Source organism: Coralloluteibacterium stylophorae (genome assembly GCF_018122625.2).
In the GTDB taxonomy this organism is placed as follows: Bacteria; Pseudomonadota; Gammaproteobacteria; order Xanthomonadales; family Xanthomonadaceae; genus Coralloluteibacterium; species Coralloluteibacterium stylophorae.
The window spans coordinates 111,988-169,658 of sequence record NZ_JAGQFT020000006.1 but is presented as its reverse complement, the minus strand read 5'-3'; the positions used below and the strand labels follow the sequence as shown (position 1 = coordinate 169,658).

Annotated in this window: 49 protein-coding genes and 2 tRNA genes (2 of these 51 only partly in view); 45 read left to right on the top strand and 6 right to left on the bottom strand. The window is 71.6% G+C overall.

What is annotated here, in order from left to right:
- The 5 genes from KB893_RS10780 to KB893_RS10760 form a co-directional block, all read left to right on the top strand.
- Positions 1 to 414: the 3' end of a 2-hydroxyacid dehydrogenase gene (locus KB893_RS10780; protein ID WP_211926995.1), read on the top strand. 588 nt of this gene lie to the left of the window's left edge; the window shows 414 of its 1,002 coding nt (coding positions 589-1,002); the start codon falls outside the window, past its left edge; its stop codon occupies positions 412 to 414.
- A 53-nt stretch (positions 415 to 467) separates the two neighbouring features.
- The gene (locus KB893_RS10775; RefSeq protein ID WP_213173698.1) at positions 468 to 1,493 is read left to right on the top strand and encodes an aspartate-semialdehyde dehydrogenase; all 1,026 of its coding nucleotides are present in this window, start codon (positions 468 to 470) and stop codon (positions 1,491 to 1,493) included.
- Positions 1,494 to 1,564: 71 nt separating this feature from the next.
- A complete protein-coding gene (locus KB893_RS18625; protein WP_213173697.1) occupies positions 1,565 to 3,877 on the top strand; it encodes a motility hub landmark protein FimV in 2,313 nt (770 codons plus the stop codon).
- A gap of 104 nt (positions 3,878 to 3,981) precedes the next feature.
- Positions 3,982 to 4,749, top strand: a complete 768-nt coding sequence (gene truA, locus KB893_RS10765) for a tRNA pseudouridine(38-40) synthase TruA (RefSeq protein WP_211926998.1) — start codon at positions 3,982 to 3,984, stop codon at positions 4,747 to 4,749.
- Positions 4,746 to 5,408, top strand: coding sequence for a phosphoribosylanthranilate isomerase (locus KB893_RS10760; RefSeq protein WP_211926999.1), 663 nt, complete (start codon positions 4,746 to 4,748; stop codon positions 5,406 to 5,408). The genes truA and KB893_RS10760 overlap by 4 nt, the downstream gene beginning before the upstream one ends.
- Positions 5,409 to 5,504: 96 nt before the next feature.
- Here the strand turns inward: KB893_RS10760 and KB893_RS10755 are convergent, their stop codons facing one another.
- Positions 5,505 to 6,410, bottom strand: a complete 906-nt coding sequence (locus KB893_RS10755; protein ID WP_211927000.1) for a LysR family transcriptional regulator — start codon at positions 6,408 to 6,410, stop codon at positions 5,505 to 5,507.
- 119 nt (positions 6,411 to 6,529) lie between these two features.
- Between KB893_RS10755 and trpB the strand changes: the two genes are divergently transcribed.
- From trpB to KB893_RS10730, 5 genes are read left to right on the top strand one after another with little or no spacing between them, the layout of a single operon-like run.
- On the top strand, positions 6,530 to 7,747 hold the full coding sequence (gene trpB, locus KB893_RS10750) for a tryptophan synthase subunit beta (protein WP_211927001.1): 1,218 nt from the start codon (positions 6,530 to 6,532) through the stop codon (positions 7,745 to 7,747).
- Entirely contained in the window at positions 7,744 to 8,577 is an 834-nt protein-coding gene (gene trpA, locus KB893_RS10745) for a tryptophan synthase subunit alpha (RefSeq protein WP_213173696.1), read from the top strand. Before trpB ends, trpA begins: the two co-directional genes overlap by 4 nt.
- 35 nt (positions 8,578 to 8,612) lie before the next feature.
- The gene (gene accD / locus KB893_RS10740) at positions 8,613 to 9,557 is read left to right on the top strand and encodes an acetyl-CoA carboxylase, carboxyltransferase subunit beta (protein ID WP_211928242.1); all 945 of its coding nucleotides are present in this window, start codon (positions 8,613 to 8,615) and stop codon (positions 9,555 to 9,557) included.
- Entirely contained in the window at positions 9,554 to 10,897 is a 1,344-nt protein-coding gene (gene glmM, locus KB893_RS10735) for a phosphoglucosamine mutase (protein WP_213173695.1), read from the top strand. Before accD ends, glmM begins: the two co-directional genes overlap by 4 nt.
- Positions 10,898 to 10,955: 58 nt before the next feature.
- Positions 10,956 to 11,891: an isopenicillin N synthase family dioxygenase gene (locus KB893_RS10730; RefSeq protein WP_211927971.1), complete on the top strand. Its 936-nt coding sequence runs from the start codon at positions 10,956 to 10,958 to the stop codon at positions 11,889 to 11,891.
- Positions 11,892 to 11,912: 21 nt separating this feature from the next.
- Here the strand turns inward: KB893_RS10730 and KB893_RS10725 are convergent, their stop codons facing one another.
- Positions 11,913 to 12,716 carry an SDR family NAD(P)-dependent oxidoreductase gene (locus KB893_RS10725; protein ID WP_211927969.1) on the bottom strand — a complete coding sequence of 268 codons (804 nt, stop codon included), beginning with the start codon at positions 12,714 to 12,716 and terminating at the stop codon, positions 11,913 to 11,915.
- A 108-nt stretch (positions 12,717 to 12,824) separates the two neighbouring features.
- Between KB893_RS10725 and KB893_RS10720 the strand changes: the two genes are divergently transcribed.
- The 29 genes from KB893_RS10720 (at position 12,825) to pnp (ending at position 42,956) form a co-directional block, all read left to right on the top strand.
- Positions 12,825 to 13,496, top strand: a complete 672-nt coding sequence (locus KB893_RS10720; protein WP_213173694.1) for a methylamine utilization protein — start codon at positions 12,825 to 12,827, stop codon at positions 13,494 to 13,496.
- A complete protein-coding gene (locus tag KB893_RS10715) occupies positions 13,483 to 15,825 on the top strand; it encodes a putative bifunctional diguanylate cyclase/phosphodiesterase (protein WP_213173693.1) in 2,343 nt (780 codons plus the stop codon). Before KB893_RS10720 ends, KB893_RS10715 begins: the two co-directional genes overlap by 14 nt.
- A complete protein-coding gene (locus tag KB893_RS10710; protein WP_211928204.1) occupies positions 15,822 to 16,694 on the top strand; it encodes a DUF3034 family protein in 873 nt (290 codons plus the stop codon). The genes KB893_RS10715 and KB893_RS10710 overlap by 4 nt, the downstream gene beginning before the upstream one ends.
- An 8-nt stretch (positions 16,695 to 16,702) precedes the next feature.
- Entirely contained in the window at positions 16,703 to 17,131 is a 429-nt protein-coding gene (locus tag KB893_RS10705; protein WP_213173692.1) for a group I truncated hemoglobin, read from the top strand.
- A 77-nt stretch (positions 17,132 to 17,208) separates the two neighbouring features.
- A complete protein-coding gene (gene tpiA / locus KB893_RS10700; protein ID WP_211928278.1) occupies positions 17,209 to 17,967 on the top strand; it encodes a triose-phosphate isomerase in 759 nt (252 codons plus the stop codon).
- A 9-nt stretch (positions 17,968 to 17,976) separates the two neighbouring features.
- Complete coding sequence (gene secG / locus KB893_RS10695; protein ID WP_213173691.1) at positions 17,977 to 18,438, top strand: preprotein translocase subunit SecG; 462 nt, start codon at positions 17,977 to 17,979, stop codon at positions 18,436 to 18,438.
- 131 nt (positions 18,439 to 18,569) lie between these two features.
- Positions 18,570 to 18,654, top strand: a tRNA-Leu gene (locus tag KB893_RS10690).
- Between the two features lie 189 nt (positions 18,655 to 18,843).
- Positions 18,844 to 19,200, top strand: a complete 357-nt coding sequence (locus tag KB893_RS10685; protein ID WP_211927775.1) for an NADH-quinone oxidoreductase subunit A — start codon at positions 18,844 to 18,846, stop codon at positions 19,198 to 19,200.
- Entirely contained in the window at positions 19,191 to 19,745 is a 555-nt protein-coding gene (locus KB893_RS10680) for a NuoB/complex I 20 kDa subunit family protein (RefSeq protein WP_211927774.1), read from the top strand. Before KB893_RS10685 ends, KB893_RS10680 begins: the two co-directional genes overlap by 10 nt.
- Positions 19,746 to 19,776: 31 nt before the next feature.
- On the top strand, positions 19,777 to 20,505 hold the full coding sequence (locus KB893_RS10675; protein ID WP_211927773.1) for an NADH-quinone oxidoreductase subunit C: 729 nt from the start codon (positions 19,777 to 19,779) through the stop codon (positions 20,503 to 20,505).
- A complete protein-coding gene (locus tag KB893_RS10670) occupies positions 20,502 to 21,776 on the top strand; it encodes an NADH-quinone oxidoreductase subunit D (RefSeq protein WP_213173690.1) in 1,275 nt (424 codons plus the stop codon). The genes KB893_RS10675 and KB893_RS10670 overlap by 4 nt, the downstream gene beginning before the upstream one ends.
- Positions 21,773 to 22,300, top strand: a complete 528-nt coding sequence (nuoE, locus tag KB893_RS10665; RefSeq protein ID WP_211927771.1) for an NADH-quinone oxidoreductase subunit NuoE — start codon at positions 21,773 to 21,775, stop codon at positions 22,298 to 22,300. The genes KB893_RS10670 and nuoE overlap by 4 nt, the downstream gene beginning before the upstream one ends.
- A gap of 107 nt (positions 22,301 to 22,407) precedes the next feature.
- Positions 22,408 to 23,718: an NADH-quinone oxidoreductase subunit NuoF gene (gene nuoF / locus KB893_RS10660; RefSeq protein ID WP_211927770.1), complete on the top strand. Its 1,311-nt coding sequence runs from the start codon at positions 22,408 to 22,410 to the stop codon at positions 23,716 to 23,718.
- Positions 23,715 to 25,982 carry an NADH-quinone oxidoreductase subunit NuoG gene (gene nuoG / locus KB893_RS10655; RefSeq protein ID WP_213173689.1) on the top strand — a complete coding sequence of 756 codons (2,268 nt, stop codon included), beginning with the start codon at positions 23,715 to 23,717 and terminating at the stop codon, positions 25,980 to 25,982. The genes nuoF and nuoG overlap by 4 nt, the downstream gene beginning before the upstream one ends.
- Before the next feature lie 73 nt (positions 25,983 to 26,055).
- Entirely contained in the window at positions 26,056 to 27,114 is a 1,059-nt protein-coding gene (gene nuoH, locus KB893_RS10650; RefSeq protein WP_213173717.1) for an NADH-quinone oxidoreductase subunit NuoH, read from the top strand.
- Between the two features lie 4 nt (positions 27,115 to 27,118).
- Positions 27,119 to 27,607, top strand: a complete 489-nt coding sequence (gene nuoI, locus KB893_RS10645; RefSeq protein ID WP_211928232.1) for an NADH-quinone oxidoreductase subunit NuoI — start codon at positions 27,119 to 27,121, stop codon at positions 27,605 to 27,607.
- 11 nt (positions 27,608 to 27,618) lie between these two features.
- Positions 27,619 to 28,287, top strand: a complete 669-nt coding sequence (locus KB893_RS10640; protein ID WP_213173688.1) for an NADH-quinone oxidoreductase subunit J — start codon at positions 27,619 to 27,621, stop codon at positions 28,285 to 28,287.
- The gene (gene nuoK, locus KB893_RS10635; RefSeq protein ID WP_338026927.1) at positions 28,284 to 28,586 is read left to right on the top strand and encodes an NADH-quinone oxidoreductase subunit NuoK; all 303 of its coding nucleotides are present in this window, start codon (positions 28,284 to 28,286) and stop codon (positions 28,584 to 28,586) included. Before KB893_RS10640 ends, nuoK begins: the two co-directional genes overlap by 4 nt.
- Positions 28,587 to 28,590: 4 nt before the next feature.
- Entirely contained in the window at positions 28,591 to 30,648 is a 2,058-nt protein-coding gene (gene nuoL, locus KB893_RS10630) for an NADH-quinone oxidoreductase subunit L (RefSeq protein ID WP_213173686.1), read from the top strand.
- A gap of 13 nt (positions 30,649 to 30,661) precedes the next feature.
- On the top strand, positions 30,662 to 32,176 hold the full coding sequence (locus tag KB893_RS10625) for an NADH-quinone oxidoreductase subunit M (RefSeq protein ID WP_213173685.1): 1,515 nt from the start codon (positions 30,662 to 30,664) through the stop codon (positions 32,174 to 32,176).
- Positions 32,177 to 32,190: 14 nt separating this feature from the next.
- Complete coding sequence (nuoN, locus tag KB893_RS10620; RefSeq protein ID WP_213173684.1) at positions 32,191 to 33,645, top strand: NADH-quinone oxidoreductase subunit NuoN; 1,455 nt, start codon at positions 32,191 to 32,193, stop codon at positions 33,643 to 33,645.
- A 117-nt stretch (positions 33,646 to 33,762) separates the two neighbouring features.
- Positions 33,763 to 33,839, top strand: a tRNA-Met gene (locus KB893_RS10615).
- A 158-nt stretch (positions 33,840 to 33,997) separates the two neighbouring features.
- On the top strand, positions 33,998 to 34,588 hold the full coding sequence (gene rimP / locus KB893_RS10610) for a ribosome maturation factor RimP (protein WP_213173683.1): 591 nt from the start codon (positions 33,998 to 34,000) through the stop codon (positions 34,586 to 34,588).
- Between the two features lie 4 nt (positions 34,589 to 34,592).
- A complete protein-coding gene (nusA, locus tag KB893_RS10605) occupies positions 34,593 to 36,098 on the top strand; it encodes a transcription termination factor NusA (protein ID WP_213173682.1) in 1,506 nt (501 codons plus the stop codon).
- Positions 36,099 to 36,202: 104 nt separating this feature from the next.
- A complete protein-coding gene (gene infB / locus KB893_RS10600; RefSeq protein WP_213173681.1) occupies positions 36,203 to 38,863 on the top strand; it encodes a translation initiation factor IF-2 in 2,661 nt (886 codons plus the stop codon).
- Positions 38,864 to 38,977: 114 nt separating this feature from the next.
- Positions 38,978 to 39,367 carry a 30S ribosome-binding factor RbfA gene (rbfA, locus tag KB893_RS10595; protein ID WP_211927894.1) on the top strand — a complete coding sequence of 130 codons (390 nt, stop codon included), beginning with the start codon at positions 38,978 to 38,980 and terminating at the stop codon, positions 39,365 to 39,367.
- Positions 39,368 to 39,425: 58 nt separating this feature from the next.
- A complete protein-coding gene (truB, locus tag KB893_RS10590; protein WP_211927893.1) occupies positions 39,426 to 40,376 on the top strand; it encodes a tRNA pseudouridine(55) synthase TruB in 951 nt (316 codons plus the stop codon).
- 189 nt (positions 40,377 to 40,565) lie between these two features.
- On the top strand, positions 40,566 to 40,826 hold the full coding sequence (gene rpsO, locus KB893_RS10585) for a 30S ribosomal protein S15 (RefSeq protein WP_211927892.1): 261 nt from the start codon (positions 40,566 to 40,568) through the stop codon (positions 40,824 to 40,826).
- Between the two features lie 24 nt (positions 40,827 to 40,850).
- Entirely contained in the window at positions 40,851 to 42,956 is a 2,106-nt protein-coding gene (pnp, locus tag KB893_RS10580) for a polyribonucleotide nucleotidyltransferase (RefSeq protein ID WP_213173680.1), read from the top strand.
- 214 nt (positions 42,957 to 43,170) lie between these two features.
- Here the strand turns inward: pnp and KB893_RS10575 are convergent, their stop codons facing one another.
- A complete protein-coding gene (locus KB893_RS10575; protein ID WP_213173679.1) occupies positions 43,171 to 44,568 on the bottom strand; it encodes a GntP family permease in 1,398 nt (465 codons plus the stop codon).
- A 153-nt stretch (positions 44,569 to 44,721) separates the two neighbouring features.
- On the opposite strand from KB893_RS10575, the gene KB893_RS10570 reads away from it, so the two are divergent.
- The 3 genes from KB893_RS10570 (at position 44,722) to KB893_RS10560 (ending at position 51,436) form a co-directional block, all read left to right on the top strand.
- Complete coding sequence (locus KB893_RS10570; protein WP_211927651.1) at positions 44,722 to 46,986, top strand: TonB-dependent receptor; 2,265 nt, start codon at positions 44,722 to 44,724, stop codon at positions 46,984 to 46,986.
- 78 nt (positions 46,987 to 47,064) lie between these two features.
- Positions 47,065 to 48,090 (top strand): extracellular catalytic domain type 2 short-chain-length polyhydroxyalkanoate depolymerase, encoded by a 1,026-nt coding sequence (locus tag KB893_RS10565; protein ID WP_211927650.1) that lies wholly within the window; start codon positions 47,065 to 47,067, stop codon positions 48,088 to 48,090.
- 16 nt (positions 48,091 to 48,106) lie between these two features.
- Positions 48,107 to 51,436, top strand: coding sequence for a hybrid sensor histidine kinase/response regulator (locus KB893_RS10560; RefSeq protein WP_213173678.1), 3,330 nt, complete (start codon positions 48,107 to 48,109; stop codon positions 51,434 to 51,436).
- Between the two features lie 59 nt (positions 51,437 to 51,495).
- Here the strand turns inward: KB893_RS10560 and KB893_RS10555 are convergent, their stop codons facing one another.
- The gene (locus KB893_RS10555; protein WP_211927803.1) at positions 51,496 to 52,161 is read right to left on the bottom strand and encodes a response regulator transcription factor; all 666 of its coding nucleotides are present in this window, start codon (positions 52,159 to 52,161) and stop codon (positions 51,496 to 51,498) included.
- 66 nt (positions 52,162 to 52,227) lie between these two features.
- Positions 52,228 to 52,992 carry a 3-hydroxybutyrate dehydrogenase gene (locus KB893_RS10550; RefSeq protein WP_211927804.1) on the bottom strand — a complete coding sequence of 255 codons (765 nt, stop codon included), beginning with the start codon at positions 52,990 to 52,992 and terminating at the stop codon, positions 52,228 to 52,230.
- Here KB893_RS10550 and KB893_RS10545 point away from each other — a divergent pair.
- Positions 52,991 to 54,949 carry a D-(-)-3-hydroxybutyrate oligomer hydrolase gene (locus KB893_RS10545; protein WP_246505584.1) on the top strand — a complete coding sequence of 653 codons (1,959 nt, stop codon included), beginning with the start codon at positions 52,991 to 52,993 and terminating at the stop codon, positions 54,947 to 54,949. The genes KB893_RS10550 and KB893_RS10545 overlap by 2 nt on opposite strands.
- Here the strand turns inward: KB893_RS10545 and KB893_RS10540 are convergent, their stop codons facing one another.
- Entirely contained in the window at positions 54,950 to 56,167 is a 1,218-nt protein-coding gene (locus tag KB893_RS10540; protein ID WP_213173677.1) for a hypothetical protein, read from the bottom strand.
- A gap of 189 nt (positions 56,168 to 56,356) precedes the next feature.
- Here KB893_RS10540 and KB893_RS10535 point away from each other — a divergent pair, with 189 nt between their 5' ends.
- Positions 56,357 to 57,361, top strand: coding sequence for a poly(R)-hydroxyalkanoic acid synthase subunit PhaE (locus KB893_RS10535; RefSeq protein WP_213173676.1), 1,005 nt, complete (start codon positions 56,357 to 56,359; stop codon positions 57,359 to 57,361).
- 1 nt (position 57,362) lies between these two features.
- Positions 57,363 to 57,671, top strand: partial view of a class III poly(R)-hydroxyalkanoic acid synthase subunit PhaC gene (locus KB893_RS10530; protein ID WP_213173675.1) — the start only. It continues 795 nt past the right edge of the window; the window shows 309 of its 1,104 coding nt (coding positions 1-309); it begins with the start codon at positions 57,363 to 57,365; its stop codon lies off the right edge, out of view.

Below are 57,671 nucleotides of genomic sequence, written 5' to 3'. Positions count from 1 at the left end.
CGCGACGCGCTGTTCGCGGAGGCCGACCACCTCGTCCTGGTGCTGCCCTACACGCCGCAGACCCGCCACATCGTCGATGCCGCCGCGCTGGCGCGGATGAAGCCGACCGCGACCCTGGTCAACATCGCTCGTGGCGGCATCGTCGACGAGCTCGCCCTGGCCGGGGCGCTGGCCGGCGGCCGCCTGGCCGCGGCGGGGCTCGACGTGTTCGAGGACGAGCCGCGGGTGCGCCCGGAACTCATGGCCCTGCGCAACGTCGTGCTGACCCCGCACATCGGCAGCGCCAGCGGCGCCACCCGGCGCGCGATGGTCGCGCTCGCGGTCGACAACCTGCTTGCCGGCCTCGGCGCCGGGCCGCACGCCGGACGCCCGCCCAACCTGCTGAATCCCGCCGTGGCCGGTGCGGCGCGCTGAGCGCTGCCGTACCGTTGCCTCCGTTCCCACGTTCTCCGATCCGAACGAACCCCATGAGCAACCAAGCCCGCTTCAACGTCGCCATCGTCGGTGCCACCGGCGCCGTCGGCGAAACCCTGCTGGAGATCCTCGCCGAGCGCCGGTTCCCGGTGGCCAACCTGGTCGCCCTCGCCAGCGAACGCTCCGCCGGCGGCACCGTGAAGTTCGACGGGCGCGACGTGGTGGTGCAGGACCTCGCCGGCTTCGACCCGGCCGGCATCGACATCGCGCTGTTCTCCGCGGGCGGCTCGACCTCGAAGGACTACGCGCCGAAGTTCGCCGCCGCCGGTGCGGTGGTGATCGACAACTCGTCGGCCTTCCGCGGCGACGCCGACGTGCCGCTGGTGGTCGCGGAGGTGAACCCCGACGCGCTGAAGCAGCGCCCGCGCGGCATCGTCGCCAACCCGAACTGCTCGACCATGCAGATGCTCGCCGCGCTGGCGCCGCTGCACCGCAGGGCCGGAATCGAGCGCATCAACGTCGCCACCTACCAGTCGGTGTCGGGGACCGGCCGCCGCGCGCTGGAGGAACTGGGCCGGCAGACCGCGGCGCTGCTGGGCTTCCAGGAGGTGACGCCGGAGGTGTACCCGGTGCAGATCGCCTTCAACGTGATCCCGCACGGCGGCGACTTCACCGACAACGGCTACACCACCGAGGAGATGAAGCTGGTCCACGAGACCCGCAAGATCCTCGGCGACGACAGCATCATGGTGAACGCCACCGTCGCCCGCGTGCCCGTGTTCTACGGCCATTCCGAGGCGGTGCACATCGAGACCCGCGAGAAGCTCAGCGCCGCGGAGGCGCGCGCCCTGCTCGAGCAGGCGCCCGGCGTCAGCGTCGTCGACGACCACGCCGACGGCGGCTATCCGACCGCCGTCACCCACGCCTCGGGGAAGGACCCGGTGTTCGTCGGCCGCATCCGCGAGGACATCTCGCACCCGCGCGGGCTCGACCTCTGGATCGTCGCCGACAACATCCGCAAGGGCGCGGCGCTCAACGCCGTGCAGCTGGCCGAGCTGGTGGCCGCGGAACGCGACTAACGCATATAGTCGGCGCCGCGGCAGTCGTCCGCCGGGCCTTTGGCGCCCGCAAGTTGGGGGAGGAAGATCAAGTGAAACCTAAGCACTCCCGGCGCGTCCGCGCCCTCGCGCTGGGCGTCACGCAGGCGCATGCCTTTGGCCTCGGTCAGCTGACGGTCCGCTCCGGCCTGGACGAGCCGCTGGTCGCGGAGATCCCGATCATCTCGGGGCCGGGGGAGACGGAGAACGTCGACGTGCGCCTGGCTTCGCCCGAGGCGTTCGCGCGGGTCGGCCTGGAGAGCCCGACGCGGCTGGCCGCCAACCTCGAGTTCGCGGTGGTGGAGTCCGGCGGCCGCCAGGTGATCCGGGTCACCACCGAGGAGAAGGTCAGCGAGCCGTTCCTGAGCTTCCTGCTCGAGGTCGACTGGGGCAACGGGCGCGTGGTGCGCGAATTCACCGCGCTGCTGGATCCGCCCTACATCGCGCCGGCCACGCTGCGCCCGGCGACGCAGGGCCCGGTGGCCTCGGCGACGCCGGCACGCCCGGTGCCGCAAGCGGGTACCGCGGTCGTCGACGCCGCTCCGGCGCAGGCCGAGCCGCTGCCCGCCGCGGCCCAGCCCCGGCCCGCGGCCGCGGCGCAGGTGCAGGACGGCAACTTCGGTCCGGTCGGTGCCGGGCAGACGCTGTCGGAAGTTGCGAGCGCGGTGCGTCCGCAGGGGGTGAGCCTCAACCAGATGATGGCCGCGCTGCATGCGGCGAACCCCGACGCCTTCATCGGCGGCAACATCAACCTGATCAAGCGCGGCGCGGTGCTGCGGATCCCGGCGCGCGAGGAGGTCGACCGCCTGGGGCGCGCCGAGGCCGACGCGCTCGTGCGCCAGCAGACCGAGAGCTGGCAGCAGCGCATCGCGCCGGTGCCGCAGCCCGCGGTCGCCGAGGCCGCGACGCCTGCCGGAGCCGATGAGCCGGCCGCGGATCCGGCCGCGGCGGCCCCCGGCGAGGACGACGCACTCGCTGCGGCCGGCGACGACGATGCGCGGCTGGAGATCGTGCCGATGTCCGGCGACGACGGCGGGGCGGACGACGCCCAGACCGGCGCCGCCGGCGGCGGGACCGGGACCGAGCTGCGCGCGGAACTGGGCCAGGCCCGCGAGGACCTGGCTGCGCGCGAGACCGAGGCGCAGGAGCTGCGTTCGCGCGTGTCCGACCTGGAGTCGCTGCGCGAGCAGCAGGCGCGGCTGATCGAGGTCCAGAACAGCAAGCTCGCCGCGCTGCAGGCGCGCCTGGGCGAACTCGACGAGGGTGGGGCCGGTGCCGGGGTGGAGGGCGGTACCACCGTCGTCGCGGCCGCGGATGCCGCCGCGCCGGCCGCCGCCGGGGCGCCCGCGGCACCGGCGCGCTGGCCGTGGATCCTGGCCGGGCTCGTGCTGCTCCTGGCGGGCATCGTCGCGGTGCTGCGCTACCGCCGCCAGCGCGAGGTCAGCGAGACGCGCCTGTACGGCGGCCTCGCCGCCGAGATCGAGGCCGCGCAGGCGGCGCGGGCCGCGCAGCGCGCGCCCCGCGGCGAGGACGACGCCTTCGCGGCAGCGGCCGGCGAGGTGCCGGATGCGGATGCCGCCGCTTCGTTGCGTGCCGCCATCGCCGCGCGTCCCTACGATCTCGACCTGCACCTGGCGCTGCTGCGCCACCACTACGACAGCGGCGACGCCGGGGCCTTCGAGCGCGCCGCCGAGGCGATGCGCGCGGAGGTCGTCGACGTGCGCGACCGGCGCTGGCAGGCCGCGCTCGCGCTGGGTACGGTGATGGCGCCGATGCATCCGCTGTTCCGCGGGCAGGAGGAGATGGACGCGGCGCAGCCGGTCGACCGGGTCGAGGACGAGGGCGATCTCGCCGGCGTCGACGGCAACGACCGGGACCTGCACGAGGCCGCGGATGCGCTCGCGTGGGAGCCGGGTTCGGAGTTCGAGCGCGACGCGGAACTGCAGGGGGACGCACAGGCGACGCCGGACAGCGAACGCGGCGACGGCATCGAGGCCGCCGCCGGCTGGAGCACCGACGAGCGCTTCGCCGAGGTCGACGTGTTCGCGCCACCCGCCGAGGACGAGGCCGTCGAGCCGGTCGATGTGGACGCGGACGCCCGCGGCCGGGCGGCCGCGGGCGATGCGTTCGAGCTGGACGCCGACCGCAGCGACCCGGCGCTCCGCGAGGCGGCGCACCGCGAGGCCGGCGACGCGGCCGGGGCGGGCGTCGACGCCGAGGGCGCGGCCACCAAGCTCGAGCTGGCCCGCGCCTACCTCGACATCGGCGACAGCGACGGCGCGCGCGGCATGCTGGAGGAGGTCGCCGAGGAGGGCACGTCGGTGCAGCGCGAGGAGGCGAGGAGGATCCTCGCCGGGATCGGCTAAGATCGCGCCCCGGGGCCACGCGCCCTGGTCGCGCCGCCGGCGTGGCGATTCTTCTTCCTGCGAGGGCCGGGCGTGTCCCGGCCCTTTCGCGTGCACGGGCGACGATGCGTTACGCGCTGGGTCTCGAATACGACGGCACCGGATTCATGGGCTGGCAGCGGCTGCCGGCCGGGGCCACGGTGCAGGCTGCGGTCGAGGCAGCCGTCTCGAAGGTGGCCGCCGCGCCGGTGGAGGTGGTCTGCGCCGGCCGCACCGATTCCGGCGTGCACGCGCTCTGCCAGGTGGTGCACTTCGACAGCCCGGTCGAGCGCGCGCCCCGCGCGTGGGCGCTCGGGGTCAACACCCTGCTGCCCGACAGCGTCGCGGTGCGCTGGTGCGTGCCGGTGGCGGCCGACTTCCACGCGCGCTTCGGCGCGCGCGCGCGCCGGTACCGCTACCGCATCTGCAACCGCATGCTGCGCCCCGGCCTGGAGCGGCGCTTCCTGGCCTGGGAGCGCAGGCCGCTGGACGCCGGGGCGATGCATCAGGCGGCCCAGGCCCTGGTCGGCGAGCACGACTTCAGCGCCTTCCGCACCGTGCACTGCCAGGCGCCGCACGCGCGCCGCAACCTGCACGCGATCCGGGTCTGGCGCGAGGGCGACGAGGTGCGCCTGGAGGTCGAGGCCAACGCGTTCCTGCACCACATGGTGCGCAACATCGTCGGTTCGCTGCTGCCGATCGGGCGCGGCGAGCGGCCGGTCGAGTGGATCGCCGAGCTCCTGGCCGGACGCGACCGCAGCGTCGCCGGCCCAACCGCCCAGGCGGCCGGGCTGCTGTTTCTCGGCCCGCGCTATCCGCGCGCGCATGGACTTCCCGAGGAGGTGAGCGCTTGAGCGACATTCCCTACCGCACCCGCATCAAGTTCTGCGGCATGACCCGGCCCGGCGACGTGCGCCTGGCCGGCGAGCTCGGCGTGGATGCCGTGGGCTTCGTGTTCGCCAAGGGCAGCCCGCGCCGCCTGGAGGTGCCGCAGGCGCACTGGCTGAAGGCGGCGATGCCGCCGGTGGTCGCCCTGGTCGCCCTGTTCATGGACGCCGAGGCCGAGCACGTGCGCTACGTGATCGAGGAACTGCGCCCGCAGATGCTGCAGTTCCACGGGAGCGAGGACGAGGCCTACTGCCGCAGCTTCGGCCTGCCCTACATGAAGGCGATCCCGATGGGGGCCGGCAGCGACCCGGCCGGGATGGTGGATCGGCATCCGGCGGCCGCCGCGTTCCTGTTCGACGGCCACGGCATCGGCGAGCCCGGCGGCAGCGGCATGCGCTTCGATCCGGCGCGCCTGCCCGGCAACAGCCGCCGGCCGGCGATCGTCGCCGGCGGCATCGATCCCGACAACGTCTACGACCTGATCGCCGCCGCCCACCCCTGGGGCATCGACGTGTCCTCGGGCATCGAGAGCGCGCCCGGGGTGAAGGATGGCGCGAAGATGCGACGCTTCGTCGAGGAGGTCCGCCGCGCGGACTGCGCCGAGGGCGCCCGCAACGAGGACTGAGCGGGTGGTCGTGGCCCGTCGGCGCGGGGCCGGGACCGGCCGGAGCGCCGACCCGTGGGAGCGGCTTCCGCCGCGCAGGCCACCCCGCGCTGTTCGTCACTCCGCGCGCGTCGCCGGGCCCGCCTCCAGCTCGCGCCGCAGCCAGGCCGCCAGCGGCCGGATCCGCGCATCGGGCGCGCGCCGCGGCGCGCACAGGATCCACTGCGCGCCGGTGGCGACGAAGCCCCACGGCGCGATCAGGCGCCCGGCCTCGATATCGGCGGCGACCAGCGGCTCCGGCGCGATCGCCACGCCCAGCCCGGCCAGCGCCGCCTCGATCAGGTAGAGCAGATGCTCGAAGGCCTTGGCCTCGCGCAGCTCGCCGCGCGCCATGCCGACGGCGTGCGCCCACGTCGGCCAGGCCTGCGGACGCGAGCGCGTCGCCAGCAGCGGGAGCCCCGCCAGCGCCGCCGCCGGCGCGGCGCGCAGGCGCGGTGCGTCGGCGTGGCGGGGGCTCAGCACCGGGCCGATCCGTTCGCCGGCGAGCGGATGCACCTGCCAGTCCGCGGACCAGGGGGGCGGGGCGATCAGCAACGCGGCATCCACGCCCTCGAGGTCGGGTCCGGGGTCGCGCTCGCGCGCGGCCAGGTGCAGGCGCAGGCCGGGCAGCTCGGCGTCCAGCCGCGCCAGGCGCGGGATCATCCAGCGCGCGAGCAGGCTGCCCGGGCAGGCCAGCACCAGGGGCGCGCGGTCGCCCGCGGTACGCAGGTCCGCCCACGTCCGGCGCAGGCCCGCCAAGGCCTCGCCGGCGGCGGCGCCGAGGCGTTCGCCCGCCGGCGTCGCGACCAGGCCGCGCCCGCGGCGCAGGAACAGGGCCTGGCCCAGCTCGTCCTCGAGCTGGCGCACATGGCGGCTGATGGCGCCATGGGTCACGTGCAGCTCGCGCGCCGCCGCGCTGAGGCTGCGCAGACGGGCGGCGGCCTCGAAGGCGCGCAGGGCGGTGAGCGAGGGAAGGTCGGCCATGGTGTGATCTGAGGTCACAGTTCGGGACGATCTTATCGCTACCGCGACGGCGTGGGCGCGGTTAGCCTGTGCGGCCCCAGATCAGGATCGCGGCGGCCGGAAGGCGTGCCGCAGGCGACATGCCCGCAGCCGAAATCAGTGACTTCAACGCGTATCCGGACGAGCACGGCCGCTTCGGCCGCTACGGCGGTACCTTCGTCTCCGAGACCCTGATCGAGCCGCTGCGCGAGCTGGCCGAGGCCTATGCGCGCTGCAGGGCCGATCCGGCCTTCCAGGCCGAGTTCGACGCCGACCTCGCCCACTACGTCGGCCGCCCCAGCCCGATCTACGAGGCGAAGCGGCTGTCGGCCGAGGTCGGCGGCGCGCGCATCCTGCTCAAGCGCGAGGACCTGAACCACACCGGCGCGCACAAGATCAACAACACCATCGGCCAGGCGCTGCTCGCCAGGCGGATGGGCAAGACCCGGATCATCGCCGAGACCGGCGCCGGCCAGCACGGCGTCGCCAGCGCCACCGTGGCCGCGCGGCTGGGCCTGAAGTGCGTGGTCTACATGGGCGCCACCGACATCGAGCGGCAGAAGATCAACGTCTACCGCATGCGCCTGCTCGGCGCCGAGGTGGTGCCGGTGACCTCCGGCTCGAAGACGCTCAAGGACGCGCTCAACGAGGCCATGCGCGACTGGGTCACCAACGTCGCCGACACCTTCTACATCATCGGCACGGTGGCCGGTCCGCACCCTTATCCGATGATGGTGCGCGACTTCAACGCCATCGTCGGCCGCGAGGCGCGTGCGCAGATGCTCGACCAGTACGGGCGCCTGCCGGATGCGATCACCGCCTGCGTCGGCGGCGGGTCCAACGCCATCGGCCTGTTCCACGCCTTCCTCAACGACCGGCAGGTGCGCATCGTCGGCGCCGAGGCCGCGGGCGAGGGGCTCGACAGCGGGCGCCATGCGGCCTCGCTGGCGGCCGGGCGGCCGGGCGTGCTGCACGGCAACCGCACCTATCTGCTGTGCGACGACGACGGCCAGATCATCGAGACGCATTCGGTCTCCGCCGGCCTCGACTACCCCGGCGTCGGCCCGGAGCACGCCTTCCTCAAGGATGCCGGCCGCGCCGAGTACCTCGGCGTCACCGACGCCGAGGCGCTGGACGCCTTCCACACCCTGGCGCGCACCGAGGGCATCCTCGCCGCGCTCGAATCCAGCCACGCCATCGCCCAGGCGATCAAGCTGGCGCGCGACCTGCCCGGCGACGCGCTGGTGCTGGCCAACCTGTCGGGCCGCGGCGACAAGGACGTGCACACGATCGCCGCGCGCGAGGGGATCGCACTGTGAGCGGCAACCGCATCGACCTCCGCTTCCAGGCGCTCGCCGCCGCCGGCCGCAAGGCGCTGGTGCCCTTCGTCACCGCCGGCGATCCCGCGCTCGAGGCGACCGTGCCCGTGCTGCACGCACTGGTGTCCGGCGGTGCGGACGTCATCGAGCTGGGCATGCCGTTCAGCGACCCGATGGCCGACGGCCCCGCGATCCAGCGCGCCAGCGAGCGCGCGCTCGCCCGCGGCGTCGGCCTCGACGACGTGCTCGGCTGCGTGCGCGGCTTCCGCGGCGACGACGGCGACACTCCGATCGTGCTGATGGGCTACCTCAACCCGGTCGAGATCCGCGGACCGGAACGCTTCGCGCGCGAGGCGGCCGCCGCAGGCGTGGACGGCGTGCTGCTGGTCGACCTGCCGCCGGAGGAGGCCGACGCGATCCGCGCCGCCTTCGACGCCGCCGGCCTGGCCCTGATCGCCCTGGTCGCGCCGACCACCACGCCACAGCGGCAGGCGCGGATGGCGGCGCTCGCGCAGGGCTACCTCTACTACGTCAGTTTCGCCGGGGTGACCGGCGCCGACCGCCTCGACGTCGACGCGGTGGGCGAGGGCGTGCGCGGTCTGCGCGAACGCGCGCGCCTGCCGGTGGCGGTGGGCTTCGGCGTGCGCGATGCGGCCAGCGCGAAGGCGGTGGCGGCGGTGGCCGACGGCGTGGTCGTCGGCAGCGCGCTGGTCGACCGCCTGGCCGATGCGCCCGATGCCGCGACCGCGGCGCGCCGGGCCCGGGAGTTCGCCGCGGTGCTGCGGCGCGCCATCGACGGGGTCGACGGCGGCGAGGGTGCGGTGGGCTAGAATTCCCGCCCCTTTCGCTGGACCGGTCGCCACGCATGAGCAGCTGGCTGCAGAAACTGATGCCCGCCCGCATCCGCACGGATGCCAACAGCCGTCGCCGCAACGTGCCCGAAGGGCTGTGGGAGAAGTGCGGCCGCTGCCAGGCGGTGCTGTACCGGCCGGAGCTCGAGCGCAACCTCGAGGTCTGCCCGAAGTGCAACCACCACCGCGCGATCGGCGCGCGCGAGCGCCTGGTGCGCTTCTTCGACGTCGGCGGCACCCACGAGATCGCCGGCGAGCTCGGCCCGGTCGACGTGCTGCGCTTCAAGGACACCAAGAAGTACGCCGACCGCATCAAGGCCAGCCAGAAGCAGGTCGGCGAGAAGGACGCGCTCGTCGCCATGCACGGCATGCTCAAGGGCCTGCCGACGGCCGCGTGCGCTTTCGAGTTCCGCTTCATGGGCGGCTCGATGGGTTCTGTGGTGGGCGAGAAGTTCGCCCGTGCCGCGGAGTTCGCGCTCGCCGAGCGCATGCCCTTCGTCTGCTTCTCCGCCTCCGGCGGCGCGCGCATGCAGGAGGGCCTGTTCTCGCTGATGCAGATGGCCAAGACCTCGGCGACCCTGGCGCGCCTGCGCGCGGCCGGCCTGCCCTTCGCCTCGGTGCTCACCAACCCGACCACCGGCGGCGTGTCGGCGAGCTTCGCGATGCTGGGCGACCTCAACGTCGCCGAGCCCGAGGCGCTGATCGGCTTCGCCGGGCCGCGCGTGATCCAGCAGACCGTGCGCGAGACGCTGCCCGAAGGCTTCCAACGTTCGGAATTCCTGCGCGAGCATGGCGCGATCGACATGATCGTCGACCGCCGCGAGCTGCGCGACCGCCTCGGCGACGTCCTGGCGCTGATGATGGGACGCCCCAGGCCCGCCGCCGGCCTCGGCGATGCCGAACCAGAGCCGCTCGGCCCGGTTCCGGTGCCGCCGGCCGACGCGGTGGTCGAACCGTGAGCCGACGCTACTTCGGCACCGACGGCATCCGCGGCCGGGTCGGTTCGCCGACCATCTCCGCGGATTTCGTGCTCAAGCTCGGCTGGGCCGCCGGCCGCGTGCTGAGCGGCGCCAGCGGCAACCATTCCAGCGTGGTGATCGGCAAGGACACCCGCATCTCGGGCTACATGTTCGAATCCGCGCTGGAGGCCGGCCTGGTCGCCGCCGGCGTCGACGTGCAGCTCCTCGGCCCGATCCCGACTCCCGGCGTCGCCTACCTGACGCGCTCGCTGCGCGCGGACGCGGGCATCGTCATCAGCGCCTCGCACAACCCGCACGAGGACAACGGCATCAAGTTCTTCTCCGCCGAGGGCGAGAAGCTGCCGGACGAAGTCGAGCTCGCGATCGAGGAGGAACTCGACCACGCCTTCCTGACCGTGCCCTCCAGCGAGCTCGGCAAGGCCGCGCGCGTGGACGGGGCGGCGATGCGCTACGGCGAGTTCTGCAAGTCGACCATTCCCGCCGATCTCGAGCTCAAGGGCCTGAAGATCGCGCTCGACTGCGCGCACGGCGCCACCTACGACATCGCGCCGCGGCTGTTCCGCGAGCTGGGCGCCCAGGTCTCCGCGATCGGCGTCGAGCCCGACGGCCTCAACATCAATCGCGGCGTCGGCTCCACCGACATGGCGGCCCTGCGCCGGCACGTCCTCGCCACCGGCGCCGACCTCGGCATCGCCTTCGACGGCGACGGCGACCGCCTGCAGTTCGTGGCCGCCGACGGCGAGGTCGCCGACGGCGACGACCTGCTCTACGTGCTCGCCCGCGACTGGAAGGCGCGCGGCCGGCTCGCAGGCCCGGTGGTCGGCACGCTGATGACCAACTTCGGCCTGGAGCAGGCCTTCGCGGCCGAGGGCATCGCCTTCCTCCGCGCGCAGGTCGGCGACCGCTACGTGCACCGCGCGCTGGTCGACAACGGCGGCGTGCTCGGCGGCGAGGCCTCGGGCCACCTGCTGTGCCTGGACCGCGCCACCACCGGCGACGGCATCGTCTCCGCGCTGCAGGTGCTCGAGGTGCTGCGCCGTCGGCGCACGGGCCTGCGCGGCCTGCTCGAGGGCCTGCGCCGCTATCCGCAGAAGACCGTCAACGTGCGCTTCGCGGCCGGTGCGCGTCCGGCCGAGGCCGACGGCGTGCAGCGCGAACTCGCCGCCGCGCAGGCCGAGCTCGCCGGCCGCGGCCGCGCCTTCATCCGTCCCTCGGGGACCGAGCCGGTCGTGCGCGTCACCGCCGAGGCGGACGACGCCGCGCTGATGGAACAGGTCCTCGAACGCCTCGCCACCGCGGTGCGCCAGGCCGCCGCCTGAGCGCATCCTCCCGCGCTCCGCCCACGCGCGATCCTCCTTGAGCCACAGCCCGATCCCGATGAGCCAGATCCCGACCCTCGACATCCGCCGCTTCGACAGCGACCGCGACGCCTTCGTCGCCGACCTCGGCGCCGCCTACCGCGAATGGGGCTTCGCCGGCATCCGCGGGCACGGCATCGCGCAGCCGCTGATCGACGAGGCCTACGACGTGTTCCAGCGCTTCTTCGCGCTGCCGGAGGAGACCAAGCGCAGGTACCACGTGCCCGGCGGCGGCGGCGCGCGCGGCTACACGCCGTTCGGCGTGGAGACGGCGAAGGGCGCGGCGCACTTCGACCTCAAGGAGTTCTGGCACATCGGCCGCGAGCTGCCGGCGGACTCGAAGTACCGCGAGGTGATGCCGCCGAACGTGTGGCCGGAGGAAGTGCCCGACTTCCGCGCCAAGGGCCTGGCCCTGTACCGGGCGCTGGATGCACTGGGCGCGCGCGTGCTGCAGGCGCTGGCCCTGCACATCGGCCTGCCGCAGGACTACTTCGCCGACAAGACCGACGCCGGCAATTCGATCCTGCGCCCGATCCACTACCCGCCGATCACCGCCGACGAGGTCCCGAACGTGCGCGCCGGCGCGCACGAGGACATCAACCTGATCACGCTCCTGGTCGGCGCCAGCGCCGCCGGGCTCGAGGTGCGCTCGCATGCGGGCGAGTGGGTGCCGTTCACCGCGTCCGAGGACACCATCGTGGTCAACATCGGCGACATGCTGCAGCGCCTGACCAACCACGTGTATCCCTCGACCACGCACCGGGTCACCAACCCGCAGGGCGATGCGGCGCGGCAGCCGCGCTACTCGACGCCGTTCTTCCTGCACCCCAATCCCGACTTCGTGATCGACGTGCTGCCCTCCTGCGTCACCGCCGACAACCCGAGCCGCTATCCGGAGCCGATCACCGCGCAGGGCTACCTCGAGGAGCGGCTGCGCGAGATCAAGCTGAAGTAGCCGCCGGTCCGCGACGCCGCCTCAGCCGGCGTCGCGGATCCGCCGCGAGCCGCGCGCCATCGCCGTGTGCAGCACGGCTTCCGGCAGCAGCCGGATCGCCGCGCGCAGCGCCTTGTACGGCAGGCCCGGCACCACCACGGTGCGTCCGCGCTCGACCCCGTCCACGCCGGCGCGCGCGACCGCGTCGGCATCCAGCCACATCCAGCGCGGCAGCTGCGACACCAGCGCGCGGGTGCCGGTGACGTCGTGGAACTCCGAGCGGGTGAACCCGGGGCAGAGCGCGCACACGCGCACGCCGTGGCGACGGTTCTCCAGCGCCAGCGATTCGCTGAAGCGGACGAGGAAGCTCTTGGCGCCGGCATAGAGCGTCTGCCCGGCCGCGCCGGGAACCAGCGCGGCGAAGGAGGCGACGTTGAGGATGCGGCCCTGGCCGCCGGCGCGGATGTCCGGCAGCAGGCGCCAGGTGAGTTCGCAGGTGGCGGTGACCATCACCTGCAGGAAGTCCGCGTGCCGGGCCCACGACGGCGTGAGGTAGTCGCCGGGCACGCCGTAGCCGGCGTTGTTGACCAGCCCGCCGACGCGGATGCCGCGTTCGCCGAGAGCAGCGTGGACATGCGCCGCGGCGCCCGGCCGCGCGAGATCGGCGACCAGCACCTCGCAGGCCACCCGCGGCGCGAGTTCCGCGGCCAGCGCCCGCAGGCGCTCCCCGCGCCGCGCGGTCAGCACCAGCGGCACGCCGCGCCTGGCGTACTCGCGCGCGATCGCAGCGCCGATGCCGCTGGAGGCGCCGGTGACGAGGACGGGGGCTGGAGACGGCGGCTGCATCGTTCAGACGATTCCGAAAAGTGGCGCGGGCGTGACCGATGGCGCGGGCGTTGCTCCAAGCTAGCGGCTCGCCACACCGGCCGCCACGGCCGTCATCGCCACGGACTCATGCTGCGCATCGTCGTTGTCTTCATCGCATCCGTCCTCGCCGCGGCCGCGGCCGCCGCCGAGCTGGAGGTCCAGGTCCTCGATGCGGACGACGCGCAGCCGCTGGCGGACGCGGTGATCAGCCTGCACCCGGCCTCCGGCGCGCCCGCAGTGGCACCCGGCGACGCCGTCGTCGACCAGCGCGACAGCACCTTCGTTCCGCACGTGCTGGCGGTGACCCGCGGCAGTCGGGTGCGCTTCCCCAACAGCGACAACGTGCTGCACCAGGTTTACTCGTTCTCGGAGGCGAAGCGCTTCGAGCTGCCGCTCTACAGCGGGCAGCCGCCGAAGTCGGTGCACTTCCCCGACGCCGGGGTGGTCGCCCTGGGCTGCAACATCCACGACCAGATGTCGGCGTTCATCGTGGTCCTGGATACGCCGTACCACGCGGTGACCGACGCGGACGGCCGGGCGCGGATCAAGGCGCCCGCTGGCGACTACCGTCTTGAAACCTGGCACGAGCGACTGCAGGGCGGGCAGGCGGTCGCACGTCCACTGCGCGTGGACGGCACGCAAGTGGAGCCGGTCGAGGTCTCCCTGGCGCTGGCCCCGCCACCGCCGCCGCGGATCCAGGACCCGCGCCTGCGCGCCCTGCAGGACCGCTTCCGGAGCCTGAAGAATGATCGGCGCTGAGCGCCACGCCGCGCTGGCCCGTGCGCTGCCGCGGTTGAGCTTCCACGGCAAGCTGCTGGCGCTGCTCGCGGGCCTGGTGGTCGCGGCCCAGCTGGCCACCTTCGGCGTCGTGCGCTTCGCGGTCGACCGCAGCGTCGACCTGCAGCTCGGCCGCCAGCTCGAGGTCGGCGAGCGCGTCTGGCTGCAGATCGATGCGGCGCGCGCGGACCAGCTCCTGGGCTTCGTGCAGGTTCTCGCCGACGACTATGGCTTCCGCCAGGCCGTCGCCAGCGGCGACGCGGCGACGATCGACTCCGCGCTGGCCAACCAGGCGCAGCGGATCGACGCGGACATGGCCTGGCTGCTCGCGCCCGACGGCAGCCTCCGGGCCGGCCTCGACGTCACCGGCGCCGACGCGCTCGAGACGGTCCTGCGCCCGCTGGTCGAGCGTGCGCGGCAGGACGGGGTGGCGACCGGCGTGGTGCGCATCGGAAGCCGTCCCTTCCAGGTCGCGCTCGTTCCGGTGCTGGCGCCGGCGCACATCGCCTGGGCGGTCGTCGGAGTGGACTTCGGCAGCGCCTACGTCCGCGAGTTCCAGGCGATCACCGGGCTCGACGCCAGTATCCTGGTCGCCGACGCGAACGCGCCGCCGCGCCTGCACGCCAGCAGCCTCGGCAGCGAAGCCGACGGCCGCGGGCCCGAAACCACGCAGGACGGCGTGGTGCGCGCACTGGGTGCCGACGAAACCGGGCCAGGCGTGCAGGTCGTGCTGCGGGCCTCGCACAGCGACGCACTCGCTCCCTACCGCAGCCTGGCGCTGACCATCCTGTTGCTGTCGGCGGTCGCGGCGGCGATCGCGCTGGTGGTGGCGGGGGCGATCGGGCGCAACGTGACCCGGCCGATCAGCCGCCTCGCCGGCGCCGCCCGGCGCATCGAGGGCGGCGACTACTCGCGCAGCGTGGAGGTGCGCGGAGGCGACGAGGTCGCCGCGCTGGCCGGAAGCTTCAACCGCATGCAGGCGGCGATCGCGCAGCGCGAGGCGCGGATCCTCCACCAGGCGCAGCACGACGGCCTCACCGGCCTGGCCAACCGGGTGCGGGCGCGCGCCGAACTGGAGCGGCTGATCGCCGAGGCGAGGGCGGGGGAGGGCGGCTGCGCGGTGCTGGTGCTGAACCTGGACCGCTTCAAGGAGATCAACGACGCCTTCGGTCATGCCTTCGGCGACGGCGTGCTGGTCGAGGTCGCGCGCCGGCTCGGCGACGCGCTCATGCCGGGCGATCTCGTCGCGCGGCTGGACGGCGACGAGTTCCTGGCCCTGCTGGCCGACTGCGACGGTGCCGCGGCCATGGCGCGGGCGCAGCGCCTGCTCGACGCGCTCGACACCCCGCTGGAGCTCCCGGAGAGCGAGGTCGCGGTGACCGCGAGCGCGGGGCTGGCGGTGTATCCCGAGCATGCGCAGGAACCATCGAGCCTGATGCGGCGTGCCGACATCGCCATGCACGAGGCCAAGCGCGACCGCTCCGGGCTCGAGGTCTACATCGCCGGCCGCGACGAACAGCACCTGCGCCGGCTGGGCCTGATCGCCGCGCTGCGCGATGCGATCGCGCGCGACGAGCTGACCGTGAACTTCCAGCCCAAGGTGGACATTCCCAGCGGGCGCGTGCGTCATGCCGAGGTGCTGGTGCGCTGGACGAGCGGAACCTATGGCTGGGTCGGCCCGGACGAGTTCATCCCGCTCGCCGAGCAGTCGGGTCTGATCCACGCCCTCACCCGCCACGTGCTGGACGCGGCGCTGGCGACGCTGCGCGGGTGGTGCGATCGCGGGCTCGATCTCGCGGTCGCGGTGAACCTGTCGGCGGTGGACCTGGTCGATGCCTCGCTGCCGGTGTGGATCGCCTCGCGCCTGGCGCACCACGGCCTGGGCGCCGAGCGCCTGATCCTGGAGGTGACCGAGACCTCGGTGATGCGCGACGTCGATGCCGCGGTCGCGCTCCTGCACCGCCTGCGCGGGGCCGGCATCCGCCTGGCGATCGACGACTTCGGCACCGGGCAGTCCTCGCTGGCCCAGCTCAAGCGCCTGCCGGTCGACGAGCTGAAGATCGACAAGAGCTTCGTGATGCGCCTGGGCGAGGCGGGCGACGACGCGATCATCGTCCGCTCCACCATCGAGATCGGCCACAACATGGGCCTGAAGGTCGTGGCCGAGGGCGTGGAGACGCCGGCGGGACTCGAGGCGCTGCGCGCGATGCGCTGCGACATGGCCCAGGGCTATCTCTTCAGCCGGCCGCTGCCGGCGGCGGCGTTCGAACAGTGGTGTCGCGCGTTCGCGGCGACGGAGACGACGACATGAGCGGGTTCCCGCGCGCGGTGTGCGCGCTGTTGCTGCTGGCCTGCATCGCGCTGCCGGCGCAGGCCGCCGGCGAGCAGGGCCGGTTGCTGGCCACAGGTGGTGCGATGCAGATCGAGGGCGCCGCCGGCGGCGGCATCGTGCCGTGGGCGGTGCTCGCCGGCTACGGCACCGGGGACCAGAACGGCGGCAGCGCCTTCCATACCCGCATCGACACCGGCGACTACGCGCTGCGCGTCACCGGGGCGGCCTGGACCCTGCGCAACCGCGTCGAACTGTCCCTGGCGCGCCAGCGCTTCGCCCTGCCGACCCTGCAGGGCCTGCTCGGCCTGCCGAACGGCGTGTTCGAGCAGGACGTCCTCGGCGCCAAGCTGCGCCTGGCCGGGGACCTGGTGTACGGCGACCTGCCGCAGTTCGCGCTCGGCATCCAGCACAAGCGCCAGCGCGACTTCGACATTCCGCGGGCAGTGGGCGCGGTCGACGATTCCGGCACCGACATCTACCTGAGCGCCAGCCGCCTGTTCCTCGGCGCCGCGGCCGGTCGCAACCTGCTGCTCAATGCGACCGTGCGTGCCACGCGCGCCAACCAGACCGGCCTGCTCGGCTTCGGCGGCGACCGGTGCGATGCGTACGCAGCCGTCTTCGAAGGGTCCGCGGCGGTGCTGCTCAACCCGCGCTGGGCGGTCGGCGTGGAGTACCGGCAGAAGCCGGACAACCTCGGCTTCGCGGCGGAGAACGACTGGCGCGACGCCTTCGTCGCCTGGTTCCCGAACAAGCGGGTGGCGGTGATCGCCGCCTGGGCCGGGCTCGGCGAGATCGCCACGCTGGGCGGCCAGGACGGCTGGTATCTCTCCATCCAGCTGAGCCAGTGACGATGCGCATGCTTCTCCACGCCCGGATCCTCGGCATCGGCGCCGCGCTGGCCCTGACCGCCTGCGCGAGCGCCCCGCCGCGCCCCGGGCTGTACGCCGAGCTCGGCGGCGGCGAGGGCATCCAGGCCATCGTCGACGGCTTCCTCGGGCACGTCGCCGAGGACGCGCGCATCAACCACTTCTTCGCCGGCACCGACGTGATGCGCCTGCGCGAGAAGCTCGCCGAGCAGATCTGCGTGGAGGCCGGAGGACCGTGCACCTACACGGGCGTTGCAATGGATGTCATCCACGCCGGTCGCGGCATCGACGCGGCGGCCTTCAACGCGGTGGTCGAGGACCTGGTCGCGGCGATGGACGACCAGGGCGTGTCCGTGTCCGCGCAGAATCGGCTGCTGCGGCAGCTCCCGCCGCTGCGGGAGGACATCATCCACCGCTGAGCCGGCGCCGCTGCCCACGAAAGCGTGACGGGGGGCGCTGCTAGACTCCCGGGCTCTTTCGAACAGGGAGAACCCGGATGCGCCGCAAGCTCGTCGCTGGCAACTGGAAGCTGCATGGCAGCCGCGATTTCGCCACCGGCCTGGTCGGTCAAATCGTCGCGAGCCTTCCTGTGCAGGGCGTCGATGTCGTCGTCCTGCCGCCGCTGCCCTACCTGGGCGACCTGGTCGAGGACTTCGAGGGTGCGCCGGTGGCGTTCGGCGCGCAGGACGTCAGCTCCAGCAGGGAAGGCGCCTACACCGGCGAGGTCTCTGCCTCGATGCTCGTCGACGTCGGCGCACGCTACGGGCTGGTCGGTCATTCCGAGCGGCGCAAGTACCACCACGAGAGCAGCGAACTGGTCGCCCGCAAGTTCGTGGCGGCGGCCGAGGCGGGGCTGACGCCGGTCCTGTGCCTGGGCGAGACGCTCGACCAGCGCGAGGCGCACCGCACCGAGTCGGTGCTGGCCTCGCAGCTCGTGCCGGTCCTCGACCTCGCCGGCGCGGACGCCTTCGCCAATGCGGTGGTGGCCTACGAGCCGGTCTGGGCGATCGGCACCGGCAAGACCGCCACCCCGGAGCAGGTGCAGGCGGTGCACGCCTTCATCCGTGGCGAGGTCGCCGGACGCAGTGCTAAGATCGCCGATTCGCTGCCGATCCTGTACGGCGGCAGCGTCAAGCCCGCCAACGCCGCCGAGCTGTTCGCCCAGCCCGACGTCGATGGCGGCCTGATCGGAGGCGCCTCGCTCGTCGCCGACGATTTCATCGCCATCATCGCGGCGGCATCGCCGGCCGCCTGAGCCATCGCCATGCTGCTGACCTTCGCAAACATCCTCTACGTCCTCGTCTCCGCGGCGATGATCGTGCTCATCCTGATGCAGCGCGGCGCCGGCGCCGCGGCCGGTTCCGGCTTCGGTGGCGGCGCCTCGTCGACCGTGTTCGGCGCGCGCGGTGCATCCAACTTCCTGTCGAAGTCGACCAAGTGGCTGGCGGTGGCGTTCTTCGCCATCAGCCTGGGCATGGCCTGGTATGCCGCCCACCCGCAGGGCACCGCCCCGGCCATCGAGGACATGGGCGTGATGGGCGAGGTGCCCGACGTCCCGGCGGCGCCCGTCGGCGATGCCGCGGTGCCGGCCGCCCCGGCGGCCACGACGCCCGCGCCGGCCACGGTTCCGGCGGCTCCGGCCGCGCAGGACGCCGTGCCCGCTCCGGCGGACGAGGCGACGCCGGCAGCGCCGCAGGCCGGCGAAGACGAGAACGGTTCGCAGTAGGTCCCCCTTCGCGGCGTTTCGACGCCGCAGCCGCGAAAAAATGTCGTCGAAGTGGTCGCGTTGCAGGACACAATTCGATTCGGCGCTGGTACAATTTCACGGCTCCGGATGCTCGCATCCGGAAACACCTTGCCCAGGTGGCGGAATTGGTAGACGCACTACCTTGAGGTGGTAGCGACGCAAGTCGTGGAGGTTCGAGTCCTCTCTTGGGCACCATTCCTGACGAATCCCGGTCCGCCGGGATTCGCCGCGATGCGGGGTCCCGCATCCACGCGCGGCGGCCGGCACGCTCCGGCCGCGTGCGGTCGACCCGCCGGGTCCAACCGGCAGGACGCAACAACGCTCCGCCGTCTCTCGCTGCGATGGCGTGGCGGCTGCCCCGCAGGGCTGAAGACGGGAAACGACGTGCTGGCCGAATACCTGCCGATCCTTCTGTTCCTCATCGTGGCCACCGGTGTCGGCGTGGCCCTGCTGATCATCGGCTGGCTGCTCGGGCCGCGGCGCCCGGACGGCGAGAAGCTCTCGCCCTACGAGTGCGGCTTCGAGGCCTTCGAGGACGCGCGCATGCAGTTCGACGTGCGCTACTACCTCATCGCCATCCTGTTCATCGTGTTCGATCTCGAGATCGCCTTCCTGTTTCCGTGGGCGACGGTCTTCCGCGAGCTCGGCGGCCCGGCGCTGATCGCCATGGGCCTGTTCCTGGGGCTGCTGGTGATCGGATTCCTCTACGAGTGGAAGAAGGGAGCACTGGAATGGGAGTGAGCGATACCGTCTCCCGGCTGATGAACAACCCGGTGCCGGTCGGCCGGGTCGACGACATCCTGCGTCCGGAAGGCGAGAATCCGCTGCTGGAGCGCGGCTACGTCACCACCTCGGTGGACGCGCTGGTGAACTGGGCGCGCACGGGCTCGATGTGGCCGGTCACCTTCGGCCTGGCCTGCTGCGCGGTCGAGATGATGCACGCCGGCGCCGCGCGTCTGGACATGGACCGCTACGGCGTGATCTTCCGTCCGTCGCCGCGCCAGTCCGACGTGATGATCGTGGCCGGCACGCTGGTCAACAAGATGGCCCCGGCGCTGCGCAAGGTCTACGACCAGATGCCCGACCCGAAGTGGGTCATCTCGATGGGCAGCTGCGCCAACGGCGGCGGCTACTACCACTATTCCTATTCGGTCGTGCGTGGCTGCGACCGGGTCGTGCCGGTCGACGTCTACGTGCCGGGCTGCCCGCCGACGGCCGAGGCGCTGGTGTACGGGATCCTGCAGCTGCAGAAGAAGATCCGTCGCACCAACACCATCGCCCGCTGAACCTCCTCTCTCCGCTTCGCAGCTACGCCCCATGGCCGAGCCAGCCCCCTCATTCCCGGATCGCCTGCGCGCCTTTTTCGGCGCGCGCGTGCTTGCCCTCGTGGACCGGCACGGCGAGCTGACCCTCGAGGTCGCCGCCGCCGACTGGATCGACGTCGCACGTTCGCTGCGCGACGAGCCCGAGTTCCGCTTCGAGCAGCTCATGGACCTGTGCGGCGTGGACTACCTGTCCTACGGCCAGGCCGAGTGGGACACCACCGACGTGTCCTCCGAGGGCTTCTCGCGCGGCGTCGAAGGGCGCGGGCCGGGGCGCTTCAGCTGGGAGGAGCGGCCGACCGCGGCCGGGCCCGAGCGGCGCTTCGCGGTGGTCGCGCACCTGCTGTCGGTGTCCAACAACCTGCGGCTGCGCGTGCGTTGCTTCGCGCAGGACAACACGCTGCCGGTGGTGCCTTCGCTCATCGACGTGTGGCCGGGCGTCAACTGGTTCGAACGCGAGGCCTTCGACCTGTTCGGCGTGATCTTCGAGGGCCACCCGGACCTGCGTCGCCTGCTCACCGACTACGGCTTCGTCGGCCATCCGTTCCGCAAGGACTTCCCGCTGATCGGCAACGTCGAGGTCCGCTACGACGCCGAGAAGAAGCGCGTGATCTACGAACCCGTCTCGATCGAGCCGCGCGTCGGCGTGCCGCGCGTGGTGCGCGAGGATTCGCGCTGGGCCCAGGCCGAGGCCGAGACCGGCGCCAGGAGCGGCCACGCATGAACATGCCCAGCGTCAACGCCCAGGAAATCCGCAACTACACGCTGAACTTCGGTCCCCAGCATCCGGCCGCCCACGGCGTGCTGCGCCTGGTGCTGGAGATGGACGGCGAGACCGTCATGCGCGCCGACCCGCACGTCGGCCTGCTGCACCGTGGTACCGAGAAGCTCGCGGAGTCCAAGCCGTTCAACCAGTCGATCGGCTACATGGACCGCCTCGACTACGTCTCGATGATGTGCAACGAGCACGCCTACGTGCGTGCGATCGAGGCGCTGATGGGGATCGAGGCGCCGGAGCGGGCGCAGTGGATCCGCACGCTGTTCGACGAGATCACGCGCATCCTCAACCACCTCATGTGGGTGGGCACCAACGGGCTCGACCTCGGCGCCATGGCGGTGATGCTCTACGCGTTCCGCGAGCGCGAGGAGCTGATGGACTGCTACGAGGCGGTCTCCGGCGCGCGCATGCACGCGGCCTACTACCGCCCGGGCGGCGTCTACCGCGACCTGCCCGACCGCATGCCGCAGTACAGGGAGTCGCCCTGGCACAAGGGCAAGGCGCTCAAGCGCATCAACGCCTGGCGCGAGGGCTCGATGCTCGACTTCCTCGACGCCTTCGCCGACGACTTCCCGAAGCGGGTCGACGAGTACGAGACCCTGCTCACCGACAACCGCATCTGGAAGCAGCGCACCGTCGGCATCGGCGTGGTCTCGCCCGAGCAGGCGCTGGCCTGGGGCATGACCGGTCCGATGCTGCGCGGCTCGGGCATCGAGTGGGACCTGCGCAAGACTCAGCCCTACGCCAGGTACGACGAGGTCGACTTCGACGTCGCCGTGGGCGTGGAGGGCGACTGCTACGACCGCTATCTCGTACGCGTCGCCGAGATGCGCCAGTCGGCCAGGATCATCAAGCAGTGCGTCGCCTGGCTGCGCGCCAATCCCGGCCCGGTCATGGTCAAGAACTACAAGGTCGCGCCTCCCTCCCGCGAGGAGATGAAGGACGACATGGAAGCGCTGATCCACCACTTCAAGCTGTTCACCGAGGGCTACAGCGTGCCCGCGGGCGAGACCTACCAGGCGGTCGAGGCGCCCAAGGGCGAGTTCGGCTGCTACCTGGTCTCCGACGGCGCCAACAAGCCGTTCCGCGTGAAGCTGCGCGCGCCCGGCTTCTCGCACCTGTCGTCGATGGACGCGATCGTGAAGGGGCACATGCTGTCCGACGTGGTCGCCATGATCGGCACCTACGACATCGTCTTCGGGGAGATCGACCGATGAGGGCCACCGGCAACTTCGAGGCGGTGCGCGACATCGATCCGCTGGTCGCGCTCAGCGACCACACCCGCGCGCACATCGATCACTGGGTGGCCAAGTTCCCGGCCGACCGCAAGCGCTCGGCGCTGATCCAGGGCCTGTTCGCGGCGCAGGAGCAGAACGAGGGCTTCCTCACCGACGCGCTGATGGCGGCGGTGGCCAACTACCTCGGCCTGCCGCCGGTGTGGGCCTACGAGGTCGCCAGCTTCTACTCGATGCTGGAGACCAGTCCGGTCGGGCGCAACAACGTGGCGTTCTGCACCAACATCTCGTGCTGGCTCAACGGCGCCGAGGACCTGGTCGCGCACGCCGAGAAGAAGCTCGGCTGCAGGCTCGGTGAGTCCACCGCCGACGGGCGCGTGTACCTCAAGCGCGAGGAGGAGTGCCTCGCCGCCTGCTGCGGCGCGCCCATGATGGTGGTCAACGGGCACTACCACGAGAAGCTGACCCCCGAGAAGATCGACGAGATCCTCGACGGGCTGAAGTAGTACGCAGCGGCGACCGCCCGCGGCCCTGACGGGCGCGCGGCGCCGCAACGAAATCGACAGGGTGCGGCCCGGCCGCACCCGCACGGCATCCAACGGAAATCACGGCGATGGCATACGGTCCGGCACCGCAGGAGCACAACGTGGTCTACACCACGCTGCATTTCGAGCAGCCGTGGGCGTACGAGAACTACCTCAAGACCGGCGGCTACCAGGCGCTGCGCAGGATCCTCGCAGAGAAGATCGCGCCCGCCGACGTGGTCGAGATGGTCAAGCAGTCGGGCCTGCGCGGCCGCGGCGGCGCGGGCTTCCCGACCGGGCTGAAGTGGAGCTTCATGCCCAAGGGCGACATGCAGAAGTACATCCTCTGCAACTCCGACGAGTCCGAGCCCGGCACCTGCAAGGACCGCGACATCCTGCGCTTCAACCCGCACGCGGTGGTTGAGGGCCTGGCGATCGCCTGCTACGCCACCGGCTCGACCGTCGCCTACAACTACCTGCGCGGCGAGTTCCACCACGAGCCGTTCGAGCGCATCGAGCAGGCGGTGAAGGAAGCCTATGAGCACGGCTGGCTCGGCAAGGACGTGCTCGGCTCGGGCATCGACATCGACATCCACAACGCACTCGGCGCCGGCGCCTACATCTGCGGCGAGGAGACGGCGCTGATGGAATCGCTGGAGGGCAAGAAGGGCCAGCCGCGCTTCAAGCCGCCGTTCCCGGCGAACTTCGGCCTGTTCGGCAAGCCGACCACGATCAACAACACCGAGACCTACGCCTCGGTGCCGGCGATCGTGCGCAACGGCGCGGAGTGGTTCCTCAACCTCGGCAAGCCCAACAACGGCGGCGCCAAGGTGTTCTCGGTCTCCGGCCACGTGGCGCGCCCGGGCAACTACGAGATCCGCCTCGGCACGCCCTTCAGGGACCTGCTCGAGATGGCCGGCGGCATGCGCCCGGGCCGCACGATCAAGGCGGTGATCCCCGGCGGATCCTCCATGCCCGTCCTCAAGGGCGAGGCCATGATGGAGCTCACCATGGACTACGACGCGCTGCAGAAGGCCGGCTCCGGCCTCGGCTCGGGCGCGGTCGTGGTGATGGACGACACCACCTGCATGGTCCGCGCCTGCCAGCGCATCGCGCGCTTCTACTTCAAGGAGTCCTGCGGCCAGTGCACCCCGTGCCGCGAGGGCACCGGCTGGATGTACCGCATGCTCACCCGCATCGTCGAGGGCAGGGCGACCCACGAGGACCTGCAGATGCTGAAGACGTCCGCGGGCCAGATCGAGGGCCACACCATCTGCGCCTTCGGCGAGGCCGCGGCCTGGCCGGTGCAGGGCTTCCTGCGCCAGTTCTGGGACGAGTTCGAATACTTCATCGAGCACAAGCGCTCGATCGTCGACACCAAGCTGGAGGCCGCCGCATGAGTGCGCAGCCCGCCGATCCCAACGTGCCGCCGGATCACGTCAGCATCGAGATCAACGGCGTCAGCATGACCGCGCCGAAGGGCTCGATGATCATCCAGGCCGCCGACCGGGCCGGGATTCCGATCCCCCGTTTCTGCTACCACGACAAGCTGCCGATCGCGGCCAACTGCCGCATGTGCCTGGTCGAGGTCGAGATGGGCGGGCGGCCGATGCCCAAGCCGCAGCCGGCCTGCGCCACGCCGGTCGGCGACGGCATGAAGATCCAGACCCGTTCCGACAGGGCGCTGCACGCGCAGCGCAACGTCATGGAGTTCCTGCTGATCAACCATCCGCTGGACTGCCCGATCTGCGACCAGGGCGGCGAATGCGAGCTGCAGGACGTGTCGCTCGGCTACGGCCGCTCGGTCAGCCGTTTCGCCGAGCGCAAGCGCGTGGTCGCCGACGAGGACATGGGCCCGCTGGTGGCCACCGAGATGACGCGCTGCATCCAGTGCACGCGCTGCATCCGGGTGATGAGCGAGGTCGCCGGCACCTACGAGCTTGGCGGCATGAACCGCGGCGAGCGCCTCGAGATCGGCACCTACGACGGCAAGCCGCTGACCAGCGAGCTGTCGGGCAACGTCATCGACGTCTGCCCGGTCGGCGCGCTGACCAACAAGGTCTACCGCTTCCGCGCGCGCCCGTGGGAGCTGATCGCGCGCGAGTCGATCGGCTACCACGACGCGCTGGGCTCGAACCTGTTCCTGCACGCGCGCCGCGGCGAGATCGTGCGCACCGTGCCGCGCGACAACGACGCCATCAACGAGTGCTGGCTGTCGGACCGCGACCGCTACTCGCACCAGGGCCTGTACGCCGAGGACCGCGCGCTGAAGCCGATGCTGCGCGAGGGCGACGGCTGGCGCGAGGCGGACTGGGACGAGGCGCTGGCCGCGGCCGCGAAGATCCTGCGCGACAACGCCGGCGACGGCCTCGGCGTGCTCGCGCACCCGGCGACCTCGAACGAGGAGGGCGCGCTGCTGAAGGCGCTCGCCGAGGGCCTGGGCAGCGGGCACGTCGACCACCGCATCAACCTGCTCGACTTCGCCGACCGCCCGGTCGCGGAAGCGGCGCAGGTGCCGGCGCTCGAGCTCGAGCAGGCCGACGTCGTGCTCGTGGTCGGCAGCAATCCGCGCCACGAGGTGCCGCTGCTGCATCACCGCCTGCGCAAGGCGGCCAAGCGCGGCGCGCGCATCGCGGCGATCAATCCAGTCGATTTCGACTTCACCTTCCCGGCCTTTGAGTCGCGCACGGTCGCGCCGTCGACGCTGCCGGCGGAACTCGAGGCGCTGGCGGCCGGCGACGCCATCCACGACGCGCTCGCCAAGGCCGGCAGCGCCGTGATCCTCCTGGGCGCGATCGCCGAGACGCATCCGCAGGCCAGCCGCATCCGCGCCGCCGCGCGTGCGCTGGCGGCCGCCACCGGTGCCCGGCTCAACCGCATCCCGCAGGGCGCCAACGCGCTCGGCCTGGCCCGCCACGGCGTGCTGCCGACGGGGCTCGATGCGCGCGCCATGCTGGCGCAGCCGCGCGGCGCCTACGTGCTCTACGGCATCGAGCCCGGGCTCGACTTCGCCGACAACGCGGCCGCACGCCAGGCGCTGTCCGGGGCGCGGGTCGTGGCCTTCAGCCATTTCGCCTGTGCCTCGACGCGCGCGGTGGCCGACGTGATCCTGCCGATCGCGCTGACGCCCGAGACCGACGCCACCTACACCAACCTCGACGGCGTCGACCAGCGCGTCGTGCCGGGCGGCAAGCCGCCGGGTTCGGCCCGTGCCGGCTGGCGCGTGCTGCGCGCGCTCGGCGGCGATCTCGGCGCGGCCGGCTTTGGGTTCACCGACCTGGCCGGCCTGCGCGCCCAGCTCGCGCCGACCGACGTGCGCTGCGGCGAAGGCCGCGCCGAGGCCGCCCCGGCGGCGGGCGAGGGCGCGCTCGAGCGCGTGGCGACGCCGGCGGTCTACCGCGCCGACGCCGTGCTGCGCCGTGCCGCCGCACTGCAGGCGCACCCGCTCACCGCGGGCGCCCGCGCCGTGCTGCACCCGGAGGAGGCGCTCGCGCGCGGCCTGTCCGAAGGCGGCGTGGCCAGGTTCGCCGACGAACGCGGCACCGCCACGCTGCCGGTCGCCACCTCCACCCGCGTCGCCCGCGGCGCGGTGTGGATCGAGACCGGCTACGCCGAAACCGCGCCGCTGTCGCCGACGGCCGCGCTCACCGTGACGAGGGCCTGACGTGTCGCTGTCCCATCTCGCCACCGCCGCGGCGCAGTCGCCCGGCTTCTGGACCTACGCGACCTCGCCCACGCTGTGGGGCGAGAGCCTCAGCGCCAACCTGGGCCTGTTCGGCGCGATCCTGTGGATCGTGCTGAAGATCCTGGCGATCACCGTGCCGGTGATCATCTCGGTCGCCTTCTACGTCGTGTGGGAGCGCAAGCTCATCGGCTGGATGCACGTGCGCCACGGGCCGATGTACGTCGGCATGGGCGTGTTCCAGGCCTTCGCCGACGTGTTCAAGCTGCTGTTCAAGGAGATCGTCGTCCCGAGCTCCGTGCAGAAGGCGCTGTACACGCTGGCGCCGCTGATCGCGCTGGCCCCGGCCTTCGCCGCCTGGGCGGTGATCCCGTTCGACGCGCAGGCGGTGCTCGCCGACGTCAACGCCGGCCTGCTGTACCTGCTGGCGATGACCTCCGCCGGCGTGTACGGGATCATCCTCGCCGGCTGGGCCTCGAACTCGAAGTACGCCTTCCTCGGCGCCATGCGTTCGGCGGCGCAGGTGATCAGCTACGAGATCGCGATGGGCTTCGCCCTGGTCGGCGTGCTGATCGCGGCCGGCACCATGAACCTCTCGGGCATCGTCATGGCGCAGGCCGGCGACGCCGGCTTCCTCGAGTGGTTCTGGCTGCCGCTGCTGCCGCTGTTCGTCATCTACTGGATCTCGGGCGTGGCGGAAACGAACCGCGCGCCGTTCGACGTCGCCGAGGGCGAGTCGGAGATCGTGGCCGGCTTCCACGTCGAGTACTCCGGTTCGGCCTTCGCGATCTTCTTCCTGGCCGAGTACGCCAACATGATCCTGATCAGCTTCCTGGTCGCGATCCTGTTCCTCGGCGGCTGGCTGAGCCCATTCCAGGGCTGGTTCGCCGGCATCCCGGTGCTCGAGTTGCTGGCCGTGGGCGGCTGGTGGTGGCTGTTCGCGAAGGTGTTCTTCTTCGCCTCGGCCTACATCTGGCTGCGCGCGAGCTTCCCGCGCTACCGCTACGACCAGATCATGCGCCTGGGCTGGAAGGTCTTCATCCCGATCGCCATCGTCTGGGTGTTCGTCGCCGCCGTCGCCGCCTACCTCGGCTGGTTCACGGCCGGAGCCTGACCGAATGAATCGCATCGTCCACTACTTCCGAAGCCTGCTCCTGCTCGAACTCCTGCGGGGCCTGTGGCTGACCCTCAAGGTGCTGTTCCGTCCGAAGTACACGCTGATGTACCCGATGGAGAAGTTCCCGCAGTCCAACCGCTTCCGCGGCCTGCACGCCCTGCGTCGGTATCCGAACGGCGAGGAGCGCTGCATCGCGTGCAAGCTGTGCGAGGCGGTATGCCCGGCGCTGGCCATCACCATCGATTCCGAGCCCCGCGGCGACGGCACGCGGCGCACCACGCGCTACGACATCGACCTGTTCAAGTGCATCTTCTGCGGCTTCTGCGAGGAGTCGTGCCCGGTGGACTCGATCGTCGAGACGCACATCCTCGAGTACCACTTCGAGAATCGCGGCGAGAACATCGTCACCAAGCCGCAGCTGCTCGCGCTGGGCGACCGCTTCGAGTCCGAGATCGCCGAGCGTCGCGCGGCCGATTCGGCCTTCCGCTGAGGACCAAGGGCATGGACTTTCCGCTGATCGCCTTCTACGTCTTCGCCGCCTTCGCCATCGCTGCCGCGCTGGGCGTGATCTCCGCGCGCAACCCGGTCTACGCGGTGCTGTCGCTGGTGCTGACGTTCTTCTCGACCGCCTGCCTGTGGATCCTGGCCGAGGCCGAGTTCCTCGGCATCGCGCTGGTGCTGGTCTACGTCGGCGCGGTGATGGTGCTGTTCCTGTTCGTGGTGATGATGCTCGACATCAACATCGCGCCGCTGCGCGAGGGCTTCGCCCGCTACCTGCCGGTGGGCATCGTCGTCGCGGTGGTGATGTTCGCCGAGATGCTGACCCTGATCGGCGTCCTCGCCGGCCGCGTCTCCACCGAGATGTCGGCGGTGGACCCGGCCGCGGCCGCGGGCCTGTCGAACATCGAATGGATCGGGCGCACGCTGTTCTCGGCCTACCTGATGCCGTTCGAGGTCGCGGCGGTCATCCTGACCGTGGCGCTGATCGCGGCGATGATGCTGACCCTGCGCCGTCGCGAGGGCACCAAGCATCAGGATCCCGGCAGCCAGGTGCGGGTGCGCAGCGGCGACCGCGTGCGCCTGGTGAAGATGGCCGCGCAGCCGCGCCGGACCACGCGCACCGGCGCGTCGGTGGAGACCGCGGGAGCGGGCGGGGAGGGCTCGAAGTGACCTTGGCACATTACCTGACGGTCGGCGCGCTGCTGTTCAGCATCGCGGTGGCCGGCATCATCATCAACCGCAAGAACGTGATCGTGCTGCTGATGGCGATCGAGCTGATGCTGCTGGCGGTCAACGTCAACTTCGTCGCCTTCTCGCGCTTCCTCGGCGACGTCAACGGCCAGATCTTCGTGTTCTTCATCCTCACGGTGGCCGCGGCCGAGGCCGCGATCGGCCTCGCGATCCTGGTCACCTTGTTCCGCAATCGGCGCACGATCAACGTCGCCGAGATCGACACGCTCAAAGGATGATCCGGTGCTGAGCCAGAACCTGCTCCTGACCATCGCGCTGGCGCCGCTGCTCGGCGCCATCCTCGCCGGCCTGTTCGGCCGCCAGATCGGCCGCGTCGGCGCGCACACGGTCACCATCCTCGGCGTGGCGGTGTCCTGCGCCGCGTCCTTCTACGTCCTCCAGCAGCTGGTGTGGGGCGGGGCGGAGTCGTTCTACGGCAACGTCTACACCTGGTTCGACATCGGCGGATATTCGGCCCATGTCGGCTTCATGGTCGACCGCCTGACCGCGATGATGATGGTGGTGGTGACCTTCGTGTCGCTGCTGGTGCACGTCTACACCATCGGCTACATGCACGGGGACCCGGGCTACCAGCGGTTCTTCAGCTACATCTCGCTGTTCACCTTCTCGATGCTCATGCTGGTCATGAGCAACAACTTCCTGCAACTGTTCTTCGGCTGGGAAGCGGTGGGCCTGGTGTCGTACCTGCTGATCGGCTTCTGGTTCAAGCGGCCGTCGGCGATCTTCGCCAACATGAAGGCCTTCCTGGTCAACCGCGTGGGCGACTTCGGCTTCCTGCTCGGCATCGCCGGCATCCTGTTCTTCTTCGAGTCGCTCGACTACCGCACCGTGTTCGGCAGCCTGGAGCTGATCCAGGGCCAGACCATGGCCGGGCTGATCGGGCTGGACTGGCAGGCGATCACCTTCGTGTGCATCTGCCTGTTCGTCGGCGCGATGGGCAAGTCCGCGCAGGTGCCTCTGCACGTGTGGCTGCCGGACTCGATGGAGGGCCCGACCCCGATCTCGGCGCTGATCCACGCTGCGACGATGGTCACCGCCGGCATCTTCATGGTCGCGCGCATGTCGCCGCTGTTCGAGCTGTCGCCGACCGCGCTCGAGGTGGTGCTGTTCGTCGGTGCGACCACAGCCTTCTTCACCGGCCTGATCGGCATCGTCCAGTACGACATCAAGCGCGTCGTGGCGTACTCGACGCTCTCGCAGCTGGGGTACATGACGGTCGCCCTGGGCGTATCGGCGTACTCGGCCGCCGTGTTCCACCTGATGACCCACGCCTTCTTCAAGGCCCTGCTGTTCCTGGCGGCGGGCTCGGTGATCATGGGCATGCACCACGAACAGGACATGCGCAAGATGGGCGGCCTGCGCAGGTACATGCCGATCACCTGGATCACCGCGGTGATCGGCACCCTGGCCCTGGTCGGCACGCCGTTCTTCGCCGGCTACTACTCGAAGGACATCATCATCGAGGCCGCCGAGATCGCCCGTCACGAGGGCGGCTGGGTGCAGCAGTACGCCTACTGGTCGGTGCTGCTCGGCGTGTTCGTGACCAGCTTCTACAGCTTCCGCCTGCTGTACCTGACCTTCCACGGGCCGGAACGCTTCCGCGACGCTCACGCCGACCACGCCGAGTCGCATGGCGACGCCGCGCACGAGGATGCCGAGGCGCAGGTGCACGAGGACGACCACCACCATGGACCGGTCGAGCCGCACGAATCGCCTTGGGTGGTGACCCTGCCGCTGGTGCTGCTGGCGATCCCTTCGATCGCGATCGGCTTCTTCACCATCGGACCGATGCTGTTCGGCGACTTCTTCGACGGCGCGATCTTCGTGATGCCCGAGCACGACCGGGTGGCCGAGATCGGCCGCGAGCTGTTCCACGGCGCGGTGGCGTTCGGCCTGCACTTCTACGCGTCGCCCGCGTTCTGGTTCGCGTTCGCCGGCTTTGCGGCGGCGACCTGGATCTACCTGTTCCAGCCGTCGATCGCCGACCGCGCGCGCAGGATGTTCGCCCTGCCGATCCGCGTGCTCGAGAACAAGTACGGCTTCGACGACCTGTGGATCAAGGGCTTCGCCGGCGGCGGCCTCGGCCTCGGCCGCCTGTTCTTCAAGGCCGGCGACACCGCGCTCATCGACGGCGTCGCGGTCAACGGTTCGGCGGCGGTCGTCGACCGGCTCGGCGCGGTCCTGCGCCGGGTGCAGTCCGGACTTCTCTACCACTACGCCTTCGCGATGATCCTCGGCGTCATCGTGCTGCTGTACGCGCTGATGCGCGCTGTCGGATAACAAGAGTCAGCCCATGTCCCCGAACTGGCCCATCCTGAGCCTGTTGATCTGGCTGCCGATCCTCGGCGGCGCCCTGACGCTCGCCTTCGGCGACCGCCGCGCGGAATCCGCGCGCTGGTTCGCCCTGGGGGTTTCCCTGGTGGTGCTCGCCGCGAGCGTGGCGATGCTCGCCGGCTTCGACGCGACCAGCGCCGCGATGCAGATGGTCGAGGACCGCGCCTGGGTGCCGGCCTACGACATCCGCTACCACCTCGGCGTCGACGGCATCTCGGTTGCGCTGATCGCGCTGACCACGCTGACCTCGGTGCTGGTCCTGGTCGGCGCCTGGCGGGCGATCGACAAGCGCGTGGCGCAGTACTACGGCGCCTTCCTGATCCTGGAAGGCCTGATGATCGGCGTGTTCGCCGCGATGGACGCGATGCTGTTCTACGTGTTCTTCGAGGGCATGCTGATCCCGATGTTCATCATCATCGGCGTGTGGGGCGGCCCGCGTCGCGTGTACGCGGCGATGAAGTTCTTCCTGTACACCTTCCTCGGCTCGATCTTCATGCTGATCGGGCTGATCTACCTGTACCTCAAGGGAGGCAGCTTCCAGCTCGCCGACCTGGCGGCGCTGCCGCTGACCGCGACCGAGCAGATGTGGCTGTTCTTCGCGTTCCTCGCGGCGTTCGCGGTGAAGGTGCCGATGTTCCCGGTGCACACCTGGCTGCCGGACGCCCACGTCGAGGCGCCGACCGCGGGTTCGGTGGTGCTGGCCGCGATCATGCTGAAGATCGGCGGCTACGGCTTCCTGCGCTTCACCCTGCCGATCGTTCCCGACGCCGGCCACGAGTGGGCCTGGCTGCCGATCGCGATGTCGGTGATCGCCGTGGTCTACATCGGCCTGGTGGCGCTCGCGCAGCAGGACATGAAGAAGCTCGTCGCGTACTCGTCGATCGCGCACATGGGCTTCGTCACCCTCGGTACCTTCATCGCCTTCGCGCTGGTGCGCGAGAGCGGCAACACCGACGCCGCCGAGCTCGGCCTGCAGGGCGCGATGGTGCAGATGATCAGCCACGGCTTCGTGTCGGGCGCCATGTTCTCCTGCATCGGCGTGCTCTACGACCGCATGCACACCCGCGCCATCGGCGACTACGGCGGCGTGGCCAACGTGATGCCGTGTTTCGCGCTGTTCATGGTGTTCTTCGCCATGGCCAACTCGGGCCTGCCGGGCACCTCCGGCTTCGTCGGCGAGTTCATGGTGATCCTGGCCAGCTTCCAGGCGAACCCGTGGCTGGCGTTCCTGGCGGCGACCACCCTGATCACCGGCGCGGCCTACAGCCTGTGGCTGGTCAAGCGGGTCATGTACGGCCCGGTCGCCAACGACCACGTCGCCCAGCTCAAGGACATCAACGGCCGCGAGTGGCTGGTGCTCGGCGTGTTCGCCGCGTTCACCCTGCTGTTCGGCCTGTGGCCCAAGCCGCTCACCGACCTGATGGACGTCTCGATCGCGCAGCTCGCCGCGCAGATCGCGACCTCGAAGCTCTAAAGGCGTCGCAACCGATGACCACCCCGATCACCATGCCCACCGTCGCCGATCTTCTGCCGATGGCGCCGGAGCTGTTCCTGGCCACGGCGGCGTTCGCGCTGCTGGTGGTGGACCTGTTCGTGCCGCAGCAGCGACGCGCGATCACCCACTACCTCGCGGTCGCGATCTTCGCCGTGACCGCGTGGCTGGCGCTGACGGTGCAGGGCGACCTCGCGGTCGCCTTCGGCGGCATGTACGTGCGCGACCTCGTCGGCGACGTGCTGAAGGCGGTCGTGTGCGTGGTCAGCGCCCTGGCGCTGCTGTACGCCAAGCCCTACCTCGACGACCGCGGCCTGTTCAAGGGCGAGTTCCACCTGCTGGTGCTGTTCTCGGTGCTCGGCATGCTGCTGCTGGTCTCTGCCGGCAACCTGCTGACGGTGTACCTCGGCCTCGAGCTGATGGCGCTGTCGACCTACGCGCTGGTGGCGATGGACCGCGAGTCGCCGCGCGCCTCCGAGGCGGCGATGAAGTACTTCGTCCTCGGCGCGCTGGCCTCGGGCATGCTGCTGTACGGCATGTCGATGCTCTACGGGGCGACCGGCAGCCTCGACCTCGCCGCGATCTACGCCGCGGCCGCTGCGCAGGGCGACCACCAGCTGATGCTGTTCGGCGTGGTGTTCGTGCTGACCGGCGTCGCGTTCAAGTTCGGCGCGGCCCCGTTCCACATGTGGCTGCCCGACGTCTACCACGGCGCGCCGACCGGCATCACCGTGTTCATCGGTTCGGCGCCCAAGCTCGCCGCCTTCGGCATGGCCTACCGCCTGCTCGAGGCCGGCGCCGGCCCGCTGGCGGCCTACTGGCAGGACGCGGTCGCCTGGCTCGCGGTGCTGTCGCTGGTGATCGGCAACCTGCTGGCGCTGGCGCAGCCCAACCTCAAGCGCATGCTGGCCTATTCGACGGTGTCGCACGTGGGCTTCCTGTTCCTCGGCCTGGCGGCTGCGGACCCGGCCGGCTACGCGGCGGCGATGTTCTACGCGGTGAGCTACGCGGTGATGTCGACCGCGGCCTGGGGCGCGATCGTCCTGCTCTCGCGCAAGGGTTTCGAGGCCGAGCACGTCGACGACTTCCGCGGCCTCAACGCGCGCAGCCCGTGGCATGCGTGGATGGTGATGTTCGTCATGGCCTCGCTGGCCGGCGTGCCGCCGTTCCTCGGCTTCTGGGCCAAGCTCGCGGTGCTGCGCGCGGCGGTGGGCGCCGACATGCTGTGGCTGGCGGTGGTGGGCGTCGTGTTCGCGGTGGTCGGCGCGTTCTACTACCTGCGCGTCATCAAGGTGATGTTCTTCGACGAGCCCGCCGGCGGGGCGCCGGTGCTGCCGCACGCCGACCGCCCGCTGCGCGCGGTGTTCTCGGTGAACGCGTTCGCGCTGCTGGTGCTGGGCATCGGCTGGAGCCCGCTGATGGCGTGGTGCCAGCGCGCGTTCGGCGCCTAGAGAGGTTCATTCCTCCGACGTCGGCTGGTATCATCGTCGGCGTTGGATTGGTAACGCCGGTTTCGCTTCATCAGGCTTGCGCCGGAAACCGGGAACACGTTACAATCTCGCTCCTGATGCGGGGTGGAGCAGTCTGGCAGCTCGTCGGGCTCATAACCCGAAGGTCGCAGGTTCAAATCCTGCCCCCGCTACCAGCTCAGGATGTGAAAGAGCCTCCACTGCGAGGCTCTTTTTCTTCCTGGCCTGGGCCGGCCCCACTGCTTCGGGCCGGCCACCGGAACACGGGATGTACCGGAAGGGGCCGATGGCCCTTTTTTTGTTTCCATCGCGCCATATTTCAGGGATCCGACGCGTGTCCAACAAGACCGACGACATCGCCGCCCTGCTCGCGCCCGTGATCGCGTCGCTGGGGCTCGGTCTGGAGCTGCTGGGAGTCGAATACGTTCCCTCGCCGTCGCGGGCGCTGCTCAGGATCTACATCGACGCCGCCGATCGCAGCGTCACCCTCGAGGACTGCGAGACGGTAAGCCGCGAGGTGTCGGCGGTGATGGACGTCGAGGATCCGATCTCCAGCCAGTACGTGCTGGAGGTGTCCTCGCCCGGTCTCGACCGCCCGCTGTTCAGCGTCGCGCAGTTCGCGCGGCATCAGGGCGAGACGGTCAAGGTCGGCCTGCGCCTGCCGCAGGACGGCCGCCGCCGTTACCAGGGCCGGATCGTGCGGGTGGCCGGGCAGGTCGTCGTGCTCGAGGTCGACGGTGCGGAGGTCGAGGTCGCGCACGACAACGTCGACAAGGCGCGGATCGTGCCGGACTACGCGGCCCTCGGGCTGGTGAGCGAGGGCAAGGCGAAGAAGGGCGCACGGGGCGCCAAGAGCGCGCGCGGCCAGGCCGACGCGGACGATTCCAACACTTCAGGCGACGAGTCGCCGGACGCGGAGCAGTAAGACCATGAGCAAGGAACTCTTGATGGTGGTGGATGCGGTCGCCAACGAAAAGGGCGTGCCGCGCGAAGTCATCGTCGAAGCGATGGAAGCCGCCCTGGCTTCGGCCGCGAAGAAGCGCTACCCGGATCAGGACGTCGCCATGCGCGTCAAGATCGATCCGAAGAGCGGCGAGTACGAGACCTTCCGCCGCTGGGAAGTGGTCGCCGACGACGTGGTCATGGAGTCGCCGGAGCGCCAGGTCCGCCTCATGGACGCGGTCGACGACAAGGCCGACGCCGAGATCGGCGAGTTCATCGAGGAGCAGGTCGAGAACGCCGAGTTCGGCCGCATCGCGGCGCAGGCCGCCAAGCAGGTGATCGTGCAGCGCGTCCGCGAGGCGGAGCGCGCGCAGGTCGTCGAGGCCTGGAAGGACCGCATCGGCGAGCTGGTGATCGGCGTGGTCAAGCGCGCCGAGCGCGGCAACATCTACGTCGACCTGGGCGGCAACGCCGAGGCCTTCATCCCCAAGGACAAGGGCATCCCGCGCGACACGCTGCGTCCGGGCGACCGCGTCCGCGGCTATCTCTACGACGTGCGTTCGGAGATCCGCGGCCCGCAGCTGTTCATCAGCCGCGCCGCGCCCGAGTTCATGATGGAGCTGTTCAAGCTCGAGGTGCCGGAAGTCGGGCAGGGGCTGGTCGAGATCAAGGCCGCGGCCCGCGACCCGGGCGACCGCGCCAAGATCGCGGTGCTCGCGCACGACACCCGCACCGATCCGATCGGCGCCTGCATCGGCATGCGCGGCTCGCGCGTGCAGGCGGTATCCAACGAGCTCAACGGCGAGCGCATCGACATCGTGCTGTGGTCGGACAACCCGGCGCAGCTGGTGATCAACGCGATGGCGCCGGCCGAGGTGCAGTCGATCATCGTCGACGAGGAAAAGCACTCGATGGACCTGGCGGTCGCCGAGGACAAGCTCGCGCAGGCGATCGGCAAGGGCGGCCAGAACGTGCGCCTGGCCAGCCGCCTCACCGGCTGGCAGCTCAACGTCATGACCCAGGACCAGGTCGTGGCCAAGAGCGAGGCCGAGCAGGCCAGCGCGCGCGCGCTGTTCCAGGACAAGCTCGAGGTCGACGAGGAGATCGCCGGCATCCTGGTGTCCGAGGGCTTCACCACGGTCGAGGAGATCGCCTACGTCCCGGTCGGCGAGCTGCTGGCCGTGGAGGGCTTCGACGAGGACATCGTCGAGGAGCTGCGCGCCCGCGCCCGCGACGCGCTGCTCAACGACGCGCTCGCGGTCGAGGAGGGTCTCGACGAGCACAGGCCGGCCGAGGACCTGCTGGCGCTGCCGGGCATGGACGAGGCCACCGCCTACGTCATGGCCGCGCGCGGCATCGTGTCCGCGGACGATCTCGCCGAGCAGGCGGTCGACGACATCCTCGACATCGAGGGGATGGACGCCGAGCACGCCGCCGCCCTGATCCTCGCCGCCCGCGCCGCCGAGATCGAGCGCCTGGAGCAGGCCGGCTGAACGCCGGCATCGCGGCACAAGAGTAGAATCCACGGCCCTCCGACGAGGGCGAAGTCACACGTCGCACCGACCGGTGCGACCTGACCGCAGGAACAGGAAGCCACATGTCCGAAGTCACCGTTCGCACGCTCGCCAAGTTGGTCGGCACCCCCGTCGAGAAGCTCATGGAGCAGCTCGGCGAGGCGGGCATGACCTTCGACGGGCCGGATCAGGTGGTGACGCCGACCGAGAAGATGAAGCTCCTCGGCTTCCTGCGTCGCACCCACGGCAAGACCGAGACGCCCGCCGCCGAAGACGCGCCGCGGCAGATCACGCTCAAGCGCCGCAAGGTGCAGGAGCTCACGGTCGCGGCCGGCAAGAGCAAGTCCACCGTCAACGTCGAGGTCCGCCAGAAGCGCACCTACGTCAAGCGCAGCGACGCGCCGGCCCAGGCCGACGCCGAGCGCGAGGACGCGCAGCGCAAGCTCGACGAGTCGCGCAGCCGCCAGGCGGCCGAGGAGCAGGCGCGCGAGGACGCCGAGCGCGCCCATGCCGAGGCCGAGCAGCGCGCCGAGGAAGCGCGGCGCCAGGAGGAGGCCGAGGCCGCCGAGGCCGCCGCGCTGCGTGCCGAGGCCGAGCGTGTCGAAGCCGAGGCCAAGGCCAAGGCCGACGCGATCGCGGCGCGGCCGCCGCGCACCGTCGACGAGGACCGCATCTCGATCCGGCCGAAGAATCCGACCATTCTCGTCGACGTCAAGAAGCGCGACGAGGAGCGCCGCGCAGCGGCGGCCGCGGCGGCGCCGGCGCCGACCCCGTCGGCCGGCCCACGCCCGGGCAAGACCGCGCCGCGCGGCGGCGAGCGCGAGCGCGACGATCGCGGCGGGCGCCGTTTCGGCAGCGGCCCGATGCACCTCTCCGACAGCGATCGCGCCCGCCGCAGCTCCGGCAAGAAGAAGGGCGTGCGCGGACGCGGCGTCGAGCAGGCGCGCAGCGGCGGTGGCGCGCACGGGTTCGCGCGGCCCACCGCGCCGGTCGCCCGCGAGGTCGCCATCGGCGACAACATCGTCGTCTCCGACCTCGCGCAGAAGCTCGCGATCAAGGGCGCCGACGTGGTCAAGGCGCTGTTCAAGATGGGCGTCATGGCGACCATCAACCAGTCGATCGACCACGACACCGCGGTGCTGGTGGTCGAGGAACTCGGCCATACCGCCGTGCGCGCGCAGGAGAACGACGCCGAGACCGCGCTCGAGGCGCACACCGAGGTCGCCGGCGATCGCAGCCCGCGTCCGCCGGTGGTCACCATCATGGGCCACGTCGACCACGGCAAGACTTCGCTGCTGGACTACATCCGCCGCACCAAGGTCGCCTCGGGCGAGGCCGGCGGCATCACCCAGCACATCGGCGCCTACCACGTCGAGACCGCCAAGGGCGTGGTCAGCTTCCTCGACACGCCCGGCCATGCCGCCTTCACCTCGATGCGCGCGCGCGGCGCGAAGCTGACCGACATCGTGGTGCTGGTGGTGGCGGCCGACGACGGCGTCATGCCGCAGACGATCGAGGCGATCCAGCACGCGCGCGCCGCGAAGGTGCCGCTGATCGTCGCGGTCAACAAGATCGACAAGTCCGACGCCAACGCCGAGCGGGTCAAGCAGGAGCTGATCCAGCACGACGTGGTCGCCGAGGACTTCGGCGGCGACGTGCAGGTCGTGCCGATCTCGGCCAAGACCGGCCAGGGCGTCGACGACCTGCTGGACGCGATCATCCTGCAGTCGGAGTTCCTGGAGCTGACCGCGGTGTTCGACGCGCGCGCCGCCGGCGTCGTGGTCGAGGCCTCGCTGGACAAGGGCCGCGGCCCGGTGGCCACCGTGCTCGTGCAGCAGGGCACCCTCAACCGCGGCGACTACATGGTCTGCGGCGTGCACTACGGACGCGTGCGCGCGTTGTTCGACGAGAACGGCCAGCAGGTGCAGTCGGCCGGTCCGTCGATCCCGGTGCAGGTGCTCGGCCTGTCGGGCGTGTCCTCGGCGGGCGACGATTTCGTGGTCGTCGCCGACGAGCGCCTGGCCAAGGAAGTCGCGCAGCAGCGCGAGGCCAAGGCGCGCGAGTCGCGGCTGGGCGCGCAGGGCGCGCAGCGCATGGAAGACATCATGGCGCAGATGGGCCAGGGCGATCAGCAGCAGCTGAACCTGGTCATCAAGGCGGATGTCCAGGGCTCGGCCGAGGCGCTCCGCGAGGCGCTGACCGCGCTGTCGAACGACATGATCAAGATCAACGTGATCATCTCGGGCGTCGGCGGCATCACCGAGTCCGACGCCACCCGCGCCGCCGCGTCGAAGGCGACGATCATCGGCTTCAACGTCCGTGCCGACGCGTCGGCGCGCAAGGTGATCGAGACCGGCGGGCTGGACCTGCGCTACTTCTCGATCATCTACGACGTCATCGACCAGGTGAAGCAGGTCGCTTCGGGCCTGCTCGGCATGGAGATCCGCGAGGAGATCATCGGTACCGCCGAGGTCCGCGACGTGTTCCGCAGCTCGAAGTTCGGCGCGGTCGCGGGTTCGATGGTGGTCGAGGGCGTGGTACGCCGGAACAAGCCGATCCGCGTGCTCCGCGACAACACGGTCATCTTCGAGGGCGAGCTGGAGTCGCTGCGCCGCTTCAAGGAGAACGTCGACGAGGTGCGCGCCGGCACCGAGTGCGGCATCGCCGTCAAGCAGTACAACGACGTCAAGCCGGGCGACCAGATCGAGTGCTTCGAGCGCATCGAGGTCGCGCGGACGCTGTAAGCGCCGTCCGCCGGCAGGGCAGGCGACAGGCGGCGGCGCATCGCGTCGCCGCCTTCGTGCGCTCTGGCCCCCGAGCCTTCGATCCGCCCGTTCCATCCCACCCGGTACCACGCCATGCCCAGCGCCAAGTCCTTCCATCGCACCGATCGCGTCTCGGCACAGCTGCGTCGCGAGGTCGGCCAGCTCGTCCACCAGGCGGTGCGCGAACATGGCCTGCCGTCGATGAGCGTCAGCGACGTCGAGGTCAGCCGCGACCTGGCGCACGCCAAGGTGTTCGTCACCGCGCTGCAGGCCGAGCGCGCGGCGGAAGGAGTCAAGGCGCTGCGCGAGCTCGCGCGCGAGCTGCGCTTCCAGCTCGGCCGCATGCTCCGGATGCGCTCGGTGCCCGAGCTGCACTTCCATTACGACGACTCCGTCGACCGCGGCGAGCGCATCGACTCGCTGCTGCGCGATGTCGACGACGGGGGGGCGGGGGAGGCGGCCGACGGGACCGGGTCCCGTTGATCGCACCCGCTCCGGCCGCGGCGCGGCCGGGGCAGGGCGCCGCCATGCCTGTTCCGCCATGACCCCGCGTACCCGCACCGTGTTCCGCGAGCTCGACGGCATCGTCCTGCTCGACAAGCCGCAGGGCATGAGTTCGAACCAGGCGCTGCAGCGTGCGCGCCACCTGTTCCGCGCCGCCAAGGCCGGCCATACCGGCAGCCTCGATCCGCTGGCGACCGGCCTGCTGCCGCTGTGCTTCGGCGAGGCGACCAAGCTCGCCGGCGGCCTGCTCGGCGCACGCAAGGCCTATCGCACCGTCGCCGTGCTCGGCCGCACCACCGACACCGACGACGCCGACGGCGCGACCCTGCGCGAGCGCGCGGTCCCCGCGCTCGGCGCGCAGGCCGTCGAGGACGCGCTCGTGCCGCTGCGCGGCCGCATCCGCCAGCGCCCGCCGATCTATTCGGCGCTGAAGCAGGGCGGCGAGCCGCTCTACGCCAAGGCCCGCCGCGGCGAGGCGATCGAGGTCGCCGAGCGCGAGGTCGAGGTGCACCGGCTCGAGTGCCTGGCGCTGGAGCACGGCCGCGTGGAACTCGAGATCGAATGCGGCTCCGGCACCTACGTGCGCAGCCTGGTCCGCGACCTGGGCGAGGCGCTGGGCTGCGGCGCCCACGTCGCCGTGCTGCGCCGGCTGTGGGTGGATCCGTTCCGCGCCCCGGCCATGGTCACGCTCGATGCGCTGCGTGCGCTGGCCGAGCGCGAAGGCCGCGATGCGGTCGACGTCCACCTGTTGCCCCTCGATGCCGGCCTCGTCGCCTGGCCGCGGCTGCAGCTCGACGCCGCGGCGGCACGACGCTTCGCGCAGGGCCAGCGGTTCAGGCTGCCGGACGCGCAGGGGCCGGTAGAGGCCGACATCGTGGTGCTCGGTGCGGACGCGCGCGCGCTCGGATTCGGGCGCCTGGACAAGACGATGATGCTGCGGCCCCAGCGACTGTTCCGCTGGGCCGCGCTGTCGGCGGCCGCCGGCTGACGCGCCGCCCCGGCCGGCCGTCCGGCGGGGCAGGGCGGGCGCGCCTTGTCCGCCAAGGAGCCCGCAGGCTACAATTCCGCGCCTTTTGCAGGCCACACCCAACCGGCGGGCGCAGCGGTGCGTCGGGGTCGATCCCACGGATTCGGCCCGGTTCGCGTTTCTGCACGCTTCGCATCTACAGAGAACGACATGTCCATCGACACCCAGAAGATCATCCAGGAATACGCGCGCGGCGAGAACGACACCGGTTCGCCGGAAGTCCAGGTCGCCCTGCTGTCGGCCCGTATCGAGCAGCTCACGGGCCATTTCAAGGTGCACAAGCACGACCATCATTCCCGCCGCGGCCTGCTGATGCTGGTCAACCAGCGCCGCAGCCTGCTGGACTATCTCAAGCGCAAGGACGCCGAGCGCTACCGGGACCTGATCGGCCGTCTCGGCATCCGTCGCTAAACCGGCCAGGCCGAGGAGAATTACGTGGCGAAAGTAACCAAGACGTTCCAGTACGGTAACCACCAGGTCACTCTGGAAACGGGCGAAATCGCCCGTCAGGCCAGCGGCGCGGTGCTCGTCAGTGTCGACGGCACCGTGGTGCTGGTCACTGCGGTCGGCAACAAGAACGTGCGCGAGGGGATGGACTTCTTCCCGCTCACGGTCGACTACCAGGAGAAGTTCTACGCCGGCGGCCGCATTCCGGGCGGCTTCTTCAAGCGCGAGGCGCGCCCCAGCGAGAAGGAGACGCTGACCTCGCGTCTGATCGATCGCCCGATCCGCCCGCTGTTCCCCGAAGGCTTCAAGAACGAAGTCCAGATCATCGCCACGGTCGTCTCGCTCAATCCCGAGGTCGACGGCGACATCCCGGCGCTGATCGGCGCCTCCGCGGCGCTGGCGCTGTCGGGCCTGCCGTTCGCCGGCCCGATCGGTGCGGCCAAGGTCGGCTACAGGGACGGCCAGTACCTGCTGAACCCGACCGCCGCCGAGCTCAAGGAGTCGCAGCTCGAGCTGGTCGTCGCCGGTACCGCCAACGCGGTGCTGATGGTCGAGTCCGAGGCTGAGCTGCTGTCCGAGGACGTCATGCTCGGCGCGGTGATGTTCGGCCACAAGGAAATGCAGGTCGCGATCAACGCGATCAACGAGCTGGCCGCCGAAGTCGGCGTCAAGGCCTGGGACTGGGCCGCTCCGGCGCGCAACGAGGCGCTGGTCGCCGCGCTGAAGGCGCAGGTCGGCGAGGGCCTGACCAAGGCCTTCGCGGTCCGCGACAAGCTCGAGCGCCGCGACGCCATCTCGGCACTGAAGAAGGACACCCTTGCCGCGCTCGCGCCGCATGCCGAGACCTCGGGCTGGACCGCGGCCGACATGGCCAAGGAGTTCGGCGAGCTCGAGTACCAGACCATGCGCCAGTCGGTGCTGTCGACCAAGGTGCGCATCGACGGCCGCCAGCTCGATACCGTGCGTGCGATCAGCACCCGCGTCGGCGTGCTGCCGCGTACCCATGGCTCGGCGCTGTTCACCCGCGGCGAGACGCAGGGCCTGGTGATCACCACCCTCGGCACCGCGCGCGACGGCCAGGTCATCGACGCCGTCTCGGGCGAGTACAAGGACCACTTCCTGTTCCACTACAACTTCCCGCCGTACTCGGTGGGCGAGGCCGGCCGCATGATGGGCCCGAAGCGTCGCGAGATCGGCCACGGCCGCCTCGCCAAGCGCGGCGTGCTCGCGGTGATGCCGACGATGGAGGAGTTCCCCTACACCATCCGCGTGGTGTCGGAGATTACCGAGTCCAACGGCTCGTCCTCGATGGCCTCGGTCTGCGGCTCCTCGCTGTCGCTCATGGACGCTGGCGTGCCGATCAAGGCGCCGGTGGCTGGCATCGCGATGGGCCTGGTGAAGGAAGGCGACGACTTCGTCGTGCTCTCCGACATCCTCGGTGACGAGGACCACCTCGGCGACATGGACTTCAAGGTCGCGGGTACCGAGGGCGGCATCTCGGCGCTGCAGATGGACATCAAGATCGAGGGCATCACCGAGGAGATCATGAAGGTGGCGCTGACCCAGGCGAAGGCCGGGCGTCTGCACATCCTCGGCGAGATGGCCAAGTCGCTGACCGCGCCGCGCGGCGAGCTGTCGGACTTCGCGCCGCGCCTGCTGACGATGAAGATCCACCCGGACAAGATCCGCGAGGTGATCGGCAAGGGTGGCTCGACCATCCAGGCCATCACCAAGGAGACCGGTACCCAGATCGACATCCAGGACGACGGCACCATCGTCATCGCCTCGGTCAACGCGGCGGCCGCGCAGGCGGCGAAGTCGCGCATCGAGCAGATCACCTCCGACGTCGAGCCGGGGCGGATCTACGAGGGCAAGGTCGCCAAGATCATGGACTTCGGCGCCTTCGTGACCATCGCCCCGGGCAAGGACGGCCTCGTGCACGTCTCGCAGATCTCCAGCGAGCGCGTCGAGAAGGTCTCCGACAAGCTCAAGGAAGGCGACGTGGTCAAGGTCAAGGTGCTCGAGGTCGACAAGCAGGGCCGCATCCGCCTGTCGATCAAGGCGATCGAGGAAGACACCGCCGCCCAGGCCTGACCGGCCGAAGCGCAGCGGAACGAAGAAGGCGGGCCTCGGCCCGCCTTTTTCGTAGCTGCTTTCCGCGCCGACGCGACGGACGGAAACGGCGGAGCGAGGAGCGATAGACGAGGAGTGAGGAGCGAGAGGAGGCGTCGCATGTTGCCGGCCCGGCCTGCACGGGCGGCGGCGCGTCAGTCTCGTTTCCGCATCTCCCGCTCCGCGCGTCCCCGCATCACACCCACCCGGTCAGGTAGAACAGGCCGATGATGGTGAATACCGCGAGCGTCTTGATCACGGTGATCGCGAAGATGTCGCCGTAGGCCTGGCGGTGGGTGAGGCCGGTGACGGCCAGCAGGGTGATCACCGCGCCGTTGTGGGGCAGGGTGTCCATGCCGCCCGAGGCCATGGCCGCGACCCGGTGCAGGACCTCCATCGGGATGCCCGCGGCCTCGGCGTTGGCGATGAAGGTCTCGGCCATCGCCGCCAGTGCGATCGACATGCCGCCCGAGGCCGAGCCGGTGATGCCGGCGAGCGCGGTGACGGTCACCGCCTCGTTGACCAGCGGATCGGGGATGCCCTGCAGCGCGTTGGCGACGACCAGGAAGCCCGGCAGCGCGGCGATGACCGCGCCGAAGCCGTACTCGGACGCGGTGTTCATCGCCGCCAGCAGGGCGCCGCCGACCGCGGTCCTGGTGCCCTCGGCGAAGCGGCCGACCACCGGCTTCCACGCGAACGCGAGCACGCAGAGGATGCCGAGCAGCAGCGCGCCCTCGACCGCCCACACGCCGGCGACCTTCGGCACCTCCTGCACCACCGGCGTGGTGTCGCCGATCACCGCCGGTACGAAGGCATGGCTGGCGCCGTAGAACTCGGGGATGGCCAGGGTCAGCACCTTGTTGGCCACGCCCACCAGCACCAGCGGCATGAGCGCGATCAGCGGATTGACCAGGCGCTCGCCGGCGAAGGGCTCGGGTTCGTTGCGCAGGTCCTCGCCGTAGCCTTCGCCCCGGGCCGCGGCGGCGCGGCGGCGCGCTTCCAGGTAGACGAGTCCGACGGTCAGGATGAAGACGCCGCCGAGCGTGCCCAGCACCGGCGCGGCCCAGGTGTCGGTGCCGAAGAAGCCGCCGGGGATGATGTTCTGGATCTGCGGCGTGCCCGGCAGGGCGTCCATGGTGAAGGTGAAGGCGCCGAGCGCGATGGTCCCCGGGATCAGCCGCTTGGGGATGTCGCTCTGCCGGAACAGCTCCGCGGCGAAGGGGTAGACCGCGAACACCACGACGAACAGCGACACGCCGCCGTAGGTCAGCAGCGCGCACACCGCCACGATCGACAGCATCGCGCGCTTCGCGCCGAACAGGCGGATGGTCGCGGCGACGATGGACTTGGAGAACCCCGACAGCTCGACCACCTTGCCGAAGATCGCGCCGAGCAGGAACACCGGGAAGTACAGCCGCACGAAGCCCGCCATGCGGTCCATGAACAGCCCGGTGAACATCGGTGCGACCAGGGTGGGGTCGGTCAGCAGCACCGCGCCCAGCGCCGCCACCGGCGCGAACAGGATCACGCTGTAGCCCCGGTACGCGACGAACATCAGGAAGCTCAGGGCGAGCAGGACGATCAGGAAGGACATGCGGTGCTCCGACTGCGGTTTTTCCCCGCCGCGAGTCTCCCGGCGCGCAGGACGACGGCCCACTGGACCAAGGTACGATGCGCCGCGCTCCGCCCCCGCCTAGGCTGCGCCCCTGATCGGCCGTCGAGCCGCATGCAAGAAGGGGAGGGCAACATGAAGCGCACGTACCTGAGCCTGGCCGTCGGCCTCGCACTGGGAGCATCGGCCTCGGTCTCGGCGCAGAGCGCGGATCCCGCCGATCCGGCACAGGCGCCGATCGCCGCGTCCACCGCCAGCGAGCGGGCCACGACGCTCGATGCGATCACCGTCACCGCACGCCGTCGCGTCGAGTCCGCGCAGGACGTGCCGGTCGCGGTCAGCGCGTTCGATCCCGACGACCTGCGCGACCTGCAGGCCAGCAACGTCGACGGTCTGCAGGGGGCCGTGCCCAACCTCAACATCGTGCAGGGCCGCGGTTCGTCGAACAGCGTCAACGTGTTCATCCGCGGCATCGGCCAGCCCGACGCGCTGCAGACCTTCGATCCCGGCGTCGGCATGTACGTCGACGACGTCTACTACTCGCGCATCAACGGCGCGCTGTTCAGCCTGTTCGACATCCAGCAGGTCGAGGTGCTGCGCGGCCCGCAGGGCACGCTGTACGGCAAGAACTCCACCGGCGGCGCGATCAAGATCACCACCCGCGACCCAGCGCAGTACAGCGAGGGCGCGGTCGAACTCACCGTCGGCGACCACGGCCGCCTGGAGCAGCGCTTCTACGGCTCCACCCCGTTCACCGACACGATCTCCGCCAGCCTCGCGGCGGTGAACACCGACAACGACGGCTACGTCGAGGACCCGGCCAGCGGCCGCGAGTTCAACGAGGACGACACCTCCGCCGCGCGCCTCAAGCTCGCGGTGCGTCCCTCCGACGACTTCAGCGCGGTGTTCACGGTCGACTACACGCGGCAGGACAACGCGCTGACCCTGGGCCGCCCGGAGGCGGACCTGGTGCAGACCGATCTCCTGCTCGGGCCGGTGGTGCTGATGCCGGCGCCGCAGGGCGAGTGGGACTTCGAAGCGGCCACCTCCTTCGGCCCCGACCAGGGCCAGAAGCTGACCCACAAGGGCGGCGCTGCGACCCTGAGCTGGAACCTCGGCGACTGGACCCTCAAGAGCATCACCGGCTATCGGCGCCTGGAGACGCAGTCGTTCATCGACATCGACGCTTCCGAGTACGAACTCGGCGACGTCTACGTCGGCCTCAACCAGCGCCAGGTCAGCCAGGAACTGCAGGCGCAGTTCGACAACGGCGACACCCTGCAGGCGGTGTACGGCCTGTACTACCTCAACGAGGTGGTGCCGTCCGAGCAGATCGCCTTCGGCGACGACATCTTCGCCTTCGCCGGCGCGCCGGTCAGCTTCCGCCGCACCATCGCCGACCACCTCGACACCGAGAGCGCGGCGGCGTTCGCGCACGTGACCTGGGAATTCGTGCCGAGCTGGACGCTGTCCACCGGCCTGCGCTACACCCGCGAGACCAAGGACTACGACCGCACCACCAGCACCTTCTGGGGCGCGCCGTTCACCGCGCTCGACGAGACGGTGGCGTTCTCGGCCGAGCAGACCTGGGACGCGTGGACGCCGTCGATCAGCCTGCAGAAGGCGTTCAGCGAGCAGGTCATGGCCTATGTGTCGGCCAACCGCGGCTTCAAGTCCGGCGGGTTCAACGGTCGCGCCAACAACGCGGCCGAGGTCGCCAACGCCGAGTTCGAGCCGGAGACGGTGTGGACCTACGAGGCGGGCGTCAAGATGCGTTCGGCGAACAACCGCCTGCAGGGCAACGCCACGGTGTTCCGCAGCGACTACAAGGACTTCCAGGCGCGGGTCGCCGGCGAGACGCCGAGCGAGTTCCCGGTCATCAACGCGGCCGAGCTGACCATCGACGGCGTCGAGTTCGAGGGCGTGGCGCTGCTGGGCGAGGGCACCCGGATCTCCGGCCAGGTGTCCTACCTCGACGCCAGCTACGACGCCTTCGACGACCCGCGCACCGATCCGTCGTCGCCGTTCTACAACGCGGCGGTGAGCCACGAGCACGTGCCGTTCTCGCCGGAGTGGAGCGCGCGCCTGGCGGTGACGCAGAACGTCTACCTCGACGACGGCGGCATCCTGACCTTCGGCGCCGACGCCTCCTACCGCGACGACACCTGGCTGTCGGTCGACAACCGCGACGTGCTCAGGCAGGACGCCTACACCGTCTACGGCCTGTTCGGCGGCTGGGATTCCCCGGCCAACACCTGGCAGGTGCGCGCCGGCGTGCGCAACCTGAGCGACGAGGTCTACAAGACCGACGGCCAGGAGTTCTCGAACGTGGCCAACATCCAGACCGCCTACTATGCGTGGCCACGCAACTACTACGCCTCGCTGCGCTACAACTTCTGATCGACCCGTTCGATCCATCGACCGCGCGCCGGCCCGGGCCGCTCCATCCCGTCCCGGCGCGCCACCGGACCCGACCGCATGCCTTCGTCCCCCATCCGTCGTCCCGTCCTCGCCGCGCTCGCCGCGGCGCTGCTCGGCGCCTGTGCGCAGGCGCAGGAAGCCGCGCCGCTGCCGGCGCTCGGCATCGATCCCGGGCGCGTGGCGGTGGTCGGGCTGTCGTCGGGCGCCGCGTTCGCGACGCAGGCGCACCTGGCCTTCCCCGAGCGCTTCGTCGGCGCGGGCCTGGTCGCCGGCCCACCCTACGGCTGTGCCGGCGGCGACCTGCAGCAGGCGCTGGGCAGTTGCATGAAGGGCGAACCGGCCCCGGACGCCGCCACGCTCGCCGCGCAGGTGCGCGAACGCGCGCAGGCCGGACGCATCGGCGACCTGTCGGGACTGGAGGGCGACCGGGTGTGGATCCTGCACGGGCGCAGGGATCCCGTCGTCGCCGCGCCGGTCGCACAGGCGGCCGCCAACCTCTACCGCACGCTCGCCGCGGACGCGCCGGGCCTGGAGGTGGTGGTCGACGACGCCCGCGAGCTCGGCCACGGGCTGCCGACCGCCGACACCGGCGTCGACTGCGCCACCACCGGCACGCCCTTCCTCAACGCCTGCGGCTTCGACGCCGCAGGCGCCGCCCTGGAGGCGATCTACGGCAGCGCAGCGAACGCGGCGCCGGCGCAGGCCGGCGGTGCGCTGATGCCGTTCGACCAGGCTGCGCTGCAGCCCGAGGGCGCCGATGCCTACCTCGGCGACACCGGCTACCTCTATGTTCCCGAGCGCTGCCGCGGCGAGTCCTGCGGCGCCGTGGTGGTCCTGCACGGCTGCGAGCAGAATGCCGACAGCGTCGGCGACGCCTTCGTGCGCGGGTCCGGCTTCAACCGCTGGGCCGACGCCTACGGCCTGGTGGTGCTGTATCCGCAGACGCGGGCAAGCTATACGCCGCTGAATCCGAAGGCATGCTGGGACTGGTGGGGATACTCGGGGGCCGACTACGACACCCGGCAGGGCGTGCAGCTGCGCTGGCTGACGGCGGCGCTCGACCGGCTCTCCGGAGCGCGCTGATCCGCGGGATGCCGGGGTGCTGAGCGCGGGACTGGTCGTCGCCGCCGGCCTCGTCTGGCTGGCGCTGCTGTTCGGCGCGGCGGTGTGGGGCGAACGCCGGCCGCAGGCGGCCGGGCGCCACGGCGCGCTGATCTACAGCCTGTCGCTGGCGGTGCACTGCACCTCGTGGACCTTCTACGGCACGGTGACCCAGGCCGAGCGCTCCGGCTGGCCGGTGCCGCCGACCTTCATCGGCGCGATCGTGCTGTACGTGTTCGGCTACGCCTTCATGCAGCGCCTGGCGCGGCTGGCGCACGAACACAACTCCACCTCGATCGCCGACCTCGTCGCCACCCGGCTCGGCAAGAATTCCTGGCTCGCCGCCACCGTCACCGCGATCACGGTGCTCGGGATCATGCCGTACGTGGCGCTGCAGCTGAAGGCGGTGGCGATGAGCTACGGGCTCATCACCCGCGCCTCCGAGCTGGCGCCGCCGCCGTGGCGCGACAGCGCGCTCTACGTCGCGCTGGCGATGGCGCTGTTCGCGATGCTGTTCGGCACCCGTCGCGCATCCGCGGTCGAGCACAACCGCGGCCTGGTGCTGGCGATCGCGATGGAGGCCCTGCTCAAGCTCGGCGCGATGCTGGCGGTGGGCGTGTTCCTGATCGGGCTGCCGGTTCCGGAACCGGCGCTGCCCACGACCATGCCGCAGCCGGCCGACAGCAGCGGGTTTCCGGCCCTGATCCTGCTCGGCGCGCTGGCGATGTTCGTGCTGCCGCACCAGTTCCACGTCGCCGCGGTGGAATGCCAGGACCCGCGCTACCTGCGCACCGCACGCTGGCTGTTCCCGCTGTACATGCTCCTGATCTCGCTGCCGATCCTGCCGCTGGCGCGCGCCGGCGAGGCCTGGCTGGCGCCGCTGGGCGTGCCCTCGGACCTCTACGTGCTCGCGCTGCCGCTGGCCGCCGACCGCGGCGGCCTCGCCCTGGTCGCCTTCCTGGGCGGGCTCAGCGCGGCGACGGGCATGGTGATCCTGGCGACCCTGACCCTCAGCGTGATGATCGGCAACCACTGGATCACGCCGCTGATGGTGCGCGGCGCCTGGGCGCAGCGGCGCGGCGACCTGCGCGGTGCGGTGCTGATGCAGCGCCGCGTGGCGATCCTCGCGCTGGTGCTGCTGGCCTGGGCCTACAGCCGCGTGACCACCGACAGCGAGGCGCTGGCCGACCTCGGCGCGGTGTCGTTCTCGGCGCTGGCCACGGTCGCGCCGGCGGTGCTGTTCGCGGTGCTGCGGCCGCGCACGCCGCCGCGCGCGGTGATCGCCGGCCTGGTCGCGGGTTTCCTGGTCTGGGCCTGGATCCTGCTGCTGCCGGGGCTGGTGCGCGAGGCGGGCGAGGCACCGGCGTGGCTTCTCGACGGACCGTTCGGCCTGGCCTGGCTCGGGCCGGCGGGCTTCGCCGGCATGGGCGACTGGAGTCCGCTCGGGCGCGCGGTGGTCGCAAGCCTGGCGACCGGCGCATTCGTCACCTTCGCCGCCGCCGGCGGACGTCCGCGGCAGGACAGCGGCGGCCGCGGTACGCTGGATCACGCCGTCCTCGAGGCGGTCGCCGAGCGTTTCCTCCCACCCAAGCGCCTGGCCGAACTTCTGGACGATGCGCCGCGCGAGGCGACGGTCGCGCCGGTGGTCCTGCAGCGCGTGGAGCACGAGCTCGCCGCCGTGCTCGGCACCGCGTCCGCGCGCCTGCTGCTGGATGCGGCGGCCAGCGAGCAGGAGCGCGACCTCGACACCGTCGCCACCATCGTCGGCGAGGCCTCGCAGGCGCTGCGCTTCAACCAGCGCGTGCTCGAGGCGGCGCTGGAGAACATGGCGCAGGGCATCAGCGTGGTCGACGCCGAGCTGCGCCTGGTGGCCTGGAACCGGCGCTACGCCGAGCTCTTCGCCTACCCGGCCAGCGTGCTGGTGGTCGGCAGGCCGGTGGCCGACCTGGTCCGCTACAACCTCGACCACGGCCTCGGCGACGAGGCTGACATCGACGCGGCGGTGGAACGGCGCATGGTGCACATGCGCGCCGGCACGCCCTACGTCACCGAGCGGCTGTTCCCCGACGGCGCGGTGATCGAGATCCGCGGCAATCCCATGCCCGGCGGCGGCTTCGTCGCGACCTTCACCGACGTCAGCGCGTTCCGGCGTACCGAAGCCGAACTCAAGAGCGTCGCAGAGACCCTGGAGCAGCGCGTCGGCGCGCGCACGGAGGAACTCGCACGCGCCACCGTCGCCGCCGAGCAGGCCAACCTCGCCAAGAGCCGTTTCCTCGCCGCGGTCAGCCACGACCTCGCCCAGCCGCTCAACGCCGCGCGGCTGTTCACCCATGCACTGGCCGAGCAGGCTGAGCTGGGCGAAGCCAGACGCGCGGCGGTCGCCAACATCGACGGTGCGCTGGGCTCGGCCGAAGGCCTGCTCGCCGGCCTGCTCGAGGTGTCGCGGCTGGATGCCGGCGGGATGGCGCCGAAGATCGAGGCGGTGGCCCTGGGGCCGCTGCTGGGCGGCCTGGCGGCGGAGTTCGGCGTGCTCGCGCGCGAACGCGGGCTCGCGCTGCGCTACGTGCCCACCCGCGCCTGGGCCCGCACGGATCCGCAACTGCTGCGCAGGGTGCTGCAGAACTTCCTCGCCAACGCGGTGCGCTACACCGGATCCGGGCGCATCCTGCTCGGCGTGCGCCGGCGCGGCGACGGCATCGAGATCGAGGTCTGGGACACCGGTCCGGGCATCGCCGAGGGCGACCGCACGCTCATCTTCGAGGAGTTCCGGCGCCTGGACCGGCGCGGCCAGGGCCTGGGTCTCGGCCTGTCGATCGCCGAACGCATGGCGCGCCTGCTCGGGCATCCGCTGCGCCTGCGCTCGAGCCCGGGCCGCGGCACGGTGTTCTCGGTGGCGGTGCCGCTCGCGGCCGGGCCGGGCGCCGAGCCGGCGCGGCCGGCGCCGGCCCTGGGCCGGGCGCCGCGCGGGCGCGTGCTCGTGGTCGACAACGACGCCGCGGTGCTGCTCGGCATGCGCAGCCTGCTCGAGGGCTGGGGCTGCGAGGTGCTCGCGGCGGCGTCGCCGGAACACGCGCTGGCGGCGGCGCGGGCGACACCGCCCGACGTGCTGCTGCTGGACCTGCATCTGGACGAGGACACCGGGCTCGACCTGCAGCGTCGCCTGGCCGCGGCGATCGGCGCGCGGCCGACGGTGATCATCACCGCCGACCACGGCGAGGCGACCCGGCGTGCGGTCGCTGCCGCCGATGCGCACCTGCTGCACAAGCCGCTCAAGCCGCTGGCCCTGCGTTCCCTGCTGTCGCGCCTGTTGCCCCGGGACGGGAAGTGAGGGAAGAGGAGTGAGGAACGGCGGGGCCGCGCTTCGCGTCTCCTCGTACCCACTCCGCGTTACTCGTTGCTCGCCTCGTCGGCGGCGTCGCGCACGTCCAGCGAGCGCATGAGGATGCCGGCCTGGGTGCGGTTGCGCACGCCGAGCTTCTCGAACACCACGGTCATGTGCGCCTTGACCGTGCGTTCCTGGATGCCGAGCGCGTCGGCGATCTGCTTGTTGAGCCGGCCCTCGGCGACCAGGCTCAGCACCCGGAACTGCTGCAGGGTCAGCGACGTGAGGCGGGCGGCGAGGTCGCCGTCCTGCGGTGCGGCGGGCGTGCGCTCGACAGCCTCGCGCAGGTCGAGCGGCAGCCACACCTCGCAGTCGAGCACCGCGCGCAGGCCGCTGCGCAGCTGCTCCAGACCCGCGCGCTTGGGGATGTAGCCGGCGGCGCCGAAATCGAGCGCGCGCCGCACCGTCGCCGGATCCTCGTGCGCCGAGACGATCACCACCGCCACCGCCGGATGCGCGCCGCGCAGCGCGGCGAGCCCGCCGAGCCCGTGCGCGCCGGGCATGTGCAGGTCGAGCAGGACCAGGTCGGTCTCCGGCGCCGCGTCCAGCGCGGCCTGCACGCCGGCCAGGTCCTCGGCTTCCCCGATCGTCGCGCCCGGCGCGCTCTCGGCCACCGCCTGGCGCAGCGCCAGGCGGTAGAGCGGATGGTCGTCGGCGATCAGGATGTGCATGGGGGCGGGAAGAGCGGTCGCAGCGACCGTTCTACCAGCATGCGCGCGGGCGGTGCCGCCGCGGCGTCACTGCGCGGTCCAGCCGCCGTCGACGACGATGCACTGGCCGGTGATGTTGCGCGCCGGCGCGCTCAGCAGGAAGGCGGTGATCCCGGCCAGTTCGTCGACGCCGATGAACACGCCCTTGGGCATCGGCCTGAGCATGATCTCCGACACCACGCGCTCCTCCGAGATGCCGTTGCTGCGGGCCTGGTCGGCGATCTGCGCGTCCACCAGCGGCGTCCTGACATAGCTCGGGCAGACGGTGTTGATGGTGATGTCGGCGTCCGCGGTCTCCAGCGCCAGCACCTTGGAGAAGCCGACCAGGCCGTGCTTTGCGGCGACGTAGGCGCTCTTGTAGCGGCTGGCCACCAGCGCGTGGATCGAACCGATGTTGACGATGCGGCCGAAGCCGCGCTCGCGCATGCCGGGCAGCAGGGCGCGGGTCACGCGCGCGGTGCCGGTCAGCATGACCTGGACCAGCAGGTCCCACTTCGCCATCGGGAACTCCTCCAGCGGCGCGACGTGCTGCAGGCCGGCGTTGTTGACCAGTACGTCGACCGGGCGCGACAGCGCCGCGGGCAGGGCGTCGACGCTGGCCTCGCTGCCGACATCGAGCGCGTGCCCTTCGGCGGAGTGGCCGGCGGCGGCGATCGCCGCGGCGACGCGGGCGGCGGCGGCGGGGTCGAGGTCGGTCACCACGAGGTGGTGGCCCTCGGCGGCGAGGGCGGCGGCGATGCCCGCGCCGATGCCGCTGCCGGCGCCGGTGACGAGGATGCTGCGAGCGGTCATGGCGCGACTCCTGCTGGTCGGGATCGCGCGCACCTTAGCAACCGCGACCGCGGCCGGCGTGCGACCAAAGTACGATGGCCGGTCGTCCCGCGCCGGCTACCGTGGCCCGATGACCCTGCCTGCATCGAACCTGCGCGCACGCCATGGCGGCCTGCTGCTCGGCCTCGGCCTCGGCGTGTCCGGCTGCGCCGGCCATGCGCTGCACACGGAGACGGCGATGGATCCGCTCGAACCGCTGCGCGTCACCCGCCACGCGGGCGGCGACGACCTGCTCACCGCCGGGCTCGGCGAGGCCGGCCTGCGTGCGGCCACGCCGCCGGCCTTCGCCGACCCGCTGGCGCCCACGCCCGCCGAGCTCCGCCGCCGCGCGATCTGGAGCAACTGGCGCGGCATCGCCGACCTCGCCCCCGGCGGCGGCTACGGCGAGTTCTACGGCGGCTTCGGCGCGGTATCCGGCACCGAATACCAGACCCTGGCCACGCTGCCCGGCGCGCGCCAGCCGCACCGGGTGCTGGTCCAGGTGCCCGACGGGTTCGACCGCGAGGCGCGCTGCCTGGTGGTCGCCGCGTCCTCGGGCTCGCGCGGGATCTACGGCGCGATCGCGCTGGCCGGCGCCTGGGGCCTGCCGCGTGGTTGCGCGGTGGTCTACACCGACAAGGGCGCGGGGACCGACTACGTCGACCTGGCGACCGGGCAGGGGCCCGGGATCGACGGCACCCTCGCCGGCGGCGACGCGCGCGCCTTCGCGCCCACCGGCGCCGCCGCGGCCGGCGTGGCGGTGAAGCACGCGCACTCGCAGGACAACCCGGAAGCCGACTGGGGCCGCCACGTACGCCAGGCCGCCGACATCGCACTGCAGGTGCTCGACCGCGCCTTTCCCGCACAGGCGCCGCATACGCCGGCGAGCGTGCGCACGATCGCGGTCGGCGTCTCCAACGGCGGCGGTGCGGTGCTGCGGGCGGCAGAGGAGGAGGGCGCGTGGCTGGACGGCGTGGTCGCGATCTCGCCCAACGTGTGGCCGGGCGATGGCGGGCGGCCGCTCTACGACTACGTCACCGAGGCCGCACTGCTGATGCCCTGCGCGCTCGCGGCGCCGGCCTTCGCCGACGCGCCGTACGCGCGCGAGGAGGGTGCGGTGACGGCGGCGAGCGTCGCCCGCTGCGCGAGCCTCGCCGGCCGCGGGACGCTGTCCGGTGCGGACCTGCACGCGCAGGCGGCGCAGGCGCACGCGCGGCTGCGGGCGACGGGATGGAGCGACGCCGCGATCGCCGCCGGCGCCCTCTCGAGCGCCTTCGACCTCTGGCGTTCGGTGGCCGCGACCTATGCCTCCGCCTATGCGCGTGCGCCCGCCGGCGCCATGCCGTGCGGGTTCCGTTTCGACATGACCCCGCCGGCGTCGACGGCCGCCGACGCGACGCGCGCGGCATGGTGGGCGGACGCCTCCGGCATCCCGCCCGGCGCCGGGGTCGGCCTCGTCGAGGCGCCGCCGCCGCAGGGCGGGGACCCGGCGCTGCCCGGCCTGCTCTGCCTGCGCGCGCTGTGGACGGGGGACGACCCCGCCGCAGCGGCGGTGCGCCACGGCGTCGCCGCGACGCGGGCGGCGCTGCCGCGCGCGGACCTGCCGGTGATCCTGGTCCACGGCAGCGACGACGGCCTGATCCCGGAGGCCTTCGCCGGCGGCGCCTATGCGCGCTGGGCGCAGGCCAACGGGCGCCCGCTGAGCTACTGGCGCGTCGACCACGCCCAGCATTTCGATGCCTTCCTCGGCGTACCGGCGCTCGGCGCCCGCTACGTACCGCTGATGCCCTACGCCTACCGCGCGCTGGATGCGATGTGGGCGCACCTGTCGGCGGGCGCGGCGCTGCCCGGCAACGCGCACCTGACGCCGCTGCCGCGCGGCAGCATCGGCGGTGCGCCGCCCCCGCTCACGGCCGAGGCGCTGCGTCTGCCGCGCTGATCAGCGCCAGAACGGGATCACCACCTCGCGCGCTTCCGTGCCGTTCGCGTCCGCGGGCCGACCGACCCGCAGCTCGTGGCGGCCCCGTCCCAGCCCGCGCATGTCGAGCATCGCCCGCAGCGCCGGGCGGTCGGTCCTGGGGTCGCTGCCGAGGTCGTAGTGCAGGTCGGCGAGGCGCCGGCCGTCGATCGAGACCGGATGCAGCTGCTGCATGCAGTCGGCGAAGGCGACCCGGCGCGCGTCCGGATCCTCGTCCGCGCGCGGGGCCAGTACCTCGGGACAGTGGGCGCCGAGCGCCTGCGCGTCGTGCGCCGGCGAGAACGGCACGGTCAGGCGCAGCCAGTCGTGGCGGATGACCTCGTCCTGGATGAAGGGGACGGCCGGGTCCCGGCGCGGATCGCGCAGGCGGTCGTAGTGCGGGCTGCGGATGCTGCGGGCCGTGCCGGCGGCATCGTCGGGCCAGACTGCGTACTCGCCGAATCGCTCGGGATCGGTCTCGGCCTGCAGCTGGCCGGCGACGACGAGGACGGCGGCGAGGATCGCCACGGCGGTGATCCACCTGATCGTGCGGTGACCGCCACGGCTGGCCACGAGGGCATAGGCGGCGCTGCCGGAACTGCCGAACCCGATGCGGCCGTAGACGCCGAACACCGCCTCCAGCATGCGCGCCGCACGTCCGTCCGCGGCGATCCGGCGGCCGAGGAGGGCGTCGAGGGCCGTCGCCAGAAGGAACGGCGCCACCAGCAGGGCGAAGAGCCCGCCCAGCAGGGGCACGGCGCCGATGTGCCGGGGCAGGAGTGCCTTCAGGAGGAGCGCGGCGAGCAGGACCAGGACCGCGCTCGCGGTGAGGACCAGCAGCAGCGTGCCCAGGTAGGTGCCGAGCGCGAAGACCACCGTCGCCCGGTCGTCCGCGCGGTCGATCTGTTCCGGCACCGACGCCAGCCGCCGGCGTTCGGCGCGCCGCTGGATCGTGCCCAGGCGCAGGCGGAGCCAGTCGATGCCGCCGGGATGGACCGAATGCATGCCCACCAGTGCGATCCACTGCGCACGCAGCACCAGGTGCGCGATGAACGTCGCCACCAGGATCAGCACGGCGGACTTCAGGTAGAGGTAGACGATCAGGACGCCGCGCATCCAGTCCTCGCCGACCCTCGGGGCGACGGCGAAATACCTGTCGTCCAGCCAGCCGGTGAGCTGGATCAGGGCGAATACGGTCACGCCCGATATCAGCAGCTCGACCTCCCACGTCGGGGTGGTGCGGTGAGGGAGTCTCGGCGGAGGTCCTGGGTCGGGGTGGGCCATGGGCGCTGGATCCTGGTTCGCCGGCGAGGCTGCCAGACCGCCGGCCCCGACGCCAACGCGCAGGGAGCCGGGTGTTAGCATCGTGGGTCGCGAGAGGAGAGGTAGATGGGCCCTGCCGGCGAGCCGCCCGGAGACGATTTCGAGACGCTGAACCGACGCATGTGGTCGGCGTGGCGATCGCTGCTGGACGGGACGGCAACGGGCGGCGCGGGCGGTGCATCGGCGCAGGCGCCCTCGCCCTGGGAAGCGATGTTCGCCGGCTGGACGCGTGCCGCCGGCGCACCCGCCGATCCGGCGGCGCCCGGGGCGGCGCAGGATCCGGCACAGGCTTGGTTCGCGCGCATGCAGACCCTGGCCCAGCGCTTCGCCGGCAGCGATGCGGACGCGGCCACCGTCGCCGGCGCTTGGCGAGACATGCTGGGCGACAGTCCCTTCGCCGGCCTGATGCCGACGCCCGGCGACGTGCGCGTGCTGCAGGACGCCCTGCAGCAGATCCTGCCGATGCTGGGCGCGTGGTCGGGCGCCGCGGCGCCGCGGCACGGCTTCGGCATGGGACGCGAGCACCAGGCACGCTGGCAGCGCCTGGCACAGGCGCAGGCCGACCTGCAGGCGCGCGCCGGCGACTACGGCGCGCTGCTCAACGAGGCCGCACGGCGCGCGTTCTCCCGCTTCGAGGCCGCACTCGGCGAGCGCGGGCCCGCGGGCGAGGGCATCGCTTCGGCGCGTGCGCTGTTCGACCTGTGGATCGAGGCGGCGGAAGCGGCCTATGCGGAGGTCGCCGAGGGCGAGGCCTTTCAGAAGGCGCAGGCCGCCCTGCTGGACGCGCAGATGCGCGTGCGCGGCGGCCTGCAGCTCGAGGTCGAGCAGGTTTCCCGCCTGCTCGGCGTGCCTACGCGCACCGATGTCGACAGCGCCTACCGCAAGCTCACCGAGGCGCAGCGCGAGCTGCGCCGGCTGCGCGCGCGCGTCGAGGCGCTCGAGGCGCAGCTGGAGGCGTCCGCCCCGCCCGGACCCGGACCGGAGCCCGCGCCGCGCCGGCGCGCATCCGCCGTCGGCGGTGAGGCGCCGGCGCCTCCGCCGCGGCCGCGCCGGCGCCGCTCCGGAGGCTGAGGTGGCGGGGCCGCTCGACTTCACCCACGAGGCCCTGATGGCCGAGATGGCGCGGCTGCGCGAGAAGCTCGCCGCGGGCATGGACACGCTCGCCGGAATCGGCGAACTCGACGTCGGCGTCACCGCGCGCGAGGCGGTCCACAGCGACGGCAAGATGGTGCTGTACCGCTTCCGCGGCGAGCGCGCGCCGACGGCGAAGGTGCCGCTGCTGATCGTCTACGCGCTGGTCAACCGCCCCTACATGACCGACCTGCAGAGCGACCGTTCGCTGGTGCGCGGCCTGCTCGCGCGCGGCGAGGACGTCTACATC

What these genes read in the sequence shown, in the direction of transcription:
- KB893_RS10575 (WP_213173679.1), bottom strand. Translation starts at nt 44,568, where the DNA reads ATGTCCTTCCTGATCGTCCTGCTCGCCCTGAGCTTCCTGATGTTCGTC.
- trpB (WP_211927001.1), top strand. Translation starts at nt 6,530, where the DNA reads ATGCCCGCAGCCGAAATCAGTGACTTCAACGCGTATCCGGACGAGCAC.
- nuoF (WP_211927770.1), top strand. Translation starts at nt 22,408, where the DNA reads ATGGCATACGGTCCGGCACCGCAGGAGCACAACGTGGTCTACACCACG.
- KB893_RS10535 (WP_213173676.1), top strand. Translation starts at nt 56,357, where the DNA reads ATGGGCCCTGCCGGCGAGCCGCCCGGAGACGATTTCGAGACGCTGAAC.
- secG (WP_213173691.1), top strand. Translation starts at nt 17,977, where the DNA reads ATGCTGCTGACCTTCGCAAACATCCTCTACGTCCTCGTCTCCGCGGCG.
- tpiA (WP_211928278.1), top strand. Translation starts at nt 17,209, where the DNA reads ATGCGCCGCAAGCTCGTCGCTGGCAACTGGAAGCTGCATGGCAGCCGC.
- nuoI (WP_211928232.1), top strand. Translation starts at nt 27,119, where the DNA reads ATGAATCGCATCGTCCACTACTTCCGAAGCCTGCTCCTGCTCGAACTC.
- KB893_RS10570 (WP_211927651.1), top strand. Translation starts at nt 44,722, where the DNA reads ATGAAGCGCACGTACCTGAGCCTGGCCGTCGGCCTCGCACTGGGAGCA.
- KB893_RS10715 (WP_213173693.1), top strand. Translation starts at nt 13,483, where the DNA reads ATGATCGGCGCTGAGCGCCACGCCGCGCTGGCCCGTGCGCTGCCGCGG.
- KB893_RS10705 (WP_213173692.1), top strand. Translation starts at nt 16,703, where the DNA reads ATGCTTCTCCACGCCCGGATCCTCGGCATCGGCGCCGCGCTGGCCCTG.
- accD (WP_211928242.1), top strand. Translation starts at nt 8,613, where the DNA reads ATGAGCAGCTGGCTGCAGAAACTGATGCCCGCCCGCATCCGCACGGAT.
- KB893_RS10625 (WP_213173685.1), top strand. Translation starts at nt 30,662, where the DNA reads ATGTCCCCGAACTGGCCCATCCTGAGCCTGTTGATCTGGCTGCCGATC.
- nuoN (WP_213173684.1), top strand. Translation starts at nt 32,191, where the DNA reads ATGACCACCCCGATCACCATGCCCACCGTCGCCGATCTTCTGCCGATG.
- KB893_RS10680 (WP_211927774.1), top strand. Translation starts at nt 19,191, where the DNA reads ATGGGAGTGAGCGATACCGTCTCCCGGCTGATGAACAACCCGGTGCCG.
- KB893_RS10720 (WP_213173694.1), top strand. Translation starts at nt 12,825, where the DNA reads ATGCTGCGCATCGTCGTTGTCTTCATCGCATCCGTCCTCGCCGCGGCC.
- truB (WP_211927893.1), top strand. Translation starts at nt 39,426, where the DNA reads ATGACCCCGCGTACCCGCACCGTGTTCCGCGAGCTCGACGGCATCGTC.
- KB893_RS10555 (WP_211927803.1), bottom strand. Translation starts at nt 52,161, where the DNA reads ATGCACATCCTGATCGCCGACGACCATCCGCTCTACCGCCTGGCGCTG.
- rpsO (WP_211927892.1), top strand. Translation starts at nt 40,566, where the DNA reads ATGTCCATCGACACCCAGAAGATCATCCAGGAATACGCGCGCGGCGAG.
- nusA (WP_213173682.1), top strand. Translation starts at nt 34,593, where the DNA reads ATGAGCAAGGAACTCTTGATGGTGGTGGATGCGGTCGCCAACGAAAAG.
- truA (WP_211926998.1), top strand. Translation starts at nt 3,982, where the DNA reads ATGCGTTACGCGCTGGGTCTCGAATACGACGGCACCGGATTCATGGGC.
- KB893_RS10550 (WP_211927804.1), bottom strand. Translation starts at nt 52,992, where the DNA reads ATGACCGCTCGCAGCATCCTCGTCACCGGCGCCGGCAGCGGCATCGGC.
- KB893_RS10710 (WP_211928204.1), top strand. Translation starts at nt 15,822, where the DNA reads ATGAGCGGGTTCCCGCGCGCGGTGTGCGCGCTGTTGCTGCTGGCCTGC.
- KB893_RS10675 (WP_211927773.1), top strand. Translation starts at nt 19,777, where the DNA reads ATGGCCGAGCCAGCCCCCTCATTCCCGGATCGCCTGCGCGCCTTTTTC.
- nuoE (WP_211927771.1), top strand. Translation starts at nt 21,773, where the DNA reads ATGAGGGCCACCGGCAACTTCGAGGCGGTGCGCGACATCGATCCGCTG.
- KB893_RS10640 (WP_213173688.1), top strand. Translation starts at nt 27,619, where the DNA reads ATGGACTTTCCGCTGATCGCCTTCTACGTCTTCGCCGCCTTCGCCATC.
- KB893_RS10545 (WP_246505584.1), top strand. Translation starts at nt 52,991, where the DNA reads ATGGCGCGACTCCTGCTGGTCGGGATCGCGCGCACCTTAGCAACCGCG.
- infB (WP_213173681.1), top strand. Translation starts at nt 36,203, where the DNA reads ATGTCCGAAGTCACCGTTCGCACGCTCGCCAAGTTGGTCGGCACCCCC.
- KB893_RS10725 (WP_211927969.1), bottom strand. Translation starts at nt 12,716, where the DNA reads ATGCAGCCGCCGTCTCCAGCCCCCGTCCTCGTCACCGGCGCCTCCAGC.
- KB893_RS10730 (WP_211927971.1), top strand. Translation starts at nt 10,956, where the DNA reads ATGAGCCAGATCCCGACCCTCGACATCCGCCGCTTCGACAGCGACCGC.
- KB893_RS10670 (WP_213173690.1), top strand. Translation starts at nt 20,502, where the DNA reads ATGAACATGCCCAGCGTCAACGCCCAGGAAATCCGCAACTACACGCTG.
- nuoG (WP_213173689.1), top strand. Translation starts at nt 23,715, where the DNA reads ATGAGTGCGCAGCCCGCCGATCCCAACGTGCCGCCGGATCACGTCAGC.
- KB893_RS10565 (WP_211927650.1), top strand. Translation starts at nt 47,065, where the DNA reads ATGCCTTCGTCCCCCATCCGTCGTCCCGTCCTCGCCGCGCTCGCCGCG.
- KB893_RS10755 (WP_211927000.1), bottom strand. Translation starts at nt 6,410, where the DNA reads ATGGCCGACCTTCCCTCGCTCACCGCCCTGCGCGCCTTCGAGGCCGCC.
- KB893_RS10775 (WP_213173698.1), top strand. Translation starts at nt 468, where the DNA reads ATGAGCAACCAAGCCCGCTTCAACGTCGCCATCGTCGGTGCCACCGGC.
- rbfA (WP_211927894.1), top strand. Translation starts at nt 38,978, where the DNA reads ATGCCCAGCGCCAAGTCCTTCCATCGCACCGATCGCGTCTCGGCACAG.